Below are 57,671 nucleotides of genomic sequence, written 5' to 3' on the forward strand. Positions count from 1 at the left end.
AAGTCTTCGCGCATCGACCAGCGAAGTCCTCGCATATCGACCGGCGAAGTCCTCGCACACCGTTTGGTGAAGGCATCGCACACCGATCGGTGAAACAGCGTGGCGATTCCCTCCCGAGGGGGAAGTTTCCCCACCCGGGACCCCGGAGCGGTGGCCAAGGGTTAGAGTCCGAAAACCGACGCGGGGCCGTCCCCGCAGGCGGGACCACTGCCCCCTCCCGTGTATCCCCGGCACGGGTGGACCCCCATGTGCACCGGGAGTGACCCATGGCCACGGTTGACGCCTCACCCCCACACACGTCCCACCACGCCCCCGCTCCCGCCCGTGCCCCCGCCCGCGAAGCCGACTCGGGTGGGGACGCCCCAACTGCCGCTTCGGCGGAGTCGGCTTCGGCGGACACCGGCTCAACCGGCGTCGGCCCGACGCTGATCGGCTCCGTGCAGCGGGCCATGCGACTGTTGGAGGCCGCCGCGTCCCACCAGGACGGGGCGCCCGCGAAGCAGTTGGCCCGTGAGGCGGGGCTCGCGCTCCCGACGGCGTACCACTTGCTGAGGACGCTGACCCACGAAGGCTATCTGCGCCGGGAGCACGGGGTGTTCGTGCTCGGTGAGGCGGCGGAGCGGCTGGGGGCCAGCGCGGCGCAGCAGAACCGGCGTTCCATGATCGGCGACGTCCTGGCGCACTGGCGCGATGCCATCGGTGTGCCGGTGTACTTCGCCATCTACCGCGACGGGGAGATCGAAGTGGTCTCCATCGCCGACACCTCGGGCAATCCGGCCGTCGAGGAGTGGGCGGACTTCCGCGAGACCGGTCACGCCCACGCGATCGGGCAGTGCCTCCTGGCCCAGCTCGACGGCGAGGCGCGGCGCGATCACCTCGACCGCTACCCGGTGCGGTCGCTCACGCCGAACACGGTGCGTGACGAACGGACGTTGCTGCGCAGGCTGGACGCGCTGGGGCGGATGACACCGGTGGTGGAGCACCAGGAGTACGCGCTGGGGACGGTCTGCGCCGCGATCCCGATCACGGTGGGGACCACGGCGGCCACGATGGCCATCTCCGTGCCGTCGGCTCAGGCGGACCGGCTGCTGCCCGCGGCGCGCGTCTTGCAGGGCGAGCTCGGAAAGCTACTAAGGACACTCGCCTTCTCTATCAGCATCTGAAAACTCACTCCTTGTGATCTGATGTGCACGTTGAGCAAGATGACACGAGTGTCAGGGAGTTGGTTCCTGGCCACGGAAGGCTAATGACGGGGTAGGCGGCGATGCGAGAGTCGGTCCAGGCAGAGGTCATGATGAGCTTCCTTGTGTCGGAGGAACTCTCGTTCCGGATCCCGGTGGAACTGCGGTACGAGACGTGCGATCCCTATGCCGTGCGGCTGACCTTCCACTTGCCCGGCGACGCCCCGGTGACCTGGGCCTTCGGCCGTGAGCTCCTGGTGGACGGGGTGGGCAGGGCCTGCGGCGACGGAGATGTGCACATCGCGCCCACCGGTCCCGACGATCTCGACGAGGCGGTCATCAGGCTTCAAGTGGGGGGTGACCAGGCCTTGTTCAGGGTGGGGATTCCGCCGCTGCTGGCCTTCCTCGACCGGACGGACAAGCTGGTGCCGCTGGGCCAGGAGCGGACGCTGGCCGACTTCGACACGCATCTGGACGAGGCGCTGCACCGCATCCTCGCGGAGGAGCAGAGCGCGGGCTGAGTGCCACCCGGAGCCCGGAGCCCGGAGCCCGGAGCCCGGGGCGCGTAGCGCGATGGCGGATTGGTGCTTTTCACGGTGAGTGACTGGGTGAGTGACCGGGAGGGAGGGCGAGGGCTCGGTCGGTGAGGGGGAGTTCAGGGTTTTCGGCGGCGGCCCGTGCCGCCACGGCCGAGGCGGGGCCGGGCCGGAGAGGCGCCCGTGCGGGGCGGGGCGACACTGGCGGGCCCTGTGGGGCCTGTGGGCTCCGGTCCGGCGGGTCCGACCGCTCCGCCAGGCCCGGCGGGACCACCAGGGCCCACCGCTCCGCCCGGCCCGACCGCCCCGCCGGGCCCCGTCGGACCGCCAGGCGGCCCTCCCGGGTGCGAGGAGCCCGCCGCGACACCCGGAGCCGCCGCCGGGCCCGACCGGTCGGCGGAGACGACGAGGGCGGCGAGCGCGGTGGTGACGGGGACGGAGGCGACGAGGCCGATCGAGCCGATCAGGGTGCGGACGATCTCCTCGGCGACCAGCTCGCTGTTGGCCACGGTGCCCACGCTGCTCTGGGCGATCGAGAAGAGCAGCAGAAGGGGGAGAGCGGCGCCCGCGTAGGCGAGGACCAGGGTGTTCACGACCGAGGCGATGTGGTCGCGGCCGATGCGGATGCCCGCGCGGTACAGCCCGCGCCAGCCCATCGTCGGGTTGGCCTGGTGCAGTTCCCAGACCGCGGAGGTCTGGGTGACGGTGACGTCGTCGAGCACGCCGAGGGAGCCGATGATGACGCCCGCGAGCAGCAGGCCGCTCATGTCGATGGACGGGTAAAGGCCGTGGATGAGGCCGGTGTTGTCGTCCGTGTTGCCCGTCAGGGAGGCCCAGCCGATGTAGAGCGAGCCGAGCAGGCCGATGAGGAGGAGGGAGATCAGGGTGCCGAGCACCGCGACCGACGTACGCGCTGTCAGGCCGTGGCACATATAGAGCGCGATCAGCATGATGGCGCTCGCCCCGATGATCGCCACGACCAGGGGGTTCGAGCCTTGCAGGATCGCCGGCAGGATGAAGAAGGTCAGGATCAGGAAGCTCACCGCGAGGGCGACCAGGGCCATGACGCCGCGCAGCCGTCCCACCACGACGACGGCCAGGGCGAAGATGCCGGCGAGCAGGGCCATCGGGACTTTGCGGTTCACGTCGGCGATCGAATACTGCAGGCCCTTGGGCGCCTTGGGCTCGTAGGCGACCACCACGCCCTGGCCCTGCTTCAGCTGCCGGGGGGAGTCCGGCTGGACGATCTCCGTGAAGGTGTAGCCCTTGTCCGGGCCGCTGGTCACCTTGATCGTGGCCTTCTTGCAGGTGCCCTTGGCGCGGGACTGCGCGGACTGGCCCTCGGGGGTGGAGGTGTCGCCGTTGGGCGGGGTCTGCGAGGCGTTCACGTCCGCGCAGGGGAGCGTGTCCACCTTCGCCACGGTGGCCGACTGGGTCTGCCGGTCGAAGCCGACGCCGGTGCGTTCGTGGTCGGGGGTGCCGCCGGGCCAGAGCACCACGAGGCCGACGAGGACGGCGGTGGCGAAGGGGATCAGGACGGCGGCGATGACCTTGCGCAGATGCCGGGAGACGGGCGCGGCCGGGCCGTGGCTGTGCGTGTGGCCGTGCCCGTGCCCGTGTCCAGGAGGGTCCGGCGGGGGCGGCGGTGTGGGGGGCTCTGTGGTGGTCACGGCCCGATCATCGCAAGAACGGCGGGGGCCCTCTGTTCACCGCGCCCGATATGACGCTAGCGTGGAGGCACCTTTGCACACGCGGGAGCTCGGAGCACCGGGCTGAGAGGGCGCTGACCTCCGTACGAACGGGAATCGGACCGTACGGAAGCCGCTGCGTCGACCGCCGAACCTGTTACCGGGTAATGCCGGCGTAGGGAGACGGTCTCATGACCACATCGGACACACGCACGCCTGCCTCCATGCAGCCCGAAAGCGGACAAGACGCTTCAAACGGGCAGAGCGCTTCGGAGGTCGGGAAGTCCACCGGCTGGCACAAGGCGTACATCGAGGGCTCGCGCCCCGATCTGCGCGTGCCGGTCCGCCAGGTGCACCTCACCAACGGCAAGGCCGTGACGCTGTACGACACCTCGGGTCCGTACACGGACCCGGAGATCGACACCGACGTGCGCAGGGGGCTCACCCCCCTGCGGGAGAACTGGATCATCGGCCGCGGCGACACCGAGGAGTACGCGGGCCGCCCGGTCCGCCCCGAGGACGACGGCATCAAGCACACCTCGCCGCGCGGCGGCCTGCGCAACCTCGACGCGGTCTTCCCCGGCCGCCCGCGCCAGCCGCGCCGCGCCCGCGCCGGGCAGGCGGTGACGCAGCTCGCGTACGCGCGCCGCGGGGAGATCACGCCGGAGATGGAGTACGTGGCCATCCGGGAGAACATGGCGCCCGAGGTCGTCCGCGACGAGATCGCGGCGGGCCGCGCGGTGCTCCCGGCCAATGTGAACCACCCGGAGATCGAGCCGATGATCATCGGCAAGCGGTTCCTGGTGAAGGTCAACGCCAACATCGGCAACTCCGCGGTCACCTCCTCCATCGAGGAGGAGGTGGACAAGATGACGTGGGCGACCCAGTGGGGCGCCGACACGGTCATGGACCTGTCCACCGGTCGCAACATCCACACGACCCGCGAGTGGGTCCTGCGCAACTCCCCCGTCCCCATCGGCACCGTGCCGCTCTACCAGGCCCTGGAGAAGGTCGACGGCAAGGCCGAGGAGCTGACCTGGGAGATCTACAAGGACACGGTCATCGAGCAGGCCGAGCAGGGCGTCGACTACATGACGGTGCACGCGGGCGTCCGCCTGCCGTACGTCCCGCTCACCGCGAACCGCAAGACGGGCATCGTCTCGCGCGGCGGTTCGATCATGGCGGCCTGGTGCCTCGCGCACCACAAGGAGAGCTTCCTGTACGAGCACTTCGAGGAGCTCTGCGAGATCCTCGCGGCGTACGACGTCACGTACTCGCTCGGCGACGGCCTCAGGCCCGGCTCCATCGCGGACGCCAACGACCGCGCGCAGTTCGCCGAGCTGGAGACCCTCGGCGAGCTGAACAAGATCGCCAAGGCGCACCACGTACAGACCATGATCGAGGGCCCGGGCCATGTCCCGATGCACAAGATCAAGGAGAACATCGACCTCCAGCAGGAGATCTGCGAGGAGGCGCCGTTCTACACGCTCGGCCCGCTGACCACGGACATCGCGCCCGCGTACGACCACATCACGTCCGGCATCGGCGCCGCGATGATCGGCTGGTGGGGCACGGCGATGCTCTGCTACGTCACGCCGAAGGAGCACCTCGGCCTGCCCAACCGCGACGACGTGAAGACCGGCGTCATCACGTACAAGATCGCGGCGCACGCGGCGGACCTGGCCAAGGGGCACCCGGGCGCGCAGGAGTGGGACGACGCGCTGTCTGACGCGCGCTTCGAGTTCCGCTGGGAGGACCAGTTCAACCTGGCCCTCGACCCGGTGACGGCCCGCGAGTTCCACGACGAGACGCTGCCCGCGGAGCCCGCGAAGACGGCGCACTTCTGCTCGATGTGCGGGCCGAAGTTCTGCTCGATGAAGATCTCCCAGGACATCCGCAGGGAGCACGGGGGCACGCAGGCCGAGATCGAGCAGGGGATGGCGGAGAAGTCCGCGGAGTTCGCGGCGGCGGGGAACCGGGTCTATCTGCCCATCGCCGACTGACCGGAGGCCGGGCGGGCGCGTACGGGCAGGGCGGAGCGGTCTCTTGGCGCGCCGGGGCGGGGGCCTGGCGCGCCCTGCGCGGGGACCGGTGCGTCCCGGAGTGGCCCCGTCGCCCAAGGGCGACCGGGCCGCTCCCGTCGCCTGTCGGCGACCGGATGACGTCCGTCGGTTACTCGGGCTTGTGCTCGGGGCCGCCGTAGTCCGGACTGGAGAAGTCCGGGCTGGAGTAGCTCGGCCGGGTGCCCGTGGTCGAGCCGCTCTCGGGGCTGCTGAAGCCCGGCCTGTGATAGCCGAGTTGCGGCATGCGCCCGGTCGGTCCGGCCGAGGACGCCCTGGGTGCGGGCGGCCCGCCCGGATCCGCGAGTGCCTCCCGCAGGAACGGCAGGATGCCGCGCTCCAGGAGGGCCCGGCTCCAGGCTTCCCTGGCCCGTTCCACCTCCGCGTTCCGCTCGTCGTGCGAGCCTGCCTGGAGGGAGGTGGAGCCGTTGCGCAGGGCGGTCAGGAGCAGGCCGACCGCGGCGACCAGGATGGCGCCCGCAGTGAGCGCGCCGAACAGCCACCCGGCGGTGAGCAGGGTGTCCGCGAAGGCGGGCTCGGGGTTGAGCATCTTCAGGATGTAGCCGACGAGGAGGAAGATCGCGGCGGCCGCTCCGGCGAGCACCGGCGCGAGTACCGCGATCACGGCGACCGCTCCGGCACCGGCGGTCTCGGTGACCTCGCCCATCGTGGCGAGGCTGACGCCGCCGGAACTGGATTCGGCCGGGGTGGAGCTGGAACCGTTCCCTTCACGGATCGATGGAGAGGTGGAGCGTCCGGAGTCGCGCAGATCCTCACGGACCTTCACATATTGGCGGTATTCGGTCGCTGCCGCGGCCGTGATCAGTGCGGTGGCGTTGAGAGCCATGGTGCGCAGCTGCTCGGGGTTGAGTCGCTGGCCCACCGCGGCCAGCTCCGGGCGGTTCGGTGCGGTGCGCAGCGCCTCATCGAGGATCCGCGCGTACTCGGGGCGGTCCTCATTGAGCAGGTGTGGAGCGCTGTTCATGTGCATCCCCCGATGCTCCGTAGGGCTTGGGGCTCGCAGGATCACGAGCCGTCGGGCAGAAACGGAGGGGAGCCTGCTACGGATAGAGCGATGGTAGAGCCGTGACGGCACGCGGTGACAGGGGGTTTCCAGAATTGGCCCGCTGGCCAGCGAGATCCTGTATCCGCGTGCTTACTCGTGCCCTTGCCCGGTGAACGCTCAGTTAGCCAGAGGCAACTGGCACACCAGTAGCTTTCCGGCCATGGTCACTCCGCCGTCCATCGCGATGGCCAGGCCGTCGGCGTAGACGTGCGGGCCTTCGATGACCGGGCGGCCGTCGTCGTCCCCGTCGTACTCGGAGCCGACCTCGCCCAGGAGGTACGGGATGGGGCTGTGACCGTGGACGATGCGGCTGCCGCCGTAGACGTCGAGGAGTTCGCGGACGGCGGCGGGGCCGGAGTCGTCGCGGAAGGCGAAGCGCTTGGTGAACTTGCGGAACAGGTCCCAGTACTCGTCCGCGTCGTTGCGCGTGAGCGCCTCGCGGATGGTGTCGTTGACCTCTTCGATCGAGTCGCCGTAGTCGAGGTACGCGGTGGTGTCGGAGTGCACGAGCAGGTGTCCGTCCGCCTCCTCGATGGCGTCGAGGCGGGCCATCCACTGGAGGTGGTGGTCCTCCAGGCGCTCCATGTCGGTCTTCTGCCCGCCGTTCAGGAGCCAGGCGGCCTGGAACGTGGCGGTGCCCGCGCCCGAGTTGACCGGGGTGTCGCCGAAGCGCTTGGCGCCGATGAGCAGCAGCTCGTGGTTGCCCATGAGCGCCTTGCAGTAGCCGCCCGCGGCGGCGGCCTCGGCGGACAGGCGCATCACGAGGTCGATGACGCCGATGCCGTCGGGCCCGCGGTCGGTGAAGTCGCCGAGGAACCACAGCCGGGTGTTGCCCGCGCACCAGGTGAGGTCGGCGTCGATGAGCCCCTCGGCCTGGAGCGCCGCGACCAGTTCGTTCAGATAGCCGTGCACGTCGCCGACGACGTACAGCGGACCGAGCTCGTCCCCGCTGGGCGCGGGCGGCGGCTCGGGCATCTCGCGCACCTCGACCTGCACGGTGTCCCCGCGGTTGATGACGGGCAGGTCGCGCTCGGTGGGGGTGTACCCGGCCGGCAGGTCACCCGCCGCACCGGGGTGGGCCGGGGCCGTCATGGCCTCCGGCGCGGGGGTCCGCGCGGCCATGGAGTGCGCCTGACGCTCGGCGGTGTGCCCGGCGACGGGGTGTCCCTGGGGCTCGGGGGCGGGCGCGGCCATCGGGTGCGCCTGGGCCTCGGGGGCATGCGCGTGACGCTCGGGGCCGGGCTGGGCGGGAACCCGCAGCGGGATGCCGACCGGCGCCCCGGAGGGAGCCAGGGGGGCGTGCTGGGCGTGCGGGGCGTGTCCGGTGGGGAACTGCCCCTGGGGGGCGGGGCCGGTGCCCTGCGCGACGGCGGGCGCCTGGGCGGCCTGCTGCTGCTCGGAGGTGGCCTGTTCCTGCTCGGCGGTGGCCTGCTCGGCGGCGGCCCGGCCGCCGTGCTCGGCAGCCTGGTTGCCGGTCTCGCGGACGCCTTCGTACACGTACGCGGGTACGCGGAAGTCGCGCAGCGTCGCCGTCCGCACCTCGGGTCCCTGACCGGCCCCCTGAGTCATCGACCCCTCCACCACCATTGCGCCGCATCTGCACCGGGATCGGACTGCCTGGTCGCAGCGGCCCGCGGTGTCGTCCGCCCATCATAGGAATGCGGCTGTCGCTGTGTGGTGCACCAGGGGTGGTGAATCGATGGGGAGAGCCAGTTCACCACGGTTTTCTCCCGAATTGGCCCGAGGTTTCCCCGCAGGCCACGGGCCTGAGGCGAGGGCCCCGGGCCCGTGGTCGGGAGCGTTGGGGGTCAGCCGTGGCCGGGGGCGCGGGGCGGGCTGACGGTTGTGCGCGGGGGGCGTCGCTCGGACGAGGTGCGCACGATCAGCTCGGTCGGTATCACCTGCTCGACCGGACGGCCGGTGTCCAGGCCCTCGATGGCGTCGATGAGCAGCTGGACCACGGCGGTGCCGATGCGGCGGGGCTTCAGCGAGAGCGTGGTGATGGGCGGCTCCGTGGTGGCGTACACGGTCGACTCGCTGCAGCACACGAGCAGCAGGTCGTCCGGTACGCGCAGGCCGTAGCGGCGGGCCGCGGCGAGCAGGTCGGTGCCGTTCGGGTCGAACAGGCCGTAGACGGCGTCGGGCCGGTCGGGCCGGGCGAGCAGCCGGTCGGCGGCGACGGCGCCCGCGCACGGGTCGTGCGCGGGGTAGGACTCGTAGACCGGATCCTGGCCGACGCGCTCGCACCAGCGCAGATAGGCGGTGGTGGACAGATGGGTGTAGGTGTCCGTGGTGGTGCCGGTGAGGAGGCCGATGCGACGGGCGCCGGCCGCGGCGAGGTGCTCGAGGATCTCCAGGACCGCGGCCTCGTGGTCGTTGTCCACCCAGGCCGTGACCGGCAGGGAGCCGGCCGGGCGGCCGTCGGAGACCACCGGAAGGCCCTGCCGGACCAGCTCGCTGACCACGGGGTCGTGGTCGGAGGGGTCGACGACGACGGTGCCGTCGAGCGCCACGTTCGACCAGACGTCGACGGGGCTGCGGCGCGAGGTCGCGGGCAGGATGACCAGGGCGTAGCCCCTGGCCAGCGCGGCGGACGTGGCGGCTCTCGCCATTTCCGCGAAGTACGCGAACTCCGTGAAGGTGAAAGGTTCATCCCCGTACGTCGTGACCGTCAGGCCGATGAGGCCCGACTTGCCGGTACGGAGTGTTCGGGCGGCCGCCGACGGCCGATAGCCGAGGCGGTCGGCGACCTCGCGGACATGGCGTCGAGTGGCATCGGGCAGTCGCCCTTTGCCGTTGAGCGCGTCGGAGACAGTCGTGATGGAGACACCGGCTGCTGCGGCGACGTCTCTGATGCCGGCTCGGCTCTGCCGGTTGCCCCGGCGGGCGGTCTCCGCTCGGCTCACCTGGTGCTTCCCTGCTGCTGTCATGGCGAGCCGATAGTAGGGCTCATGGGGGTGGGTAGTGCGGGCGCATATTCACCCGTTGACAGGCACGATTCTGCATGGTGATTTTCCCTCAATGGCCTTGGATTGCAAGGCAGTTGGGCGTGTCGCTCACCATCGCCCCCTTGTCGTCGCGTGGGGGCCTGCCAAATGAGCGAGGTCTCGAAGAGGTCTCAACTCACCTTCACGGGTGATGCGCGCCACGGAGTGAGCCACCGGCGCGCGCTTCCGCTGGGGGCGCTCCCTGGATTCGTGCGCGCTGGGTGTGAGCCGGGCCGCGCCCCGGACGTCCGCGGGGACTCCCGGGGGCGCCCACGGGGACAGCCGTGGGATGCCCATGGGATGCCCCTGGGACGGCCGCCCGGGACGGCGTACTCGCTGATTGGGGCCGTCAGGGCATTCGCAGCGGCCGCGAATCCTCATAAGGTGAGAATCATTGAAGGCCGGATGATCACAAGGAGGACCGCGGTGAGCGAGACGAGCCCGAGGCTGCGCGCCGAGTTGGAGGGCATTCCCACCTACAAGCCGGGCAAGCCCGCCGCGGCCGAGGGCCAGCAGGCGTACAAGCTGTCCTCGAACGAGAACCCCTACCCGCCGCTGCCGGGCGTCCTTGAGACCGCGATGGAGACCGTGCGGTCCTTCAACCGGTACCCGGACATGGCCTGTACGGGGCTGATGAGCGAGCTGGCCGACCGGTTCGGGGTGCCCGTGTCGCACGTGGCGACGGGCACCGGCTCCGTCGGCGTCGCCCAGCAGCTGATCCAGGCCACGTCGGGCCCCGGCGACGAGGTGATCTACGCCTGGCGGTCCTTCGAGGCGTACCCGATCATCACGCAGATCAGCGGGGCCACGTCGGTGCGGGTGCCGCTGACCTCCGGGGAGGTGCACGACCTCGACGCGATGGCGGCGGCCATCACCGACCGCACCCGCCTGATCTTCGTCTGCAACCCCAACAACCCGACCGGCACCGCGGTCCGCAGGGCCGAGCTCGAGCGCTTCCTCGACGCGGTGCCGAGCGACATCCTTGTCGTACTCGACGAGGCCTACCGCGAGTTCGTCAGGGATCCGGAGGTCCCCGACGGCGTCGAGCTCTACCGCGACCGGCCGAACGTCTGCGTCCTGCGGACCTTCTCCAAGGCGTACGGCCTGGCGGGCCTGCGCGTCGGCTTCGCGATCGCGCACGAGCCGGTGGCGGCCGCGCTGCGCAAGACGGCGGTGCCCTTCGGGGTCAGCCAGCTCGCCCAGGACGCGGCGGTGGCCTCGCTGCGGGCGGAGGACGAGCTGCTCGGCCGGGTCGGCGTGCTGGTGGGTGAGCGCACGCGCGTCCTGGAGGGGCTGCGGGAGCAGGGCTGGACGGTGCCGGACACGCAGGCGAACTTCGTGTGGCTGCGGACCGGTGACCGGACCGTGGACTTCGCCGGGGTGTGCGAGCAGGCCGGCGTCACCGTGCGGCCGTTCCCGGGCGAGGGCGTCCGCGTCACGATCGGTGAGGTGGAGGCCAACGACATCTTCCTGAAGGTGGCGGAGGCGTTCCGCAAGGAGCTCTAGGCCTCCGGCCGGATCTGCTCGGTCCGGCCCTCACGCCCCGCGTGGACCGTCGTGTCCGCGCGGGGCGTTCTTGTTGCCGCCGAGAGCCTCGCCGGCGTTCACGGATCGGTATTCGCGCAGGTCACGGCAGAGATGCCCGTACGGCCTCGCGCGGGCCCGCGAGGCTCGCACAGGGCCGTACGGGCAGCCATGGGGCCCTACCGCTCGCCGTGGCAGGGCCGAACGGCCCCATCCGCGATCTCGTCGCTTACCCCGTTCCCTGCGGTAACCGGACCCCCCTTTCAAGCCTCGCAAGGCAGTACGACATAATGCTTGTGAATGTGAACGCGTTCACAAGCGTGTCCCACTTGCTCCGCAGATGTCTATGACATAAGGGGCAAACTGCCGCTATGACGACGGCACGTAAGGAGAAGTCGACGTGGACCTGGCTCTAGCGCCGGAAACACTGGCGCGATGGCAGTTCGGCATCACCACCGTCTACCACTTCCTCTTCGTCCCCCTGACGATCTCCCTGGCCGCCCTCACGGCGATCCTTGAGACGGCCTGGGTGCGGACGGGCAAGGAGCACTACCTCAGAGCCACCAAGTTCTGGGGCAAGCTGTTCCTGATCAACATCGCGATGGGTGTCGTCACCGGCATCGTGCAGGAGTTCCAGTTCGGCATGAACTGGTCCGACTATTCACGGTTCGTCGGGGACGTCTTCGGCGCTCCGCTCGCCTTCGAGGCCCTGATCGCCTTCTTCTTCGAGTCGACCTTCATCGGTCTGTGGATCTTCGGCTGGGACAAGCTTCCGAAGAAGCTGCACTGCGCGACGATCTGGATGGTGTCGATCGGCACGATCCTCTCGGCGTACTTCATCATCGCCGCGAACGCCTTTATGCAGCACCCGGTGGGCTACAGGATCGTCGAGCGGGACGGCAAGAAGCGCGCCGAGCTCACCGACTTCGCCAAGGTGCTGTTCCAGGAGACGACGCTCGTCAACTTCTTCCACGTCATCGCGGCGACCATCCTGGTCGGCGGCGCGTTCATGACCGGCATCGCCATCTTCCACCTGCGCAAGAAGCGGCACGTCCGCACGATGCGGATGTCGCTGCGGCTCGGCCTGGTGACCGCGTTCGTCGGCACCCTGCTCACCGTGATCAGTGCCGACACCCTCGGCAAGGTCATGTACGAGCAGCAGCCGATGAAGATGTCGGCCGCCGAGGCCCTGTGGGAGTCCGAGAAGCCCGCGCCGTTCTCGCTGTTCGCCTACGGAGATGTCGCCAAGGGCCACAACAAGGTCGCCATAGAGATCCCCGGGGTCCTCTCCTTCCTCGCCAAGAACAACTTCAGCGCGGAGATCCCCGGCATCAACGACCTCAACAAGGAGGCGCAGGACAAGTTCGGCCCCGGTGACTACCGGCCCAACATCCCCACCACCTACTGGTCCTACCGCTGGATGATCGGCTTCGGTGGCGTCTCCATGGCGCTGTGCACCGCCGGACTCTGGCTCACCAGGCGGAAGCTCTGGCTCGCCCCGGAGCACCGCACGGGCGACGAAGAAGTGCCGAAGCTGATGCTCACCAAGAACAAGGAGCTGGCGCCGAAGCTCGGCAACTGGTGGTGGCGCCTGTCGCAGTGGACGCTGATCTTCCCGCTCATCGGCACCGCCTGGGGCTGGATCTTCACCGAGACGGGCCGGCAGCCCTGGGTGGTCTACGGCGTCCTGAAGACCGAGGACGCGGTCTCCCCCGGGGTCTCGCAGGGTGAGGTGCTCACCTCGCTGATCGTCTTCACGCTGATCTACGCGATCCTCGCCGTGGTCGAGGTCAAGCTGCTGCTCAAGTACGTGCGGAAGGGCCCGCCCGAGCTCACCGAGGCCGACCTCAACCCGCCCACCAAGATCGGCGGCCCGCCCGGTGGCGGCACCGGCACGGACGCCGACGCCGATGCCGACCGGCCCATGGCCTTCTCGTACTAAGGAGCTGGGCGCACATGGAACTGCACGACGTCTGGTTCGTCCTGATCGCCGTCCTGTGGATCGGCTACTTCTTCCTCGAAGGCTTCGACTTCGGGGTCGGGGTCCTCACCAAGCTGCTCGCCCGTGACCGGGTCGAGAAGCGGGTGCTCATCAACACCATCGGCCCGGTCTGGGACGGCAACGAGGTGTGGCTGCTCTCGGCGGGCGGCGCGACCTTCGCCGCCTTCCCCGAGTGGTACGCGACGCTCTTCTCCGGCTTCTATCTGCCGCTGCTGCTCATCCTGGTCTGCCTGATCGTGCGCGGCGTCGCCTTCGAGTACCGGGCGAAGCGGCCCGAGGAGCGCTGGCAGACCAACTGGGAGCACGCGATCTTCTGGACGTCGCTGCTTCCGGCGTTCCTGTGGGGCGTGGCCTTCGGCAACATCGTGCGCGGCGTGAAGATCGACGCGCAGAAGGAGTACGTGGGCAACGTCTGGGACCTGCTCAATCCGTACGCGATCCTCGGCGGTCTGGTCACGCTGACGCTCTTCACCTTCCACGGCACGGTGTTCACGGCGCTCAAGACGGTGGGTGACATCCGGATGCGGGCCCGCAAGCTCGCGGTCGTGCTCGGGCTCGTCACGGCGGCGCTCGCGCTCGGCTTCCTCATCTGGACGCAGCTGGACAACGGCGACGGCAAGAGCCTGGTCGCACTGCTCATCGCCGTCGTGGCGCTCGTGGCAGCGATCGGGGCGATCCAACTCGGCCGTGAAGGCTGGTCATTCGCTCTGTCCGGCGTCACGATCGTCGCCGCCGTCGCGATGCTGTTCCTGACGCTCTTCCCGAACGTCATGCCGTCGTCGCTGAACGAGGACTGGAGCCTCACGGTCACCAACGCCTCGTCGACGCCCTACACCCTGAAGATCATGACCTGGTGCGCGGGCATCGCGACGCCCGTCGTGCTGCTCTACCAGTCGTGGACGTACTGGGTGTTCCGCAAGCGCATCGGTACGCAGCACATCGCTCCCGACCTCCCGGTCGGCGGCGCCCACTAGTCCATGACCGCGTCCGCCGCGGCAACTGGCCCTGCTTCCCCGGTCCTTGGGAGGGTGTGTTTCACGTGAAACCGATCGACCCGCGCCTGCTCCGGTACGCCCGTGCCACCCGCTTCTTCCTGGCCGCGGTGGTGGCTCTCGGCCTCGCCGGGGCGGGGCTCGTCGTGGCCCAGGCGATGCTCATCGCCGAGATCGTGGTGGGCTCCTTCCAGCGCGGGCTCTCGGTGGGCGAGTTGCACACCCCGATCCTGCTGCTCACGGCGGTCGCCGTGGGCCGGGGGACCGTGGCCTGGCTGACCGAACTCGCCGCGCACCGGGCCAGCGCGGCGGTCAAGTCGGAGCTGCGGCGTCGGCTCGTCGAGCGGGCCGGAGCGCTGGGGCCGGGGTGGCTGACCGGCCAGCGGACGGGTTCGCTGATCAACCTGGCCACCCGGGGCGTGGACGCGCTCGACGACTACTTCTCGCGCTATCTGCCGCAGCTCGGGCTCGCGGTGGTGGTCCCGGTGGCGGTGCTCGCCCGCGTCGTCACCGAGGACTGGGTGTCGGCGGCGATCATCACCGGCACGCTGCCGCTGATCCCGGTCTTCATGATCCTGATCGGCTGGGCGACCCAGGCCCGGATGGACCGCCAGTGGCGGCTCCTCTCGCGGCTGTCGGGGCACTTCCTGGACGTGGTCGCGGGGCTGCCGACGCTCAAGGTGTTCGGCCGTGCCAAGGCGCAGGCCGAGGCGATCCGCAAGATCACCGGGGAGTACCGGCGGGCGACCATGCGGACGCTGCGCATCGCCTTCCTGTCGTCGTTCGCCCTGGAACTGCTCGCCACGATCTCCGTGGCCCTGGTGGCGGTCACCATCGGCATGCGGCTCGTCCACGGCGACATGGCGCTGTACGACGGCCTGGTCATCCTGATCCTCGCGCCCGAGGCGTACTTGCCGCTGCGGCAGGTCGGCGCGCGGTACCACGCGGCGGCCGAGGGGCTCGCTGCGGCGGAGGAGATCTTCGAGGTCCTGGAGACGCCTGTCCCGGCCGGGGGAAGCGGGCCGGTGCCCGTGGGCCCGCTGCACGTGGAGAACCTGGGCGTCCGCTACCCGGGCCGGGCGGTGGACGCCGTCAGCGGGGTCTCGTTCACCGTCGGGCGCGGGGAGACCGTGGCCCTGGTCGGGCCCAGCGGCTCCGGCAAGTCGACCCTCCTGAACGCGCTGCTCGGTTTCGTCGAGCCCACCGTGGGGCGGGTGCGGGTCGGCGACGCGGACCTGGCGGACGTGTCCCTGGAGGAGTGGCGGGAGCAGGTGGCGTGGGTGCCGCAGCGGCCGCACCTCTTCGCGGGGTCCATCGCCGACAACGTACGGCTCGCGCGGCCGGACGCGGCGGACGGGGCCGTGCGGGACGCCCTGCGCGCGGCCGGGGCGCTGGAGTTCGTGGACGCCCTGCCGCTGGGGGCGGAGACCGCCCTCGGCGAGGACGGGGCCGGGCTCTCCGCCGGGCAGCGGCAACGGGTCGCGCTGGCGCGGGCGTTCCTCGCGGACCGGCCCGTGGTGCTGCTCGACGAGCCGACCGCCGCGCTCGACGGGGCGACCGAGGCAGGGGTCGTCGAGGCGGTGCGGCGCCTTGCGGTGGGGCGGACCGTGGTGCTTGTCGTGCACCGGCCCGCGCTGCTGGCCGTCGCGGACCGGGTGGTCCGGGTGGGGGGCTCCGAAACGGCGGGCCCGCGCGAGGCGTTGGGCGCACCCGCGCTGACCGGCGGCGCGATGACCCTCGACGGGGGCTGCGCTGTCGCTTCCGACGGGGACCGTGCTGTCCTGTCCGACAGGGACCACGCTGTCACTTCCGACGGGGACCGTGCTGTCCTGTCCGACAGGGACCCCGCTGTCACTTCCGACGGGGACGCTGCCGGCGCTCTCGACGGGGATCGTGCCGGCGCTCTCTACGAGGGTGCCGTGGAGCCCGGTGAGCGGTCGGCCGGGTGGGTGGGCTCCCGCCCGCGGAGCGGCGTCCTCGCGCGCGTGCGGGCCGTGGCGCGTCCCCGTAGGGGCCGCCTCGCGCTCGCGCTGCTGCTCGGCAGCCTCGCGCTCGGCAGTGCCGTCGGCCTGATGGCCACCTCCGGCTGGCTGATCTCACGGGCCTCGGAGCAGCCTCCCGTGATGCACCTGATGATCGCCGTCACGGCGACCCGTGCCTTCGGCATCGGACGCGCCTGCTTCCGCTACGCCGAGCGCCTGGTGTCGCACGACGCGGTGCTGCGGATGCTGGCCGACATGCGGGTCACCGTGTTCCGGCGCCTGGAGCGGCTCGCGCCCGCGGGCCTGCGCGGGACGCGCCGCGGCGACCTCCTTTCCCGGCTCGTCGCCGACGTGGACGCCCTCCAGGGCTACTGGCTGCGCTGGCTCCTTCCGGTGGGCGCCGCCGCGGTCGTGAGCGCGGGAGCGGTCGGTTTCACCGCCTGGCTGCTGCCGGAGGCGGGCGCGGTGCTCGCCGTCGGCCTGCTGGTCGCCGGGGTCGGGGTGCCGCTGGTGAGCGGCGCCGTGGCCCGCCGTGCGGAGCGGAAGCTGGCCCCCGCGCGCGGGGTGCTCGCCACTCGCGTGGCCGATCTGCTCATGGGGACGGCCGAGTTGACCGTCGCGGGTGCGCTGCGGCGCCGTACCGCGCACGTCGGGGACGCCGACGCCGAGCTGACCCGGATCGCGTCCCGCACGGCGAGCGCCACCGCGCTCGGCGACGGCCTTGCCGCGCTCGCGACGGGGCTCACCGTGGCCGCCGCCGCGGTCGTCGGCGTTCAGGGCGTGCACGACGGACGGCTCAGCGGCGTCGCGCTCGCCGTGGTCGTCCTGACGCCGCTCGCCGCGTTCGAGGCCGTGATGGGGCTGCCGCTCGCCGTGCAGTACCGCCAGCGCGTCAAGAAGAGCGCCGAGCGGGTCCACGAGGTCCTGGACGCGCCCGACCCGCTGCCGGACCTCGCATCGGGGTCGTCGGCCGCTCCCGACCGGGGACCGGCGTCCTCGGCTGCTCCCGGCCGCGGGCGGCCCCAGGTGCCCGGGTCGCCCTTCCCGCTGCGTCTCGATGGGCTGCGGGTCCGCTACGAGAGGCAGGAGCGGGACGCGCTCGCGGGCGTGTCCCTGGCTCTCGAACGCGGTCGCCGCGTGGCCGTCGTCGGCCCCTCCGGCTCCGGCAAGACCACGCTCGCCCACGTCCTGCTGCGCTTCCTGGGCGCGTACGAGGGGACGTACGCCATCGGCGGCACCGACACCTCCCGGCTCGACGGTGACGACGTGCGGCGCCTGGTCGGCCTGTGCGCGCAGGACGCGCACGTGTTCGACAGCTCCGTGCGCGAGAACCTGCTGCTCGCCCGCAGGGAAGCGAGCGACGACGAGCTCTACGGGGCGCTGGCGCGGGCCCGGCTCGACGGCTGGGTGCGGTCCCTGCCCGACGGTCTGGACACGCTCGTCGGCGAACACGGGGCCCGTCTCTCCGGAGGCCAGCGACAGCGGCTCGCGCTGGCCCGCGCGCTGCTCGCGGACTTCCCCGTCCTCGTCCTCGACGAGCCCGCCGAACACCTCGACCTGCCGACCGCCGACGCCCTCACCGCCGATCTGCTCGCGGCCACCGAGGGGCGGACGACCCTGCTCATCACGCACCGTCTCGCCGGACTGGACAAAGTTGACGAGGTGATCGTCCTGGAGGCCGGTCACGTCGTGCAGCGCGGCGCGTACGAGGAGCTGGTGGCCGTCGACGGTCCGCTGCGGCGGATGCGGGAGCGCGAGGCGGCGGCGGACCTGCTGACGCACGCGGTGGGCTGACGTCGTGGGGCCGGGGCCCATGCCGGTGCCTGGTCCGGGGCTGGATCCGGGGCTGCATCCGGGGGCAGGCCCGAGGACAGGCCCGGGGTCTGGGCCGAGGCCAGGCCCGGGGTCCGGGCCGAGCCCGGGTGCGGGGCGGCGGCCCGCACCGCCGCCTCGGCGTGCCACGGCAAAACGGACTAACTACGCTCAAGGCATGCCCGTCCCCCCGGCCTCCGCCGCGCCGCCGCCTCCCGAAGGCATGTCGGCCCCGGCAGACGTGGCCGGGCGCGGGACGGACCCGTCCGGAAGCCCCGCCGACCCGGCCGAGGCCGCCGCGCGGGCCGGCCGCAGCCTTGAAGGCCTCTCCACGGAGCTCACCGCGCGCGTACCGCAGCTCCTGGAGGCGATGCGGTCCGTCGGCACGGGACTGGAACTGCACACCACCCTGGACCGCATCTGCGAGACCGCGGCCAAGCTGACGAACGCCCGCTATGCCGCGATCGGCGTCGTGGCCGAGGACGGCGAGGGGCTCTCGGACTTCGTCTCCCACGGCATCGACGAGACCACTGCCGAGCGCATCGGGCACCTGCCCGACGGCCACCGCGGGCTGCTCGGCGCGCTCATCCACCAGCCCGAGACGCTGTGCCTCGCCGACCTCTCCACCGACCCGCGCTCCTGCGGCTTCCCCGCCCACCACCCGCCGATGCGCACCTTCCTGGGGGTGCCGATCCGCGTCCAGGGCGAGATCTTCGGGAACCTGTACCTCACGGAGAAGCGCGTCGGGCCCGCGCCCGGGGAGGCCGCGGAGTTCAACGACTACGACGTGCACATGGTGCGGGTCCTCGCCACGGAGGCGGGCATCGCGATCGGCAACGCCCGCCTGTACGAGGCGGCCAAGCAGCGCGAGCGGTGGATCGACGGCTCCGTGGCGGTCACCACGGCGCTGCTCTCGGGCTCCGACGCCGAGGACGCCCTCGCGGTCGTCGCGGAGCAGGCCCGGCACCTCGCGGACTCGGCGGCCGGGATCGTGCTGCTCCCGGACGACGAGGGCGGCATGGAGATCGTCGCCGTCTCCGCCGCCGAGCCCAGCGGCGCGCTCGGCGTGACCGTCCCTCCGGAGAGCCGCATCATCTCCGACCTCCTCGACGGGCAGGCGGTGTTCATCGACGACGCGGCCACCGATCCGCGCATCATGACGGACCTCGCGCGCGGGTACGGCCCCGTGATGATGCTGCCCCTCCAGAGCGACGGCCGGGTCCTGGGGACCCTCGTCACGCCCCGCGCGCGGGGCGGACGGCCGTTCACCGAGACGGAACGGACGCTCGCCACCCAGTTCGCCTCACAGGCCGCGCTCGCCCTGATGATGGCCGAGGCACAGCGCGACCGGGAGCGGCTCGCGGTGTACGAGGACCGCGACCGCATCGCCCGCGACCTGCACGACCTGGTCATCCAACGGCTCTTCGCCACCGGGATGATGCTGGAGAGCGCCCAGCGCCGGTCCGTGGTGCCCGAGGTGGTGCGGGGCGTCGGCAAGGCCGTCGACGAGCTGGACGTGACCATCCAGGAGATCCGCACCGCGATCTTCGCGCTCCAGCAGGGGCCCGCCGAGGCTCCTTCGGGGCTGCGGACGCGGGTCCTGCGCGAGATCAACATGGCGGCCGTGCCCCTCGGCTTCAAGCCCTCGCACCGCTTCCTGGGGCCCGTCGACACGGTCGTCGGCGAGCTCACCGGCAAGAACCTCATCGCGGCCCTGCGCGAGGCCCTGTCGAACGCGTTCCGGCACGCGGGCGCCGACCGCATCGACGTCGTCGTCGACGCCACCCTCGTGCTGCCCGACGGCCGCAAGGGCGTACGCCTGACGGTGGCCGACGACGGCGTGGGCATCCCCGAGGGCGGCCGCCGCAGCGGCCTGAAGAACCTCAAGCGGCGGGCCGAGTCCCTGGGCGGCACGAGTTGGTACGGGCCGGGCATCGGCGAGGACGGCGGCGGCACGACGGTGGTGTGGCAGGCACCGCACTGAGGCCCTGCCCGGGCTCGGCCCGGCCGCTGATCGGCGGTACGCGGGTGCACCGTAAGGGTCACCCGGTCCCCCGCGCGTACGAGTCCGCCGGGCGACACGCGCGCGCGGGGGCAACGATCCGAGTCATGTGTGCCCGCCCGAGCCGCCTTCGCACCCGCACCCGCCGCCCGCGGCGCCTGGTCGCCGTGCCGGTCCTGCTGTGCGCGCTCATCACCCTGGGCCCGCCGCCCACCGCGAACGCCGACGGGACCGACGGGACAGACGGCCCCGACGGGTCGGGCACCAGCGCCGAGGTGGTCCGCCTCTACGAAGAGGCGTCGAAGGCCACCGAGCGCTACGAGACGGAGCGCCGCGCCGCCGACGTACAGCGCGGCCGCGTCAAGGAGCTCGACCGGCTGCTCGCCGACGAGCGCTACCAGGTCGCCGTGCTGCACGAGGACCTCGGCCGGATGGCCAGCGCGCAGTACCGCACCGGCGGCGGTCTGCCGCTCACCGCGCGGCTGCTGCTCGCGGACAGCCCCGACGAACTGCTGCGCGGCAGGCGCGCCCTGGGCCAGGCGGACCTCGCCGTCACCAACGCCGTCGCCAAGACCCAGCGGGCCGCCTCCCGGCTCACGACCGCCAGGCGGTCGGCGGAGCGGGCGCGCGGCGTCCTCGACCGGCGCACGGCACGCCTCGCCCGCCTGAAGCGGGACATCGAGACGAAGCTGGAGACGGCGCGCTGGACCCTCCAGGGCGAGGCCGACGAGGCCGTCGCGGCCGGTCAGTGCCGGGGCGCCGTCCGTCTTGAGCAGCCGGAACCGGACGCCACGCGCGCGTGGGTGCCGCCCGTGGAGACGTACGAGCTGTCCGCGGGCTTCGACAGCGCGGGCGAGCGGTGGGCGCGCCGGCACACGGGGCAGGACTTCGCCGTCGACATCGGCGCCCCGGTGCGGTCGGTGGGCGAGGGGCGCGTGGTGCGGGTCGCCTGCGGCGGGGCCTTCGGCATCGAGGTCGTGGTGCGCCACCCGGACGGCTACTACACGCAGTACGCGCACCTGGCGGCCGTGACCGTCGATCAGGGGGACGCGGTGCGCGCCGGGCAGTGGGTCGGGCAGGCGGGCACGACCGGCAACTCGACGGGGCCGCACCTGCACTTCGAGTCCCGCCTCACGCCGGACCTGGGCTCGGGCGTGGACCCGGCGAAGTGGCTGGCCGAGCGCGGGGTGAACCTGGAATCGGCCTCTACGGAGTGATCGGGCGTGCGGGCTGACGGGCCCTGCGGGCTGATGGGCAGCCCTAGGGGCTGATCGGCCTCTCCCCTTGTTAACCGGCTTTGTTAACCGGCTTCGTTAACCGGCCTCTACGGAGAGGCGGTCCGCCAGGATGCGTTCGATGACGACCGCCACGCCGTCCTCGTTGTTGGCGACCGTACGGCCCGACGCGGCGGCAATCACGTCGGGGTGGGCGTTGCCCATCGCGTACGACGCTCCGGCCCAGGAGAGCATCTCCACGTCGTTCGGCATGTCTCCGAAGGCCACGACCTCGGCAGGGGAGATGCCGCGCTCGGCGCAGCACAGCGCGAGGGTGCCCGCCTTGGTGACGCCGGGGGCGCTGATCTCCAGGAGGGCGGTCGGGCTGGAGCGGGTGATCTCGGCGCGCCCGCCCGCGGCCTCGCGCGCGAGGGCCAGGAAGTCGTCCGGCGCCATCTCGGGGTGGTGGGCGAGCAGCTTGAGGATGGGCTCGTCCGCGCAGGCGGCGTCCGCCATGAGGAGCTTCTCGACGGGTGCCACGCTGCACGCGGGGTCCATGCGCAGCGGCGGGTACTCCGGCTCGTGGTGCACCCCGCCCGTCCGGTCGACGGCGAAGGACGTGCCGGGGGCGGCGGCGCGGAGCAGTTCGACGACCTCGAGGGCGTTCGGCGCGGCCAGGCCCCGCACCTTGGTGAAGCGGTGCGCGCCGGGGCCGCCGTGCAGGTCGACGACCGCCGCGCCGTTCGCGCAGATCGCCAGGCCGTGGCCGTGCACGTGGTCGGCGACCACGTTCATCCAGCGAGCCGGGCGCCCGGTCACGAAGAAGACCTCGATCCCGGCCGTCTCGGCGGCGGCGAGCGCGGCGACCGTGCGCTCGGACACGGACTTGTCGTCACGCAGCAGCGTGCCGTCCAGGTCCGTGGCGATCAGCCGGGGCGGTACGGAAGGGGCCGGGGTCCGGGTCCGGGCGGTAGCTGAGGTCACGTAGGTGATTGTCCCGCATATGCGCGCACGGGTGTGTGGCGGGGCGCACATTTGAGTACAACGCGCCCCCGTGCGCCCCGCCCGTACCCCGGGCTACGGCGGACGAGCCCCTTCCGCGGCGGCTACAGCTGCGCCAGCGCCTCCGTCGCGATGCGCTCGAAGACCTTCTCGTCCGCGGCGAAGTCCGTGCCGGGCAGCGGCCAGTGCAGCACGATCTCGTCGAAGCCGAGCGCGGCGTGCTTGCCCGCGAACTCCACGAAGGCGTCGAAGGACTCCAGCGGCCGGTCCGGCGTGAAGCCGGTGAGCAGGATCTTGTCCAGCTCGCCGGCGTCGCGGCCGGTCTGCTCGCAGGCGGCGCCGAGGCGGTCGACCTGGCCGCGGATGGCCTCCAGGGACTCCTCGGGGGTACCGGTCGCGTAGATCTTCGGGTCGCCGGTGGTCACCCAGGCCTGGCCGTGCTCGGCGGCGAGCTTCAGGCCGCGCGGCCCGGTCGCGGCGACCGCGAACGGCAGCCGGGGGCGCTGCACGCAGCCCGGGATGTTCCGCGCCTCGTGCGCCGCGTAGTGCTTGCCCTCGTACGTCACCGAGTCCTCGGTGAGCAGACGGTCGAGCAGCGGCAGGAACTCCCCGAAGTGGTCCGCGCGTTCACGGGGTGTCCAGGGTTCCTCGTCGGCGCGGCGCAGCGCGGTGGCGTCGAAGCCGTTGCCGCCCGCGCCGATGCCGAGGGTGATCCGTCCGTTCGACACGTCGTCCAGCGTGATCAGCTCCTTGGCGAGCGTGACCGGGTGCCGGAAGTTCGGCGAGGTCACGAGCGTGCCCAGGCGCATGCGCTCGGTGGCGGCCGCGGCGGCGGTCAGCGTGGGCACCGCGCCGAACCACGGCCCGTCGCGGAAGGTCCGCCAGGAGAGGTGGTCGTAGGTGTACGCGGTGTGGAAGCCCAGCTCCTCAGCGCGCTGCCAGCGCTCCTTGCCGCCTTCGTGCCAGCGGCTCACGGGCAGGATCACGGTGCTCAGACGCAGACTCATGCGTTCGAGCGTACGGCGGCCCGGGACGGGCCCCGGCCCGTGGGCCGGACGCCTTCGCGGGCCCGGCCGTGCCCGCTGCCAGGCACTTCGACCCGCCCCTCGGCCTCAGCGGACCTTTCCGCTGAGCCAGGGAGTGAGCGAGATCATGGGGATGAGCTCCTTGTACGTCGCGTCCCCGGGCAGCGGTACGACCAGCCAGTAGCCGGGCGGGAAGCGCCGCCCCTTGACGTACGCCAGGCCGCCGAAGACGGACCGCAGGAAGGGCGGCACGTGGTCGCGCGGCACGTCGTGGCACTCGACGCCGTCGACGTCGATCAAGGCGTCGTCGTCGGGGTAGAGCCGCACGGACACCCGCGGGGAGCCGCCGAACTCCACGAACGCCTCGTGCGGCAGCGAGCCGTCCGCGTCGGTGGTCACGGCGACTCCGGCCGCGGTGCGGCGGGACGTCCGGTCGGCACCTATGTCGTGGCCGACCTCGATCTCCAGGTGGTACTCGCGGGCTATCTCCCGCAGTGCCCTCACGGCGGCCTCGGTGCTGTGCAGATGCTCCATACCCATCGATCTTGCCTGGTCAGGGCCCGTCGTGCCGAGCCCCGGGGGCCGGTCGGTCCGAGCGCGACGGCCGGGCAGGTCAGTGCGGTGCGGGGAAGCGCAGATAACGGGCGGGCACGGCGGCGGTGAGCCAGACGCCGTTGGCACTGACGTGGAAGACGTGGCCGTCGCGGTGCATCGCGCCGGAGTCGACGGAGAGGACGACGGGCCGGCCGCGCCGCGCTCCCACCCGCGTGGCCGTCTCGCGGTCGGGCGAGAGGTGGACCGCGTGCCGGTCCATCGGCCGCAGGCCCTCGGCACGGATCGCGGGGAGGCTGCGGGCCACCGTGCCGTGGAAGAGGTACGCGGGCGGGACGGCAGGGGGCAGCTGGAGGTCCACGGCGACGGAGTGGCCCTGGTTGGCGCGGATCCGGTCGCCGTCGACCGTGAACCGCCGCTTGTCGTTGGTGGCCACCACGTGGTCGAGCTCGGCCCGGGTGAAGCGGAACCCGTGCGCCGCGGCGGCCTCGATCAGCGTGCCGATGGCGACCCAGCCGCTGTCGTCGAGCGTGATCCCGATGCGCTCGGGCTGATGCCGCAGGTGCTTCGACAGGTATTTCGACACCTTTACGGTGCGCTGGTCGCCCGGAGGCCGGTCGCCTGGAGGTCGGTTGCCCGGAGGCTGGTCGCCCGGAGGTCGGCCTCCGGAAGGCCGGTCGTCGGAAGGGCGGGTGCCCGAGGGCCGGGTGCCGGAAGACCAGTCGTCCGGAGTGCGATCGTCCAGAGGTCGCCCTTCCGGAGCTTGTCCTTCTTTCATCTCTTCAGAGTCGCGGTCCACCGTTCTCCACGCACTCGGTTTTCTGCCATGGACTTTTCATCGAGGAATTCCGCTTTCCATGTTTGATCCACAGACAAGTCTGGTTATCCACAGGCCACTTGGGAATTCTGTGGACAACTCTCAGGTGAAAGGAGGCTTTTGGGGAACTATGCCGGAATCACCCTGACTTGAGGTGAGTGCGTCCAATGTCCTGCCGTGCAGTTCGCGTTCGGCCGCCGCCGTGATGAACGCGGCCGCGTTCTCCTGCCCAACCAGGGCCTGGACCGCGTCCATTGTGCTGGCGGGAAGCGCCACGTACTGGAGCTCGTCACGCCGCTGCGGAGGCTCCTCCGCGGCCAGATGACGGCGGAGGTGGCGGGTGGCGAACAGGCGCATGGCGCGGGCCAGTTCCGCGTCGACCGACTTCTGCGCGAGCGGCCTCAGTCTGCGGATGAGCGAGGCCGCCTCCGCCGCGTCCGCCTCGCTCGGCGGATGGTTTCCCAGATACCGCGCGAAGACGTGCTCATTCGTGAACTCCAGGAAACGCGCCGCTATGTGCTCGACCTGCCCCCGCAACTCCCGCAAATGCCCGGAGATCGCCGACAGCGGGACACCCGCCGCGTGCAACTCGGCCGCCACCGCGAGCTCCTGGGGGCTCGGCACCAGGAACTCGTCGTCCGTGCCCGGCAGCGGTTCGAGCACGCCGAGCGCCACGGCGTCCGCGACCGCCGCGGCGTCCGGAGTACCGCCGAACGCCGCCTCAAGCTCCGCACGGGTGATCCGGTCGGCCTTCTCGTCCGTCCACGGCCCGTCGACCTCGGCGACCAGGCCCAGCACACCGCCGAGGCCCCGGCCCGCGTCCCAGGCTTCGAGCAGCTCCTTGATGGAGGCCAGGGTGTACCCCCGGTCGAGCAGGTCGGCGATCTGCCGCAGCCGCGCCAGATGGGCGTCGCCGTACACATTGGACCGCCCGCGCCGCTCAGGGCGGGGGAGCAGACCGCGGTCCTGATAGGCCCGGATGGTGCGCACCGTGGCACCGCTGTGGTGGGCGAGATCCTCTATGCGGTACTCCACCCGGGGCGCGCCCGCCGGCTCCGCCCGGGGCGCGCTCGGCGGCTCCGCCCGGGGCGCACCCGGCGCCGAGGCGCGGGCTTCCTCCCTGCGCTCGTCCAACGCTCCCCCGTCCCTTCCCGGTGGCCCGGTGGCCCCATGGCCCCGGCCGTGCTCGGCGCTACGCGATGGCCGCCCGTCCGGCCGCCGCCACCGCGGACCGCGCGGCGGGCGACCAGGCCAGGTACTCGACGGCCTTGCGCAGCGAACCCTCCTGCGACGGATGGTACGACCGCCGCAGATAGCGGGGCACGGCCGCGCCTATCTGCCGCCAGGTCGGCAGCAGCCCCTTCCGGACCGCCCTGTGGTGCGCGAGCAGCGAGTACCGCAGTCGTCCCGCGAGCCGCGGATCGTGGCGGACGAGATACGCGGCACCCCACAGCCACAGGTACAGCATCACCGGGGCCGTGACCGTCATGCCCGCCACCCGGCGCACGTACCGGGGAGCTCCGGTGCCGCCGCAGTGCTGGTACATGTCGAAGGCGACCGAGCGGTGCTCGACCTCCTCCGCGCCGTGCCAGCGCAGCAGGTCCAGCATGACCTCGTCCGCCCGGGCCCGGTCGAGGCCCTCCGCGTGCAGCACCCAGTCGCCGAGCACCGCGGTGAACTGCTCGATGGCCGCGACGATCGCGAGGCGGAAGCGCAGCCACTCCTGCGTGGGCACGGGCGCGCCCAGCGGCGGCCGCTCACCGAGGAGCTTCTCGAACAGGAAGTCCACGTACTTCGTGAACCCGGTGGTGTCCAGGCGCTGCGCGGCCAGGTGATCGAGCACGTACGCGTGCTGCACGCTGTGCGTGGCCTCCTGCCCCATGAACCCCTTGACGTCCGCGCGCAGCACCGGATCGGTGATCAGCGGCAGGCCCTCCTTGAAGACCTTCACGAACCACCGCTCGCCCGCCGGGAGCAGCAGATGCAGGACGTTGATGACGTGGGTGGCCGTGGGCTCGCCCGGGATCCAGTGCAGCGGGGTGGCGTCCCAGTCGAAGGAGACCCGGCGCGGAACGATCGTGTGGTGCTCCTCGGGGAGCGGCTCGGCGCCGCGCTCCGCGCTCACAGCGGGGGCTCCAGGCGCGCCAGGGCGCGCAGGGCCCTGGGCGCGAAGCGGGACATGAGGTGGGCGCCACGGGCCTCCGGGGTCACCGGCACCACGGCCTGATTGCGGACCACGGCGCGCAGCACGGCGTCGGCGACCTTCTCCGGCGGGTAGTTGCGCAGGCCGTAGAGCCGGGCGGACTTCTTCTGGCGGCGGGCCTCCTCGTCGGCGGAGACCCCGGCGAAGCGGGCCGTCGCCGTGATGTTCGTGTTCACGAAGCCCGGGCAGATGGCGGAGACGCCGATGCCCTGGCCCGCGAGCTCGGCGCGCAGGCACTCGCTGAGCATCAGGACGGCTGCCTTCGACGTGCTGTACGCGGGCAGGGCGCGCGAGGGCTGATAGGCCGCGGCCGACGCGGTGTTCACGATGTGGCCGCCCTGACCGCGCTCGGCCATCTGATTGCCGAAGAGGCGGCAGCCGTGGATGACGCCCCACAGATTGACGTCCAGGACCTTCTTCCAGTCCTCGGCGCTGGTGTCGAGGAAGGCGCCGGAGAGGCCGATGCCCGCGTTGTTCACCAGGACGTCCACCACGCCGTACTCCGTCGCGACCTTCTCGGCGAGCTTCTCCATGGCCTGCTCGTCGCTGACGTCGACCGTCTCGGCCCAGGCCGCGGGGGCGCCGACGAGCCGGGACATCTCGGCGGTGCGGGCCGCGCTCTCCGCGTCCCGGTCGACGGCCACCACGCGCGCGCCCGCCTCGGCGAACGCGAACGCCGTGGCGCGGCCGATGCCGCTGCCCGCGCCCGTGACGAGCACCAGCTGGCCGGAGAACCGGTCGGCGTGCTTGCCGGGAGCCGCGGCCGCGCTCGCCACCGGTGGCACGCCGTCCTCGTGGGTGGTGACGAACTCCGTGATCCAGGCGGCCAGTTGGTCCGGGCGGGTGCGCGGCACCCAGTGTTTGGCGGGCAGCGTGCGCCGGGTCAGCTCCGGGGCCCACTGCTCCAGGTCGTCGTAAAGGCGCTGGGACAGGAAGGCGTCGCCCGCGGGCGTGATGAGCTGCACCGGCGCGTGCGCGTACGCGTCCGCGCGGGGGCGGCGGAGGCGGGCGCGGACGTTGTCGCGGTAGAGCCAGGCGCCGTGCGCGGCGTCCGTCGGCAGGGACGGCGTGGGGTAGCCATCCGCAGGCACCTTCTCCACGCGCTGCAGGATCTTCGGCCAGCGCCGGCCGAGCGGTCCGCGCCAGGCCAGCTCGGGGAGCACCGGGGTGTGCAGCATGTACACGTACCAGGACTTGGCGCCCTGGTTGACGAGCTGGGCGGCCCGGCGCGGGGTCGGGCGGGTCAGGCGCTTCTTGATCCAGTGCCCGAAGTGGTCGAGGGACGGGCCCGACATCGAGGTGAAGGACGCGATCCGGCCCTGGGTGCGCCGGACCGTCACGAACTCCCAGGCCTGCACCGAGCCCCAGTCGTGGCCCACCAGGTGCACCGGCGCGTCCGGGCTGACCGCGTCGGCGACCGCGAGGAAGTCGTCGGTCAGCTTCTCCAGGGTGAAGCCGCCGCGCAGCGGCCTCGGGGCCGTCGACCTGCCGTGGCCGCGCACGTCGTACAGCACCACGTGGAAGCGCTCGGCAAGGCGCGTGGCGACCTCGGACCACACTTCCTTGGAGTCCGGATAGCCGTGCACGAGCAGCACCGTGGGCCGTCCGGCCTCGCCCAGCTCGGCGACGCACAGCTCCACGCCACCGGTGCGCACCCAGCGCTCCCGCGCGCCCTTCAGATCCACGGTCGTCATGCGGCAGCCCTCTCAGCGTCTTCCACGGACCAGCGCCGCACGTGCGGCAGGTCGTCGTCCAGCCAGAACGCGCTCTCCTCGGGATCCTGGGAGTCGGTGACGACCAGGATCTCCTCGAACTTCGCCCCCGTGCCCCGGAATCCGAGGTGCGGCTCGACCGCCCACAGGCCCGGCTGCGGCGGGTGGTCGGAGAACTTGTACGGCGACCACAGGGGCGACCAGCCGTCCCGGTGGCCGCGCAGCGCGTCGCTCGCGAGGCCCTTCAGGGACTGGGTGCCGAAGCCGAAGACGTGCGGCGAGAAGCGGCGCTCCGCGACCCGGTCGACCTTGTGCGCGATGACGCCGAAGGGATACGCGCGATGGCGGTTGGCATACCCCTGGCGGACCATGAGGTGGTCCACGTGCTCGTAGATCTCGCGCAGCGGGCGGCGCTCGCGCACCTCGCGCAGGATCAGCTCGCGGTGCGCCTCCAGGTCGGCGAGGAGCTTGTCGTGCACCGGGTTGAGGCCGAGGCAGCCCGAGTAGCCGATGTCGGCCGTGTAGCCCTCGTACACCGGGGCCATGTCGAGGATGAACGGCATCCCCGGCTCCAGCCTGCGGTGGGTGGGGAAGAACTGGAGGGGGATCCGGAAGTTCACGAACGCCGTGCGGTCGCCGAACCAGGCGAAGGGCAGGTGGAACCAGTCCCGCACGCCCCGCTCGCGCAGCCACACCCGCTGCATCCGCGCCGCCTCGCGCTCCGTCACCCCCGGCTTGAGCTGGGCGGCGACCGCTTCCGCGCATTCGTACGCCAGGGTCTGCACACGGCGGAACCCCCGCAGCTCCGCGGAGAGTTCACCCTTCACTGCTGAGGTCATGCCACCGTCCGTCCCGTGTCCGCCGCACGCGTCACCGCGCCGTCTCCGTACGTGCCCATAACTTGACACTGATGAATGTGACAATGCTTGGCGGCTGCGTCAATAGGTCTGCGTGAGCCTTCGGGACCGGTCCGGAAGAACCCTGAGGGGACCTCCGGGAGAACCCCCAGGGGTTCGACTTCCGGACGACCCCTACGGGCCCGTAATACTCGAGAGTGAGGGCGGAGACAGCCTGTGGAGTGACGCCCCGGTGTGGCCCGCGCCACTACCGTCGAAGACGTGACTGTGATCGCGACCGAAAGCCTGAGCAAGCGGTTCCCGAGGGTGACCGCGCTCGACCGGCTGACCTTGGACATCGGACCCGGTGTGACCGGACTCGTCGGAGCCAACGGCGCCGGCAAGTCAACGATGATCAAGATTCTGCTCGGCCTGTCCCCCGCCACCGAGGGCACCGCGTCCGTGCTCGGCCTCGACGTCGCCACCAGCGGCGGCGAGATCCGCGAGCGCGTCGGCTACATGCCCGAGCACGACTGCCTGCCGCCGGACGTCTCGGCCACCGAGTTCGTCGTCCACATGGCGCGCATGTCCGGCCTGCCGCCCGCCGCGGCCCGCGAGCGCACCGCCGACACGCTGCGCCACGTCGGCCTCTACGAGGAGCGCTACCGCCCCATCGGCGGCTACTCGACCGGCATGAAGCAGCGCGTGAAGCTCGCCCAAGCGCTCGTGCACGACCCTCAGCTGGTCTTCCTGGACGAGCCGACCAACGGCCTCGACCCCGTCGGCCGCGACGAGATGCTGGACCTGATCCGGCGCGTGCACACCGACTTCGGCATCTCCGTCCTGGTCACGTCACACCTGCTCGGCGAGCTGGAGCGCACCTGCGACCACGTCGTCGTCATCGACGGCGGCAAGCTCCTGCGCTCCAGCTCCACCACGGACTTCACCCAGAGCACCACGACCCTGGCCATCGAGGTCACCGACAGCGACGAGCACCCCGACGGCACCGCCGCGCTGCGCGCGGCCCTGCACACCCACGGCGTGACCACGCACGACGACGGGGGCGGGCTGCCCGGCGCGGGCCACATCTTCCTGCTCGACGCCACGGACGAGGCGACGTACGACCTCGTCCGGGACACCGTCGCCGACCTCGGCCTCGGCCTCGTCCGCATGGAACAGCGCAGGCACCACATCGCGGAGGTCTTCCGCTCCCAGGACGAGCCGCAGCCGGAGCAGGTCTCCGAGCGCGCGGCCGCCTGGGCGGCGACCACGGCCGCCGCCGAACAGACGGGAGGCGGCAAGCGATGACCGCCGAGTCGACACGGGCGCGCGACGCCGACTCCACCCAGATCCACAACATCGGGTACCGCAACTACGAAGGACCCCGCCTCGGCCGCGCCTACGCCACCCGCTCGCTGTACTCGCAGAGCCTGCGCGGCGCCTACGGCCTCGGCCGCTCGGCCAAGTCCAAGGTGCTCCCGATGATCCTCTTCGGGGTCATGTGCGCCCCCGCACTGATCATGGTCGCGGTCGCCGTCGCCACCAAGGCCGAGAAGCTGCCCGTGGACTACACGCGCTACGCGGTGCTCCTCCAGGCCGTCATCGGCCTCTACTTGGCGGCGCAGGCCCCGCAGACCGTCTCCAGGGACCTGCGGTTCAAGACCGTGCCGCTGTACTTCTCCCGCCCCATCGAACGCGTCGACTACGTACGCGCGAAGTTCGCGTCCATGGCGTCGGCCCTGTTCATCCTCACCGCGACACCGCTGCTCGTGCTCTACGTAGGGGCGTTGTTGGCGAAGCTGGACTTCGCGGACCAGACCAAGGGGTTCGCCCAGGGGCTCGTCTCCGTCGCCCTGCTGTCGCTGCTCTTCTCCGGGATCGCGCTCGTCATCTCGGCCGTGACACCCCGTCGCGGCTTCGGCATCGCCGCGGTCATCGCCGTGCTGACCATCTCCTACGGAGCGGTGTCCACCGTCCAGGCCATCGCGCACGAACAGGGCGGCAACGGCACCGCCATCGAGTGGCTCGGCCTGTTCTCGCCGATCACCCTCATCGACGGAGTGCAGACCGCCTTCCTCGGCGCGACCTCCTCGTTCCCCGGGAGCCAAGGCCCCTCGGCGGGCGTCGGCGTCGTCTACCTCCTCGTCGTCCTCGCCCTCGTCGCGGGCAGCTACGCCGCTCTCCTGCGCCGCTACCGAAAGGCCGGACTGTGACCGCCCATCCGTCGCCCGCCGCGACCCCGACACGGAATGGGCCGCGCCCATGAGCACTCTCACCATCGACCACGTCTCACGCTGGTTCGGCAACGTGGTGGCCGTCAACGACGTCACGATGACCATCAGCCCCGGAGTCACCGGCCTGCTCGGCCCCAACGGCGCCGGGAAGTCCACCCTCATCAGCATGATGGGCGGCTTCCTCGCCCCCTCCACCGGCTCCGTCACCCTCGACGGCCGGCCCACGTGGCGCAACGAGGAGATCTACAAGCACCTCGGCATCGTGCCCGAGCGCGAGGGCATGTACGACTTCCTCACCGGCAGCGAATTCGTCATCGCCAACGCCGAGTTGCACGGCCTGGGCAAGAAGGCAGCCCAACGGGCCCTCGCCACGGTCGAGATGGAGTACGCGCAGGACCGCAAGATCTCCACGTACTCCAAGGGCATGCGACAGCGTGTGAAGATGGCCTCCGCGCTCGTCCACGACCCCTCCGTGCTGCTGCTCGACGAGCCCTTCAACGGCATGGACCCGCGCCAGCGCATGCAGCTCATGGACCTGCTGCGGAAGATGGGCGACGAGGGCCGCACCGTCCTGTTCTCGTCCCACATCCTCGAAGAGGTCGAACAACTCGCCTCGCACATCGAGGTGATCGTCGCCGGGCGGCACGCCGCGAGCGGTGACTTCCGCAAGATCCGCCGCCTGATGACGGACCGGCCGCACCGCTACCTGGTGCGCTCCAGCGACGACCGCGCGCTCGCCGCCGCGCTGATCGCCGACCCGTCCACCGCGGGCATCGAGGTCGACCTCAAGGAGGGCGCGCTGCGCATCCAGGCCGTCGACTTCGGCCGGTTCACGAGCCTGCTGCCCCGCATCGCGCGCGAACACGACATCCGGCTGCTCACGGTCTCGCCCTCGGACGAGTCCCTGGAGTCGGTCTTCTCCTACCTCGTCGCGGCCTGAAGGGAGCCACCGTGTACGACCCCACTGTCGCCCGGCTCACCTACCGGGCCCTGCTCGGCCGCCGCCGCGCACTGATCCTCTTCGCCCTGCCCCTGCTGCTCATCGTCATCGCAGCGGCGGTGCGCGGCTTCAGCGGAGCCGACGACCAAGTGGCCTCCGACCTGCTCGGCGGCTTCGCGCTCGCCACCATGGTGCCGATCATCGGCGTCATCGCGGGCACCGGCGCCATCGGCCCCGAGATCGACGACGGCTCCGTGATGTACCTGCTGTCCAAGCCGGTCAAACGCCCCACGATCATCGTCACCAAGCTCACCGTCGCCGTCGCCGTCACCATGGCGTTCTCGGCGGTCCCGACGTTCATCGCGGGCCTGATCCTCAACGGCAACAGCCAGCAGGTCGCCGTCGCCTACACGATCGCCGCCCTGGTCTCCTCCATCGCGTACGCGGCGATCTTCCTGCTGCTCGGCACGATCACCCGGCACGCCGTGGTCTTCGGGCTTGTGTACGCGCTCGTCTGGGAGGCCCTCTTCGGCTCCCTGGTCTCCGGGGCCCGCACGCTGAGCGTCCAGCAGTGGTCGCTCGCCGTGGCCCACAAGGCCACCGACGGCGGTGAGCTCGTGACCTCCGACGTGGGCCTGCCCGCCGCCGTGATCCTGCTGGTCGTGGTCACGGCCGGGGCCACCTGGTACGCGGGCCAGAAGCTGCGGACCCTGACGGTCGCCGGGGACGAGTAGCCCGCCGGTTCGCCTTGACGGCGCCTTCACCCTCCTGCCGGGACACTGGTGGGAGGGGGATGCGCAGGAGTGTCTAGGAGGTGCCGCGATGGCATCGGACGAGGGACGGGGCGACGGTCCCGGGAGCGACGCCTGGGACGAGGTGGTCCTCGACGACGACTTCATACGGTCCGCCGAGAGCGCCGAGCCCTCCGCGCGGGCCCGGATGCTGACCGCCCGCTGGCGGCAGCAGGCCCCCGAGCCGCAGCCGTGGCGGTCCGACGAGCCGCCCGCCGGGTGGTTCTTCAGCCGGGGCCGCAAGCGCAGGCGCAAGCGGCGCGAGGGCTGAGCCCGGCCGCGAACCCGACCGGGAGGAAGCCGTGAGCCCGACCGGGCCGGAGGAAGTCGCGTGCCTGCCCCGGGCCGGAGGAAGCCGTGAGCCCCCGTCGGCCCGGAAGAAATTCAGTGGCGGGCCGTCGCACGGCCCGGCAGAGTAGTGGTGTCACCACGCGCCGGAAGCACCAACTCCGGCGTCTCCTACCGGGAGTGGAGCCGACGCCCCGCAAGAGTCGTCGCGCTTCCAGCAGGGCGGTCCGCGGCAGGCTCCGGAGTCATCACCCACTCCGTCGAGCTCCGTCACGGGGGAGACCGCCCGGGGGCGGCCGCTTCGAGCGCGCAGCACTGCGCGGGCCGCCCCTCCCGGAGGGGGTGCGCCGGGCACGAGCCCGGCGCCACGACTACGCCAGCAGGCGTTCCAGCACCACCGCGATGCCGTCCGCCTCGTTGGACGCCGTCACCTCGTCCGCCACCGCCTTGAGCTCCTCATGGGCGTTGGCCATGGCCACGCCGTGGGCGGACCAGGCGAACATGGGGATGTCGTTGGGCATGTCGCCGAAGGCGATCGTGTCCACGGCCTTCGCACCGAGCCGACGGGCCGCGAGGGACAGGCCCGTCGCCTTGGTCAGACCGAGCGGCAGTATCTCCACGATGCCCTCGCCCGCCATCGTGACGCCCACCAGATCCCCCGCGACGTCCCGCGCCACGGCCGTGAGCGCGTCGTCGTCGAGGCCCGGATGCTGGACGTACAGCTTGTTCAGCGGAGCCGACCAGAGGTCGGCCGGGTCGGACAGCGGGACGGCCGGGAGCGGGCCGTCCTGGACCACGTACCCGGGACCGACGAGGACCTCGCCGTCGATGCCGTCACGGCTCGCGGCGAGCGCCAGCGGACCGATCTCCGCCTCTATCTTCGCCAGGGCCAGGCCCGCCAGCTGCCGGTCGAGCGTGACCGACGTGAGCAGCCGCCGCTCGCCCGCGTGGTAGACCTGCGCGCCCTGGCCGCAGACCGCGATGCCCTCGTAGCCGAGGTCCTCCAGGACGTGCCGCGTCCAGGGCACGGAGCGCCCGGTGACGATGATGTGGGCCGCGCCCGCCGCGGTGGCCGCGGTGAGCGCGTCACGGGTGCGCGCCGAGACCGAGTCGTCGGGGCGCAGCAGCGTCCCGTCGAGGTCGGTGGCGACGAGCTTGTACGGGAAGACGGGACCGGCGGAGCTCACTTGGCGAGGGGCTCCAGGATCTCGCGGCCGCCCAGATACGGACGGAGGACCTCCGGGACGCGCACGGAGCCGTCGGCGAGCTGGTGGTTCTCCAGGAGCGCCACGATCGTGCGCGGCACGGCGCACAGCGTGCCGTTCAGGGTGGCGAGCGGCTGGACGTTCTTCTTGCCGCCCTGCTCCTCGCGCATGCGCACGGAGAGCCGACGGGCCTGGAAGCTGTCGCAGTTCGACGCGGACGTCAGCTCGCGGTACTTGCCCTGGGTGGGGATCCACGCCTCGCAGTCGAACTTGCGCGAGGCGGACGCGCCCAGGTCGCCGGTGGCGACGTCGATGACCTGGAAGGGCAGCTCAAGGCTGTTCAGCCACTGCTTCTCCCAGTCGAGGAGCCGCTGGTGCTCGGCCGCGGCGTCCTCCGGGGCGACGTACGAGAACATCTCGACCTTGTCGAACTGGTGCACCCGGAAGATGCCGCGGGTGTCCTTGCCGTACGTGCCCGCCTCGCGGCGGAAGCAGGGCGAGAAGCCCGCGTACCGCAGGGGGAGCTTGTCGGCCTCGATGATCTCGTCCATGTGGTACGCCGCGAGCGGGACCTCGGAGGTGCCGACCAGGTAGAAGTCGTCCTTCTCCAGGTGGTACACGTTCTCCGCGGCCTGGCCGAGGAAGCCCGTGCCCTCCATGGCGTGCGGGCGGACGAGCGCGGGGGTCAGCATCGGGATGAACCCGGCCTCGGTGGCCTGCGCGATGGCCGCGTTGACCAGCGCGAGCTCCAGGAGCGCGCCGACGCCCGTCAGGTAGTAGAAGCGCGAGCCGGAGACCTTCGCGGCGCGCTCGACGTCGATGGCGCCGAGCGCCTGGCCGAGCTCCAGGTGGTCCTTCGGCTCGAAGCCCTCGGCGGCGAAGTCACGGACGGTGCCGTGCGTCTCCAGGACGACGAAGTCCTCCTCGCCGCCGACCGGGACGTCCGGGTGCACGAGGTTGCCGAGGCGGAGCAGCAGGCGCTTGGTCTCCTCGTCGGCCTCGTCCTGCTCGGCGCCCGCCGCCTTGACGGCGGCGGCCAGCTCGCCCGCCTTCTTCAGGAGCTCGGCCTTCTCGTCGCCGGAGGCCTTGGGGATGAGCTTGCCGAGCGCCTTCTGCTCGGAACGGAGCTCGTCGAAGCGGACCCCTGACGACCTGCGCCGCTCATCGGCGGAGAGCAGGGAGTCGACGAGGCCGACGTCCTCTCCACGGGCGCGCTGCGAAGCGCGAACACGGTCGGGGTCCTCACGGAGCAGGCGAAGGTCAATCACCCCCCCAGGCTACCTTCGTGCGCTTCCGGCCCACGACTTGATTTTCCCCTGGCCTCCGTTATGACCGAAATGCCGGAATGTGAATTTCTCGCCCATCGGCTCGGCTTTCGCGGGTGGGGACGGGCGCCCGCCGGGTGCTCGGCGAGGCCGTCGTGCGCGGTCCCGCGGGGTCAATAAAACGGGCGTCATTCCCCGAATCGGGGCAGACGGGCCTTGTAGCCTTGACCGGATTTCCTTGTGGGAAACGGGACTTGGGGAGCCGGTTGTCCACAGGAATGGGGATGTCCGGAAAGTTATCCACAGGCTGTGCGAAAGATCTGTGGATGGCGGATCGGGGCCCTTTCCATGGTTCCCCATGCCGAAGGATTCCCTTCCCAAACCTGCTCAGCGCCAACTTTCGAGTGGAATTGGTTAACTCCAAAGTGTCATCGCATGGAAAAAGGTGGACGGAGGAGTGACGAGAGTGGCTGTGGGCGGACTTGGGCGCTGAGTACCGATTTGTCGACGATGTCGCGCTACCTTGTCGACTTGTCCCCAGGTCGAGAAGGGAACCTGTGGATAACTTCTGTGGACAACATAAATCTGCAGGTAGGACTGCAGATCCAGGCCTGTGTACGGGCAGGCCGAAGCACCGGGAAGACCCGGTGGCGGAGCGTCAAACGCTCAGAATCGGCCGTCCTGGCAGCGCGCCAGCCAGTCCGACGCCGAGGTGAACTCCTTGTCGGAGGTCCCGGGGCGCAGCGGCCGTACGTTCTCCGGTGCCACACCGGCACGCGGATACGAGCCGAGGAAGCGCACCTTCGGGCAGATCCGCTTCAGGCCCATCAGCGCCTCGCCCACGCGGCGGTCCGTGATGTGCCCCTCGGCGTCCACGGAGAAGCAGTAGTCGCCGATGCCGCGTCCCGTCGGACGGGACTCGATGCGCATCAGGTTGACGCCGCGCACCGCGAACTCCTGGAGCAGTTCGAGCAGCGCACCGGGGTGGTCGTCGCCGAGCCAGATCACCAGTGACGTCTTGTCCGCGCCCGTGGGCGCCGCGGGCCGGGCCGGGCGGCCCACGAGGACGAACCGCGTCTCCGCGTTCGCCGCGTCGTGGATCTCGGTGACCAGCGGTTCGAGCCCGTACGTCGCCGCGGCGAACTCGCCCGCGAACGCCGCGTCGAAGCGGCCCTCCTGTACGAGGCGGGCACCGTCCGCGTTCGACGCCGCCGACTCCCACACCGCGTCCGGCAGATGGGCGGCCAGCCAGTTGCGCACCTGCGGCTGGGCCACCGGGTGCCCGGTCACCGTCTTGACGTCCTTGAGCGCGGTGCCCGGGCGCACCAGGAGCGCGAAGGCGATCGGCAGGACGACCTCGCGGTAGATCACCAACGGCTCGCCCTTGGCGAGCTCGTCCACGGTGGTCGTGACGCCGCCCTCCACCGAGTTCTCGATCGGCACGAGCGCCGCCGCGGCCTCGCCCGCGCGCACGGCGTCGAGGGTGGCGGGCACCGAGACCATCGGCACCAGCTCGCGGGTCGCCGCCTCTGGCAGGGTGCGCAGGGCGGCTTCGGTGAAGGTGCCTTCAGGGCCGAGGTAGGTGTAGCGCGTCGCCGACATGACGTCACCCTAATGCGGCGGATGGGGCGGTCGGCACGTGTTGGCGGGAGCGGAGGCGCCCACGCGCGTGGGAACGGCCGCTCCCGCGCGCCCGGGCCCGCCGGTCAGCCCTCCAGCAACGCCTGCCCCACATACCCCCCGGCTTCCGCCCCGCCGGGCACCGCGTACACCCCGCTCGCCTCGTGCCGGATGAACTTCGACAGGGCGTCGCCCCGGTCGAGCTTCCGCTGCACCGGGACGAAGCCGCGCAGCGGATCGGCCTGCCAGCAGATGAAGAGCAGCCCCGCGTCCGGCTCGCCCTTGTCGGTGAGGCCGTCGTGGTACGAGAACGGACGGCGCAGCATCGCGGCGCCGCCGTTCTGGTCGGGGCGGCTGATGCGGGCGTGCGCGTTGAGCGGGACCACGAGGTCGCCGCCCGCGGTGGTCTTCTCCAGCTTCATCTCGGTGGTCTCCGTGCCGCCCGTCAGCGGCGCGCCGTCGGCCTTGCGGCGGCCGATGACGTCCTCCTGGTCCTTGGTGGAGAGCCCCTCCCAGTCGTCCAGGAGCATGCGGATGCGGCGTACGACGGCGTACGAGCCGCCCGCCATCCAGGCGGGGTCGGCGTCGGCGGCCTTGTCGGGCACGAAGACGCGCTTGTTGAAGTCGTCGTCGGACGGCTTCGGATTGTTCGTACCGTCGATCTGGCCCATGAGGTTGCGTGCCGTCATGGGGTGGGCGGTGGCGCCGGGCGAGCGGTTGAAGCCGTTCATCTGCCAGCGGAGCCGCGCCGCCGAGCCCGTCTCCCGCTGGAGGGCGCGCAGCGCGTGGAAGGCGACCAGGGAGTCGTTGGCGCCGATCTGCACCCACAGGTCGCCGTTCCCGCGGGCCTTGTCCAGGCGGTCGGAGGAGAACTCCGGCAGCGGGTCGAGGGCGGCCGGGCGCTGCTTCTCCAGACCGGTGCGGCCGAAGAAGCCGTGGCCGAAGCCGAAGGTGACGGTCAGCGAGGACGGCCCCGCGTCGCGCGCGATGTCGGTGTCCTGGCCGTGGCCCGCCACCGGCTTGCCCGCCATCAGCCGCTGGGCCACCTCCGACCAGCGGCGCAGCAGGGCCGCCGCCTCCTTGCGCCCGGAGCCCGGGGCGAGGTCGAAGGCGACCAGATGGCCGCGGGACTGCACGGGCGTGGTGATCCCCGGCTGATGTTTCCCGTGAAACATCACCTCATCGGCCCCGAGTGACGTCAGCGGCGTGCCCGTCGTACCCGAGCCGCCGGACGAGCCCGAGGACGCGGCCGCGTATCCGGCCGCGCCGCCTGCCGCGCCGAGTGCGAGGCCGGTGGCGCCCGCCGTACCGAGCAGGCGCCGTCGCGAAATGGTGTGGTCCGCCATGGTGGTTCAGCCGATCTGCACGTTCTTGTCGAGGGTGACCTGGTCGATGTCGGAGGTGCGGACGGTCACCGCGACCTTCCAGTCGCCGGCCATGGGAATCTGCACTCCGCTCGCGCTCCAGTGTCCGGTGGCGATGCGGTCGGGGGCGACCGGCAGGGGGCCGACGTCCTTGGCCTTGAGCGTGAAGGAGATCTTCACCTCGGGGATGTCGAAGGCGCTGCCGTTGGGCCGGGTCGCGTACACGTGCAGGTCGTTGCTGCCGGTGCGGCCGGGGTCGAGTTCGAGGCGCACGGTGCCCTTGCCGTCCTGGCCGCCGGTGTCGAACGGGATCTTGATCTTGACGGGCCCCGCGGTCTGCTGCACGGACGAGGCGGTGTTCTTGGTCTCCTCCTCGGTGCGCCCCGGCTCGGTGCTGGTCAGGGCCGTGGTGACGGCGAGCAGCACGACGGCCACGCCGACCTCGGCGAGCACCGAGCGGCGCAGACCGGAGCGGTGCGGGTCGGCGTCGCGGACGCGCTTCTCCCGGGCGGCGTCCACCGCGGCCCGCTGCCGGGCGAGCTGGGCGGCGCGCTGGTCGTCGCCACCGGCCTTGCCGCCGGACCTGGGCCTGTCGCCGGACTTGGCACCCGCCTTGCCGGTGTCCGGGCCGTCGGCCCCGGTGTTGGTTTCGGTGTTGGTGTCGGTGTTGGTGTCCACCGACGCCGACACCCCGGTCTTGGAGCTGTGCGCGACGGCGACGGGCTTCTTCTTCTTGGTGCCGGCGCCCTTGCTCGTGGAGCCCTTGGCGGCCGTGGAATTCTTGGCGGCCGTGGAGCCCTTGGCGGTGGCGGAGTTCTTGGCGGTGGTGGTGGCGGTCCGGCTGCGCTGCTCGACGACCGCCGCGGCGGCCGCCTCGGGTGCCAGGCCGCCCGCCTCGGCGATGATGCGCCCGGTCCAGCGCCGGGACACCGAGGCGATGCCGACGAGGACGACGACGAGCCCGATCTTGATCAGGAGCAGCTGTCCGTAGTCGGTCTCCACGAGCGCGGTCCAGGAACCGACCTGCCGCCACGACTGGTAGAGCCCGGTCGCCGCGAGCGCGACGACGCTGCCGAAGGCCACCGCGGAGAAGCGCCGTACGGCACTCGCGTCGATCAGCGGCGCCCGGTACAGGCACAGCAGCAGGGCCACGACCCCGCCGAGCCAGACGGCGACGGCGAGCAGGTGCAGCACGTCGACGGGCATGGCGAGCCCGGCCTGGATGCCGGTCGACGCGTGCTCGGCGAGCGCCCAGGTCGCGGCTATGCCGATGGCGACGACACCGCCGCCGATGGCCAGGCCGAAGGCGAGGTCCCGCTTCTCCTTGGGGTCCTCGCGCTTGTCGTACGCGCCGAACAGGACGGCGATGAACAGCGCGGCGGCCGCGAGGAGCAGCAGTCGCGAGACGAGCGCGGCGCCCGTCTTGGTCTGCAGGACGTCGCCCAGCTTCGCGAGGTCGAAGGCGTCGGCGAGCTTGCCGGAGCCGGTGTAGGGCGCGCGGAGCAGGAGCGTCGCCAGGGTGGCGCCGGTCAAGGTGAGCCAGCCGGAGACGACCAGGCGCTGGAGCGGCCGGACGCCCGCGCCGCGCGGCCAGCAGCCGAGGACGAAGGCGGCCCCGCCGACGACGACGATGTACCCGGCGTACGCGAGGTAGCGCGCCGTGTCGTAGAGCTTGCCGACGAGGCCGCCGCCGACCTCCTGGTCGGGCAGCGCGACCTTGGTGTCGGACGGCGCGCCGATGGAGAAGGTGAAGGCCCCGGCGATGGGGTGGCTGTCGGCGGAGACGACCTGGTAGGCGACGGTGAAGGTGCCGTCCGGCAGGCCGGGCTTCAGCTTCACGCCGTACGTGGTGGAGCCGAGGTCGGTGGTCTTGCCGGTGTCGGCGCGCTTGCCCGCGGGGTCGAGGACCCGTACCGAGCCGTCGGACATGGCGACCTTCTCGGAGAAGGTCAGGGACACCTGGTCGGGTGCCTTGGCGACCACCGCCCCCCGCTTGGGGTCGCTGTCGGTCAGCGCGGCGTGCGCGCCGGCGGGCGCCGCGGTGGCGAGGACGGCGCCGAGCACGGCGGCGGCCAGGGTCGCGGCGACGAGCAACAGGCGCCCGAGTCCGGCGAGGCCAGGACCCGGGCGGGGAGCGGTGGTCCGCATCAACTCTTCAGTCCCCTCAGTGCGACGAGTGCGAGGCGTGCGACGAGTGCGAGGCGTGCTGCTCGGCATTGGAGCCGTCGGTCTTGGAACCGTCAGCCTTGGAACCGTCGGTCTTGTGACCGTCGGCCGGGGCGTGCTGGTCGTGCTCCGAGTGCTTCTTCGGGTCGCCGGAGTGCGTCTTCTTGCCGGAGTCCGCCTTCGGGTTGTACGTCGCCGCCTTCACCGGCATCTCGACCGTGATCGGGTCCGACTTCTCGAAGCGGAACGTGACCTTGACCTTGTCGCCCTGCTTGGGCTTGTGCTTCAGCTGCTCGAGCATGATGTGGTTGCCGCCGCGGGCGAAGACGAGCTCGCCGTTCGCGGGCACGGCGAAGGACTTCTGCTCCTTCATCGTGCCGCCCTTGGTGGCGTGCAGGGTCACGCTGCCCGCGAGCGGGCTGGACGCCGAGACGAGCTTGTCGGCGGCGCCCTCGTTGGTGAGCGTGAAGAAGCCGCCCGCCATGTCGTCCATGGCGGGGACGGGGACGTAGGCGCCGCTGACCTTCAGCTCGGGCTTCGCGGCCGCGCCGGCCGAGGCCTCGGAGCTCTTGTCGCCCTTGGCGGCCTTGGCACCCTTGTCGTTCTTGTCGTCGTTGCAGCCGGTCAGGGCCAGGCCCGCCGCCAGTGCTATGGCACAGCCGGTGAGGAGGCGGCGCCGGGTGGTGCGGTGGTTCACGGGTTCTGTCCCTTGATGATCTTGGGGAGGTCCTGCGCGTACTCTTCGGCGCGGGTGTCCTGGCCGTTGTAGACGACGTATCCGGCGTCGGTCTTCGGGGAGAAGGCCATGACCTGGGTGCCGTGCATCGACTCGACCTTGCCGTTCTTGAGCTTCTTGGACGGCTCGATGCTGATGCCGATCGTCCGGGCGCTGGCCTGGATGGTCGGGAAGTCACCGGTCAGACCGATGAACTCGGGGTCCTGGGCCTTCAGCCACTTGCCGAGTTCCTTGGAGGTGTCCCGCTCGGGGTCGGTGGTCACGAAGACGACCTGGAGCTTGTCGAGCTCCGCCTTGGTGACGGTCTTCTTGCGCAGCATGTCCTTCTTGGCGACGGCGATGTTGCTCATCGTCAGCGGGCAGACGTCCGGGCAGTTGGTGTAGCCGAAGTACAGGAGCACCGGCTTGCCCTTGGTCCGCTCGCGCAGGTCGTACTTCTTGCCGTGGGTGTCGGTGAGGACCAGGTCCGGCTTCTTGAACGGCTTGTCGAGGACGGTCGCCGCCTGCTTCGACTCCGCCTCCATGGAGACGTCGGCGATCGGCTTGTCCTTCTTGTCGCCGTCGTCACTGCCGCAGGCGGTCAGCGTGAGCCCCGCGGCGGCGAGCAGGGCGGCGCCGGCGAGCGCGCGCCTCTTCGTGGTCTTCGGGCCCGACGTGGTGGTCTGGTTGCTCAACTTGCGCATACGAAAATGTCCCAGATGTGAGGGGGCCGGGACGCGCCGGGGCCGGGTGTCCGGCGGCGGCGCGTCCCGAGGGCGGCCGAGGCGGCGACGCCTCAGCTGGTGGCGCGGCGGCGCTGGGCGACGACGCCGAAGGCCACGCCCGCGATGCCGACGACGATGCCGACGATGCCGAGGGTGCGGGCGGTGGTGTCGCTGCTGTCGCCGTCCGACGCGGTCTCCTGCTTGGCGTCACCGGACTTGGCGTCGGACTTGTCGTCCTTGGCGGCGGAGGCGCCGTGGTGGTCGTCGGACGCGGCGGTCAGCTGGAGCGTCGGCGCCGGGTACTCCGGCTCCTCGTCGCCCTTCTGCGGCTCGATCCAGCGGACGACTTCCTTGTTGTCGTACGTCTGCAGGGCCTTGAAGACCAGCTGGTCGGCGTCCTCGGGGAGCTGGCCGATGGACAGCGGGAACTTCTGGAAGTAGCCGGGCTCGACGCCCTTGCCGTCGGCGGTCCAGGTGACCTTGGAGACGGCCTCGTTGATCTTCTCGCCGTGGATCTCGATCGGCTTGTCGAGCTTGGCCTTGGTGACCTTCGCCTTCCAGCCGGGCACGGGCTGCGGCATCACGGACGCGAGCGGGTGGTCGGCGGGGAAGCTGACCTCGAGCTTGGTCGTCGAGGCGTCGTCGCGCTCGTTGGGGACCTTGAAGTTGACGGTCGCGTAGCCGCCCTTGGCGGCCTGGCCCTCGGGGCTGACGCTGACGTGCGCGAACGCGGGCACGGAGAGCAGCAGGACGGCGGAGGCGGCGACGCCGCCCACGACGGAGGCGCGGGTGAGGGCGGCGGACTTCGGGGACTTCTGGGTCGTCATGACGGAGTGCTCCAGTTTCGGCAGGAGTGCGCGGCGACCGGCCCGTCGTGGCGGGACCCGTGGGGCCCCGGTGAGCGGAGGCACGGCCGTGCGTACGTGAGAAGTGCGGGAAGGGGACGCGGTGCGGCGGGCCCGAGGGCCACGCGCACGTGCGGACGCGCCGCGCGGCACCCCTCCCACAGCAGTACGTCAGTACGGCCGTACGTCACTCGGTACGTCGGTACGTCATGGCGTACGCGTACGGCGGCGCGTGGAGCGGTCCGCGTCAGGCGGCGAGCGAGAACGCGGCGGTCGCGGGCGGGCCGCGCCGGATCACCGTGTGCTGGAGCACGGCCGCCCGGAGCTTCGGCGGCACGAGGGCGCGGGCCGCGCGCGCAGGGCCGGAGGCCTGGTCCGGCGCACCGGAGAGCCCGGCGCGCAGCGCGCGGACCAGAGCCAGGGCGGCGCGCAGCGAACGCATGAGCGCCCCTTGGGCGACCCCCTGCGCTCCCTGGGCGGAGAGCCTGACGAGCCGCATGAGCGCGACGTCGCCGCGGCGCAGCAGCCAGCCCGCGGCCACCGCCGCGAGCACGTGCGCGAGCAGCATCGGCAGCGACGGCAGGACGGACATCGCCGAGTCCGTCATCGAGGTCTGCGCGGCCGCCGCCTCGCCCGTGGCGTGGGCGTGCGCGCCGTGGCCGCCGGACGGGTCGACGCCCGCGGTCTCCAGGATCTGCCGGGCCTGGACGGGGGTGATGGTCGCCCCGCCCGCTCCGCACACGATGCGAGCCGCGCGCTCGACGAGCGAACCGCCGCCCGTGCCGCCCGCGGTCATGGCCGTGCCGTGCTGGCCGAGCCCGAACAGCGCGTGCAGCCCGAGCTGCCCGACCGCGAGCGCCCCCGCGATGCCCGGGAGCGACCGCTCCCGTCCGGCGAGGGGCACCGCGAGCACGAGCACGGCGAGGAACCCGGCGCCGAGCGTCCACAGCGGGACGGTGGCGCAGGAAGCGAGTACATGGCCCCCGGCGGACAGCACGAGGCAGACCGCGGCGAACATCGCGGCCCGCAGCAGCCGGAGATCGGCTCCGGCGCGCGCCTGGCGCTGGTGGGGGGCAGTCATGGCCGGGCCATCATCGCACTGGGCCGCCCCGCCCCGTGCGGCAGGTCCGCAAGCTCCCGTCCATGCCGCAAGGCGACGGAATCACCCGGAATGAGCCATAAGGACGAGGAAGTCCCTGATAGGGCCGACTCCGGGAATCACACGGCCCCGTGCCGGGTAGGCGCAGCCATATGTCCCGCTACACCGGACACAGCCCTCGCCGCGTCCGCCGTATGGGCGGCGTCACGTCAACTGGGCGCTTATCCCGGGGCGCTGGCGGCAATACGTATCGGTATGTCGAGCCGCGGCCAGAGGGCTGGAGCATGCCAGGAGGCTGAAGCATGAGCATCTGGTGGTCCCTCCATTTGCGGCGCGAAGCCGCGAGCGTCCCGCTCGCGAGGCGCCTGCTCATCGGCACGATGGAGACGGCCGGGGTGGATCCGGACGTCTCGTACGACCTGTCGCTCGCGCTCACCGAGGCCTGTGCGAACGCGGTGGAGCACGGCGGCGCGACGGGCACCGCGGCGGGTGCGTACCGCGTGACCGCCTATCTCGACGGCGAGAAGTGCCGCATCGAGGTCGCCGACTCCGGGCCCGGCCTGCCGCCGGGCCGGGTCTTCATGAGTGCCGCGAACACCCCCGCCACGAGGGTGAAGGGCAGGAGAGGCACCGGGCGCGGCCGCCGCACGCGCCGCCGCGCGGGCACGCAGGCCGCCCAGGGCCAGCGCCAGTCCCGGACCCAGGGCCCGCCCTCCGCGCCCGCGCCGCCCTCCGAGTTCGCCGAGAGCGGCCGCGGTCTGTGTCTCATCCGGGAGCTCGCCGACGACGTGCACTTCGGCAACAGGCCGGGCCGCGACGGCGGCGCGGTGATCAGCTTCGACAAGATCCTCAAGTGGCGCGAGGACGCCCCGCTGGCAGCCGTGTGAGCCACCCGGGGCCCGCCGGAGCAGGACCAGGTATCCGGACCGGGGCCGGGACTCAGCCCCGCACCGCCGCCGCATACGTGTCGAGAGCGGAGCGAGGGGCGCGGCCGAGGAGCGCACGCAGGGCGTTGTCCGCTATGGAGGTGCCGTCGAGGAAGCCGCCCGCTATCGACGCGTACGTGCTGAGCAGCATCGGCACCTGGAAGGGCAGGGCCTGCCCGGCCTCCGTGATCGCGGCGCGGGTCGCCTCCAGACCGCCCGGCTCGTACGAACCGCCGGTCGCCGCGGCCAGGTCGGCGCCGCCGAGGGGCTCCTCGCCGACGAGCTCGTACGTGCGCCCCGCGTGGGCGGCGGGGGCCGTGGCCACCCGGACGGCGACCTCGGCCAGGTCCTCGCGGGCGACCGCGGCGAGCCGCCCGTCGCCGAGCGGCGCGGCTATCGTCCCGTCCGGGCCGGGGGCGGCTATGGCGGCGAGGAACTCCGCGTACAGGCCGTTGCGCAGCACCGTCCAGTTCAGGGAGGAGCGGCGCAGTCTGCGCTCGGTCCAGCGGTGGGCGAGCGCGTACGTCAGATGGTCGCCGTCGCCGCTCAGGCTGGTGTAGACGAGGTGGCCGACGCCTGCCTTCTCGGCGGCGGTGATCACGGCCTCGTGCCGGGCGACGACCACGTCGTCCTCGGCGGCGCCCGCGGAGATCACGAGGAGCGTGTCCACACCGGTGAAGTCCAGGGAATCCGGGTCGTCGAAGTCCACGCGGCGCTGGCCGGGCGCGGGGTCGCGGGTGCCGACCACGAACGGCGCGGCCGCGTGGCCCGAGTCGGCTGCGCGGTCCGCGAGCTTGGTGGTGATGAGCCGGCCGAGTGCGCCGGTGGCGCCGGTGATGAGCAGCATGGGAACGATCCCCCGGAACGAGCAGTTGAATGAGGTGACGACCGGTGCGGGAAGAGGTGCTGCGCACTCGGTACGTGACCATCGTGTTCGATGGTGGGGGATCGCGTAAGGAGGCACTTTGATGTCAGCGGGGCACACGGCTGTAACCACCCCCGGGGCCAGTACGGCCGGGGTTTCCGGGGCAGCGCCCGCCGCGGCGCCCGAGGGGGAAGTGTCCGCAGCGGCGCTCAAGACGCTCGTCGGCGAGCCCGTGATCGCGTGCGAGACGCCGCAGGACGAGTGCGGGGTCAGAGACGTCCTGGACCGGCTCGGCGACAAGTGGTCGGTGTACGTCGTGGTCGAACTGGCAGGCGGCGTACTGCGGTTCAAGGAGCTCCAGCGCCGCATCCACGGCGGCATCTCGCAGCGCATGCTCACGCTGACGGTGCGCCGCCTGGAGCGGGACGGCCTGGTGAAGCGCACGGTGCACCCGACGATCCCGCCGCAGGTGGAGTACGAGCTGACGGAGATGGGCCACAGCCTGACCCACCTCATCAAGTCCCTCGCCGACTGGTCGATAGCCCACCGCCCGGCCATAGCGGCGGCACGCGAGGCGTACGACGGGGCGCAGGAGACCGCCGCCTCCCGTTAGCCGTCTTCCGCTGGCGGAGGCCTCGGCAGGCAAGGGCGCCGCAGCGCCTCAACTTGCCATTACGGCAACAACAGTTGCCGCCTCCAAGGTGACGACCGCAGCCTGGTCCCAGTCCAGAAGGCGCTCGAAACCGTCAGGAGGCCACACGGTGTCCACGCAGAACACGCCGGAGAGCACGGCTCGGAACACGCCGCAGAGCACGCCGCGGAACCCGGCCCGGAACACGCCGCCGAACAACCGCGTCCACCACGTCCGCGCCGGAGAGCTGAACGGCTACACCGCCCTCAGCGGCGACACGGTCGGCTCCCGGAACCTGTGGATGGGGCTCGTGCGGCACGAGCCGGCGAGCAAGACCGACAACCACCACCACGGCGCGTCCGAAGCGGGCATCTACGTAGTCAGCGGTCACCCCGTGTTCGTCTTCCACGACGGCGAGCAGGAAGTCAGGATCGAGGCGGGCCCCGGCGACTTCCTGCTCGTTCCCCCGTTCGTCCCGCACCGGGAGGAGCACCCCGACCCGGACGAGCCGGTCGTCGTGGTGATCGCGCGCACCACCCAGGAGCCGATCAAGGTCTCCGTGCCCGAGCTGTACCAGCTCACGCCGACGACCCAGGCGACCTAGGCGACCCGCACGGCCCCGGCGGCCTAGACGGCCCGGGCGACCTCGCCGCCCCCGGAGAGCCGCGCGAAACGCTCGTCCGACAGCTCCACGTCCAACGCCCGTACGTTCCCCTCCAGGTGCCCCACCGACGTCGTACCGGGAATGCTGGCGCAGGTACGCGGGATGCCCGAGCGGCACCCTTCCCCAAGCTCTCAACTACGTCCGAAGGCTCGGCAGCTCAGGAGGGCGCGTGAGACTTCATGCACCGTTGACGTGCGCGTCCGCGTCGTGGTCGGGCGCGGGTGGCAGCGCCCGGCACAGGGCCTCGATCGCCGCCGTGTACGCGTGCTCGGCGGGTGTCGCGTAGCCGACGACGAGCCCGTCGGGGGCGGTCGCCGTCGCGTCCGGGTGACGGTACTCGGCAAGGCCCTCCAGGCCCACGCCGTGCCAGGCGGCGGCCTTCACGGCGGACGCCTCCGTGCCGGGCGGGAGTTGGAGCACGGCGTGCAGTCCCGCCGCGATGCCGGTGACGCTGACGTGCGGGGCGCGTTCGGCGAGCGCGGCGACGAGCTGGTCGCGGCGGCGCCGGTAGTGCTGGCGCATGCGGCGGACGTGGCGGTCGTAGCTCCCGGACTCGATGAGCTCGGCGAGCGTGAGCTGGTCGAGGACGCTGGCCCACGCCTCCCGTTCGCCCTTGGCGGTGGTGACGGCGTCCACGAGGTGCTCGGGCAGGACCATCCAGCCGAGCCGCACGGCAGGGGACAGGCTCTTGCTCACCGAGCCGATGTAGACGACCCGTTCGGGATCGAGCCCCTGGAGAGCGCCGACGGGCTCGCGGTCGTAGCGGAACTCCCCGTCGTAGTCGTCCTCCAGGATCAGCCCCGCGCGCGTGCGGGCCCAGTCGACGGCGGCGGTGCGGCGCGCGGGGTGCAGCGGTCCGCCGGTCGGGAACTGGTGCGCGGGCGTGAGCAGCACCGCGCCCACCGGCTTTGAGACGTCCGGCAACTCCTCGACGCGGGCGCCGTGTTCGTCGAGGGGCAGCGGCACCGAGCGCACCGCTGCCGTGGTGAGCAGGGAGCGGTGGAAGCCGAGCCCGTACGCCTCCACGGCGAGGGGACCGCGCAGCACCCCGCCGGAGCCCGTGCCGAACAGGAGCCGCAGCGCGTGCGCGAAACCGGAGCACACCACGATCCGCTCCGGGTCGGTCCGCACCCCGCGCGAGCGCGCCAGATAGTCGGCGAGCGCGCGCCGCAGCTCGATCCGGCCGCGCGGATCGCCGGGCCCGAACGCCTCGTTGGGCGCGGCGGTCAGCGCCCGCCGGGCGGCGGCGAGCCAGGCCGTGCGCGGGAAGGAACCGGCGTCCGGCTGCCCCTGCACCAGGTTGTGCGCGGGGGGCGCGGAAGCGGTAGGGGCGCGCTTGGGGACTCGTACGCGCGGGGGTGGCGCGACGCGCTCGGCGACCCGCGTCCCCGAGCCCTGGCGGGCGGTCAGCCAGCCCTCGGCGACCAGCTCCGCGTACGCGTCGGCGACGGTGTTGCGGGCGATCCCGAGGTCGGCGGCGAGCGAGCGGTACGGCGGCAGGCGGGTGCCGGGGGCGAGCCGTCCGGAGCGCACGGCGTCGCGCAGGGCGCGGATGAGGGCGGCGCGGCGGCTGCCGCTCCCGGAGAGGTCGAGGTGCAGGTCGGCACCGATGAGCTCCGCCGAATTGACCCATGATTCCGCCATGTGAATGCACCCTACCCAAGGTCTTTGCCGCTCGTAGATTCATGGTCATGACGAACAACACCGCAGTCGCCGAGACCACCGTCGCAGTCGCCGGATCCGCCGCCCCCGCCGCCCAGACCCCCCGCCTCAACTTCGCCAAGGCCGCCCCGAAGGTCTTCAAGGCCGTCATCGGCCTGGACGCCGCCGCCCGCGACGGCCTCGACCCGGCCCTGGTCGAGCTGATCCAGATCCGCGCCTCGCACCTCAACGGCTGCGCGTACTGCCTGCACATGCACACCAACGACGCGCGCAAGGCGGGCGAGAGCGAGGACCGGCTGCACATGGTGGCCGTCTGGCGCGAGGCCAGGAACTTCTTCACCGCCAAGGAGCAGGCGGCGCTCGCGCTGACCGACGCGGTGACCCGCCTCGCGGACGCGGGCGTCCCCGACGCCGTCTACGCGGAGGCCGCCGCCCACTTCGAAGAGACCGAGCTGGCCCAGGTCCTGTCCCTGATCTTCACGATCAACACGTGGAACCGGATCGCCCTGGCCACGGCCAAGGTGGCCGGCACCGACGAGCGCCAGGGCTGAGCCCGGGCGCCCGCCTTCACCGGCCTGCGGGTGCGTCACAAGAGGCAGGGAACGGAAAACGCCGGGCGGGGCCGGGGAATCCAGCCCCGCCCGGCGTTCTCGCGGACGGGTGCGCGGCGCGATCGGCCGCGCCAGGACGGACCTCAGCCCTTGAGCTGGGCCATCCAGGCCTCGACCTCGTCCGCGCGGCGCGGAAGCGCAGCGGACAGGTTCCGGTTGCCGTCCTCCGTGACGAGGATGTCGTCCTCGATGCGCACGCCGATGCCGCGGTACTCCGCGGGCACGGTCAGGTCGTCCGCCTGGAAGTACAGACCGGGCTCGACCGTCAGGCACATGCCGGGCTCGAGCGTGCCGTCCACGTACGTCTCGGTGCGCGCGGCGGCGCAGTCGTGGACGTCCATGCCGAGCATGTGACCGGTGCCGTGCAGCGTCCAGCGGCGCTGCAGACCGAGCTCGAGGACGCGCTCGACCGGGCCCTCGACGAGGCCCCACTCGACCAGCTTCTCGGCGAGCACGCGCTGCGCGGCGTCGTGGAAGTCGCGGTACTTCGCGCCCGGCTGCACCGCCGCGATGCCGGCCTCCTGGGCCTCGTACACCGCGTCGTAGATCTTCTTCTGCAGCTCGCTGAACCGGCCGTTGATCGGCAGCGTGCGGGTGACGTCCGCCGTGTAGTACGTGTGCGTCTCCACACCGGCGTCGAGCAGGAGCAGGTCGCCGGAGCGGACCGGGCCGTCGTTGCGCACCCAGTGCAGGGTGGTGGCGTGCGGGCCAGCGGCGCAGATGGAGCCGTAGCCGATGTCGTTGCCCTCGACGCGGGCGCGCAGGAAGAACGTGCCTTCGATGTAGCGCTCGCTCGTGGCCTCGGCCTTGTCGAGGACCTTCACGACGTCCTCGAAGCCGCGCACCGTGGAGTCCACGGCCTTCTGCAGCTCGCCGACCTCGAACTCGTCCTTGACCAGACGGGCCTCGGACAGGAAGACCCGCAGCTCCTCGTCGCGCTCGGCGGTGACCTTGTCGGTCAGGGCCGCCTCGATCCCGGCGTCGTAGCCGCGCACGACGCGGACGGGGCCGGTGGCCTCGCTCAGCGCGCCCGCCAGCTCGCGCACGTCCGACGCGGGGATGCCGTACAGCTGCTCGGCCTCGGTCAGCGAGTTCCGGCGGCCGACCCACAGCTCGCCCTGGCCGTCGAGCCAGAACTCGCCGTTCTCACGGTTGGAGCGCGGCAGCAGGTAGATCGTCGCCCGGTGGCCGTCCCGCGTGGGCTCCAGGACGAGGACGCCGTCCTCCGTCTGGTTGCCGGTGAGGTACGCGTACTCGACGGAGGAGCGGAAGGCGTACTCCGTGTCGTTCGAGCGGGTCTTCAGGTTGCCCGCGGGGATCACCAGGCGCTCGCCGGGGAAGCGCGCGGACAGCGCGGCACGGCGGGCGGCGGTGTGCCCGGCCTGGGCGACCGGCTCCAGATCACGCAGCTCGGTGTCGGCCCAGCCGGACTTCATGTTCTCGGCGAGCTCGTCGGAGACACCGGGGTAGAGGCCGTTCTTGCGCTGCTTGATCGGCTCTTCTTCGGTCTCCACCAGCTCTTCCGGGGTCTCCGGGTTGAGGGCGTCCGACACGGTCTGCCTCCTATGTACGACAACGGACCCTCCTCATCGTACGGCGGTCCGGAAGGGGTTCCAGAGGCAGAAGGACCCTTACACAGCGCAGTCGGAAGGTCACGCGGAGCCGGGTCGCGCGCCGGGTCGTCACGGGGGCGGGCGGGCCTGGTCGGAGCCGGCCTGACCGAACCGGCCTGCTGGAAGCGGGCCTGCTCGAACCCGGCCTACTCGAACCGCGCCGCGAGCAGCACCACGTCCTCGTCGCACGCGGCGCCGCCGTCCAGGTCGCCGCCCTCGCCGGACGCCTCCTCGGGCAGCACGGCCCGCAGGACGTGGTCGGCGATCGCGCCCGGGTCGTCGCGGGCGGCCTTCGGCACGCTCGCCGCCGCCGCGTGCAGCCGCGCGAACGCCCGGTCCATCGCGTCGCCGGTGCGGTGCAGCAGGCCGTCGGTGTAGAGCAGCAGGGTCTCCCCGGGCTCCGGGCGGATCTCCACGCTCGGCGCCTCCCAGCAGGCGAGCATGCCGAGCGGCGCGGACAGGGAGGTCTCCACGAACTCCGTGCGCCGCTCTCCGATCAGGAGCGGCGGGCTGTGCCCGGCCCCGGCCAGGACGATCTTGCGCAGCGCGGGTTCGCAGTACGCGAACAGGGCCGTCGCCGAGCGCGCGGGCTCCGTCAGGCGCAGCAGCAGCTCCAGGTCGGACAGGACGGCGACGGGGTCCTCGCCCTCCATCACCGCGTACGCCCGCAGGCTCGCGCGCAGGCGGCCCATCGCGGCGACCGCGCTCGGCCCGGACCCGGTGACCGAGCCGACCGCGAGGCCGAGCGCCGCGTCGGGCAGCGGCAGCGCGTCGTACCAGTCGCCGCCGCCGCGCGCCCCGGCGCGGTGCCGCGCGGCCAGCTGCACGCCCGCGACCCGCGAAAGGCGCGAGGGCAGCAGCTCCTCGCGCAGGGTCGCCACGGTGGTGCGGGCGCGGGTGAGCTCGACGAGGCGGGCCAGGTGCTCGGCGGCGTAGCGGGCGTACAGACCGATGAGATGGCGTCGGCGCGGTGCCGGTTCGGCGGTCTCGTCGTACAGCCAGACGGCGGCGCCGACACCGCCCGTCGCCTCGGTGGCGAGCGGCAGCGCGTAGCTCGCGGCGTAGCCGAGGCGGCGTGCCACTTCGCGGTGGCGGGGGTCGAGGGCCTCGTCGGCGAAGAGGTCCGGCTGCGCGATCTCCGAGAGGGGGGTCCCCGCGGCGCTCGCTTCCAGGAGCCGGCCGTACGAGGTGGCGGCGCGCGGCACCGTCTCCAGATAGCCGAGGTCGGCGCGGGCGAAGCCGAGGCCGACGGTGGTGTCGGGGCCGAGGCCGTCGGCGGGCTCCACGACGACGAGGCCGCGGCGGGCGCCGACGAGGGCGGCACCGGCGCGCAGGAGTTCGTCCAGGGCCTCGTCCAGGGTGGCGGTGCGGGACAGGCGCTCGGTGAGTTCGTGCAGCGTGGTGAGGTCGGAGACCCAGCCGGCCAGGCGGTCCTGGATCAGTGCGCCCGGGGCGCCGGGGGCCTCCGGGGAGGGCGCGACGGACGGGACAGTGTGCGCCGGTGGGGGAACAGTGGAATCGATTCCGGCCACTTTCGGCAGGTGCGGGGCGTTCATGGCTGACCGCTTTCCGGCCAGTGCGTATTGCTCAATAGCATCGCAAACCCCCTGTCATTCTGCGTCGCTAGCAATGTCTCCACATCTACACGCAGTGGAGAGGGGATGTCCAGCATTGTCCTGCTGGGATTCCTGGTGTCCAGTGCGCCGCGTGAGAATTCTGTGAACTGACAGTGATCTTGAGAACTTGGCTCAAAAGTGTTGCAGGGAACGCCATATTGCGGTCGACTGACATTGTTCGAAGGAGCGTCACAGCGGCCGTGATGGGTACGGATTCAAGTGGTGGCTCGGGACCGACCAGGGGCATTTGCGCGACGCCCGGAACCTGCCGCCGGACCCGGACGTCTTAGCCCACGGCGACCGCGCCCCATCGTCCCGTGGCACCGGGGGCAAGAAAAACGCGGGACGGCAAACGCCAGGCGCCGCCACCCCACGCCACGTTAACGCTCGGCCCATAGGGGTTCCCCATGCCGCAGGCTGGGGTGTGACGCGCCAGCTTGTACGCACCTTGCATGCACCTTGTACGCGCACCTCGTACACAGCGATAGAGATCCACACATGGTGTGATGTGGCCCGAAGTGTCCCTCTGCGTGTAACGGAAAGGAACGAGCGCTCATGCGCGAGATCCTCGGAAGGCGACGCAGGCTCCTGTCCTGGCGAATCGGTAGGAAGTCTGACCAGAGTCCCTCTCTGATCGGTGCGGCCCTGACCTTCGCGACAGCATGGGGCTGGCCCGTGCTGCCCGGTGTCGGTATCGAAGGGCAGAGCAGGCAGCTCCTCGACGGCATCGCCGGACTCGAAGGGCGCTCCGGACACGCCGGGCCCGGCGAGCGGCAGGGCGACACGCGCGACAAGAGCGGCAGAAGGAGCGGCAAGCGGCGCGCGAAGCGGGGGCCGCGCGCGGCGGACGAGCGGCCGGACCTTTCGGTCGCGTCGCGTGAGGCGACCCGCGGCGGCCAGGCGCGGTGCGCCTGCCCCGACCCCGAGTGCGTCGTTCCGGGCGCCCACCCGCTCGACCCGGGGCTCCTCGCCGCCACCACCGACGAGCGCATGGTCCGCTGGTGGTGGACCAACCGGCCCGGCGCACCCGTGCTCCTCGCCACCGGCGGACGCGCCCCGTGCGCCGTGAGCCTGCCCGCGGCCGCCGGCGCGCGCGCCCTCGCCGCACTCGAACTCGCGGGCATCCGCCTCGGCCCCGTCGTGGCCACCCCGGCCCGCTACTTTGTCCTCGTCGCGCCGTACTCCATGGAGCAGCTCGGCGAGCTCCTGTACGCCAAGGACCGGGTGCCCGGCTCGCTGCGCTTCCACGGAGGCGGCGGGTACATCCCGCTGCCCCCGTCCGAGACCGGCCAGGGCCAGGCCCGCTGGGAGCGCGCCCCGCTCCCCGGCTCGGCCGCCCCTTGGGTGCCGGACGTGGAGGCCGTCGTGGACGCGGTGGTCGACGCGCTCACTCATACGGGTGTGAGCGCGCCCGAGTTCTAAGGGAATCGGGCGCGCGGCGCGGGGCCGGGCGCCCGGGGTCGTTATCTTCGGCGCATGCACCCGCGCCCGGCCATGAACCCCCGCCTGCTCGCGCTCCTGGGCATCGTGGCCGTCGCCGCGCTGCTGCCCCTCGCCGGGGCGGCCGCCGGGCCGGTGTTCGAGGACGCCAAGGCGCCCGCGGACCCGGGGCGCGCGGGGGCGCTGCCCCCGCAGGCGGGTGAAGGCGCGCCGGAGGCCGGTGCCCACCGCGCCCCCCGGGCCGAGCCGGAGACCCGCCCGCAGCAGGCCGCGGGCGGCCCCGCGCACTCCACCGCCGATGCCGCGCCCCTGCCCGACACGCTCTCCCGCTGCGGCCCCGAACTCTCCTCGCCCGACGGCGTCGAGGCCCAGACCTGCGTACTGACCCAGGGCGCGGACACCTGGGCGCGCACCTACTACCGCAACGTGACCGGTGAGGCCCTGGAAGCCGTACTGAGCGTGATGGGCCCCAAGGGGCGCACGGTGCAGATGCACTGCGCGGTGGGCGCGGGGGACGAACCGGGGGCGTGCGACACACCCAAGGAGCGCACATCGGGGACCGCGGCGCACTACACGGCGGTCGCGGAGTTCGCGAGTGAGAGCGGGGACGCCCTGTTGCTGCGGTCGGGCAGCAACTCCGGCGGGCCACAGGGCAGTTGAGCGCGTGACTTATGCCCGGGCATGGAAACGCCCGGTTGCTGGCGACGGGGGATGCACCAGCAACCGGGCTATCTGAACGGTAACAAGAGATCGGCGCTTGGCAAATTCGATCTCAGTTATCCGGACAGGGATTCACCTGCGCCCATGGGGAGTTGTGACAGGAGTCACGCGTTCGGTCCGGCTGACCGGTGAGTCAGTGAGACAGAGGTGAGGCGCCTGCGCGGCCTCCGAGCGGTCACCCGGCGCACTCGCCCGGTTAAGAACGCGTGACGACACGACGGCGGAAGGCCGTTCCCCGGTGCCCGGCGCCATCCACCTGTTCGAAATGCGACGCCGGACCTCAGCCGAATGTCATCCGTGTGCAGGGCAAGGGGGTTGGCGAAGTGCCGGTGAGAGGGCCAGAGTGAGGTTCGGGAAGCGTGCGCGGGAGCGGTGCCCCGCGCGGGAGGAAGGGCTCCCCGCGCGCGAGGGCGAGGAACCCCCGCGCGCGGCTGCCGCACTCCTGGTGGATCAGCTGAGCGTGACCTGGCGGTTGGTGAGGCCGCCGCGGGCGCGCCGCTCCTCCGCGGTCAGCGGCTCCGCGACCGCGAGCGCCGCCGCGAGCCGCTCGGCGAACTCGGCCGCGGGCTTCTCGACGTCCTGCGCCCCCATGCCGCTCGGCAGGTCCCACACCGGCACGGTCAGGCCGTGCGCGCGGAAGGAGCCGACCAGGCGCGTGCCCTCGCCGAGGCTCGACGTACCGGCGGCGTGCAGGCGCGCGAGCGCGTCGAGGAGCTTCTCCTCGGCGTGCGGCATGACCCACCGCAGGTGGTTCTTCTCCGGCGTCTCGCACCAGTACGCGGAGTCGACGCCGGCCAGCTTGACGGTCGGGATGGCGGCGGCGTTCGCCCGCTCCAGGGAGGCCGAGACCTCCGCCGACGCGTTCTCCGCGTCCGGCACCCAGAACTCGAAGCCGGAGTGCACGACCGGCTCGAAGGGCGCCTTGTCGTCGAGGACGTCCTGCAGGCGCGGCCCGTCCGCGGGCGCCCTGCGGCCCGCCACCGGCTGGCCCGGCTCCGTGGTGAGCGCGCGGGCCAGCGTGTCGGCGAGGTCGCGGCTGAGGTCGCCGGACGAGGTGTCGTTCTGCAGGCCGAGCAGGACCGAGCCGTCCTCGCGGCGCAGCGCGGGCCAGGCCATCGGCAGGACCGTCGCGAGGGTCACGGAGGGCACGCCGTCGGGCAGCCCGTCCTTCGGGGTCAGCTCGACCGTGGCGGCGGGCACCAGCTCGCGCAGCGCCACCCAGTCGCATTCGCCGGACAGCCCCTCGAAGGGGCGCTGCACCAGCTCGGTGACCGCGTGCGCGGCGGCCCGGCCGTGGCAGGCCTTGTAGCGGCGGCCCGAACCGCAGGGGCAGGGCTCCCTGGCGCCGACCACCGGGACCTCGTGGTCCTTGAGCTGCGGCTGCTTGCCCTTCGTCTGCGGGCGCTTCTTGGCCATCGTGGGTGTCTCCCGGTTACGGCTCGCTTGCGTACGGGCGCGAGCCTAGCCGTTCAACGGTGGACCGACTCAGTGCGTCGGCGCGCGGGGCCCGCGGGGTCCGGCCGCCCGGGTCCGCGTACGTCGTACGGGTCCGTCAGTCCACGTCGTCGAAGGGGTCCGTGAAGCCAAGGTCGGCTATCGCGGAGGCCGACGGCGCGGCGACGCGCGTAGCGAAGTCCTCGGAGCGGTGCCCGGCGTGCACGAGGGCCCAGACCGTGACCTCGCCGCGGGCGTCGTCCCGCACCCCCCAGGCCTCGGCGAGTGCGGTGATGATGTTCAGCCCGCGGCCGCCGTGGGCGGTGACCGACGGGGTGGCCGGAACCGGGCGGGTCGGGCCGCCGCCGTCCGTCACCTCGACCGTCAGGCGTCCCGCCTTGTCGACCTGCCAGGCGGCGCGCACGTCTCCGTCGCCGCTGCCGTCACTGTCCTTCGGGCTGTCGTGCAGCCCGCTGCCCAGCGGTCTGCCGTGCCGGCAGGCGTTGCTGAGCAGTTCGGAAAGGATCAGTACGGCGTCGTCGATGACCGACTCCGACACCCCGCTGACGCGAAGCTGATCGCGCATCCGGTGTCTGGCTTTCCCCACGCCCGCAGGACCATGGGGTACGGCCATGCTCGACGACGTGGGCACTTCCCGTGCCACCACAAACGCCACCCCCGAGACCTCCTTTGCCCCACGCCACGGAGTGGATGCCCCAATGGACTGGACCGGAAACCGGCCAACACCTGGATGGTGACGCACTCGTCACGATCGAATACGGACCGAACGCGCCGGTGCACTCCCCGTAACGAAAGTTAGTCGCGGCCCAGTTGGGACAGAACCTGCTTCGGGCGGTTGGTGATGATGGCGTCGACGCCCAGACGGGCGCAGAGTTCGACGTCCTGGGGCTCGTTCACGGTCCACACGTGGACCTGGTGCCCCGCGCGCTTGAGCTTGGCGACGTATCCGGGGTGGCTGCGGATGATCCGCATGCTCGGTCCCGCGATGCGCACACCCTGGGGCAGCCGTCCGTCGCGG

The 57,671-nt window shown here is 71.9% G+C and carries 47 protein-coding genes, 2 pseudogenes and 1 riboswitch (1 of these 50 only partly in view); of the genes and pseudogenes, 21 read left to right on the forward strand and 28 right to left on the reverse strand.

Translation table 11 applies throughout. The annotated features are described in order from the left end of the window. The first annotated feature begins 437 nt into the window (after positions 1-437). Both IG74_RS0116820 and IG74_RS0116825 read left to right on the forward strand, forming a co-directional pair. Entirely contained in the window at positions 438-1,163 is a 726-nt protein-coding gene (locus IG74_RS0116820) for an IclR family transcriptional regulator domain-containing protein (RefSeq protein ID WP_037825590.1), read from the forward strand. A 101-nt stretch (positions 1,164-1,264) separates the two neighbouring features. Then, positions 1,265-1,702 carry an SsgA family sporulation/cell division regulator gene (locus IG74_RS0116825; protein ID WP_030676985.1) on the forward strand — a complete coding sequence of 146 codons (438 nt, stop codon included), beginning with the start codon at positions 1,265-1,267 and terminating at the stop codon, positions 1,700-1,702. Positions 1,703-1,836: 134 nt separating this feature from the next. Here IG74_RS0116825 and IG74_RS0116830 read toward each other — a convergent pair whose 3' ends face one another. Further along, a complete protein-coding gene (locus IG74_RS0116830; RefSeq protein WP_078868817.1) occupies positions 1,837-3,387 on the reverse strand; it encodes a YibE/F family protein in 1,551 nt (516 codons plus the stop codon). 71 nt (positions 3,388-3,458) lie between these two features. Continuing rightward, positions 3,459-3,604, forward strand: a riboswitch (TPP riboswitch). Between IG74_RS0116830 and thiC the strand changes: the two genes are divergently transcribed. Next, positions 3,597-5,408, forward strand: coding sequence for a phosphomethylpyrimidine synthase ThiC (thiC, locus tag IG74_RS0116835; RefSeq protein ID WP_030676988.1), 1,812 nt, complete (start codon positions 3,597-3,599; stop codon positions 5,406-5,408). It overlaps the preceding riboswitch by 8 nt. Before the next feature lie 169 nt (positions 5,409-5,577). Here the strand turns inward: thiC and IG74_RS0116840 are convergent, their stop codons facing one another. The 3 genes from IG74_RS0116840 to IG74_RS0116850 all read right to left on the reverse strand — a co-directional run bounded on the left by IG74_RS0116840 (position 5,578) and on the right by IG74_RS0116850 (position 9,461). Next, the gene (locus IG74_RS0116840) at positions 5,578-6,456 is read right to left on the reverse strand and encodes a hypothetical protein (RefSeq protein WP_030676993.1); all 879 of its coding nucleotides are present in this window, start codon (positions 6,454-6,456) and stop codon (positions 5,578-5,580) included. Positions 6,457-6,648: 192 nt separating this feature from the next. After that, complete coding sequence (locus IG74_RS0116845; protein WP_234334351.1) at positions 6,649-8,100, reverse strand: metallophosphoesterase; 1,452 nt, start codon at positions 8,098-8,100, stop codon at positions 6,649-6,651. Between the two features lie 239 nt (positions 8,101-8,339). Next, the gene (locus IG74_RS0116850) at positions 8,340-9,461 is read right to left on the reverse strand and encodes a LacI family DNA-binding transcriptional regulator (RefSeq protein WP_030677002.1); all 1,122 of its coding nucleotides are present in this window, start codon (positions 9,459-9,461) and stop codon (positions 8,340-8,342) included. A 483-nt stretch (positions 9,462-9,944) separates the two neighbouring features. On the opposite strand from IG74_RS0116850, the gene hisC reads away from it, so the two are divergent. The 6 genes from hisC to IG74_RS0116880 all read left to right on the forward strand — a co-directional run bounded on the left by hisC (position 9,945) and on the right by IG74_RS0116880 (position 21,049). Next, positions 9,945-11,024 carry a histidinol-phosphate transaminase gene (gene hisC / locus IG74_RS0116855; RefSeq protein ID WP_030677006.1) on the forward strand — a complete coding sequence of 360 codons (1,080 nt, stop codon included), beginning with the start codon at positions 9,945-9,947 and terminating at the stop codon, positions 11,022-11,024. A 418-nt stretch (positions 11,025-11,442) separates the two neighbouring features. After that, entirely contained in the window at positions 11,443-12,984 is a 1,542-nt protein-coding gene (locus tag IG74_RS0116860; protein ID WP_030677009.1) for a cytochrome ubiquinol oxidase subunit I, read from the forward strand. A 14-nt stretch (positions 12,985-12,998) separates the two neighbouring features. Continuing rightward, positions 12,999-14,018: a cytochrome d ubiquinol oxidase subunit II gene (gene cydB, locus IG74_RS0116865; RefSeq protein ID WP_030677012.1), complete on the forward strand. Its 1,020-nt coding sequence runs from the start codon at positions 12,999-13,001 to the stop codon at positions 14,016-14,018. Positions 14,019-14,083: 65 nt separating this feature from the next. Next, a complete protein-coding gene (gene cydD, locus IG74_RS0116870; RefSeq protein WP_037825572.1) occupies positions 14,084-17,812 on the forward strand; it encodes a thiol reductant ABC exporter subunit CydD in 3,729 nt (1,242 codons plus the stop codon). Positions 17,813-18,053: 241 nt separating this feature from the next. Continuing rightward, positions 18,054-19,814, forward strand: coding sequence for a GAF domain-containing protein (locus IG74_RS0116875; protein WP_051854961.1), 1,761 nt, complete (start codon positions 18,054-18,056; stop codon positions 19,812-19,814). Positions 19,815-19,939: 125 nt separating this feature from the next. After that, on the forward strand, positions 19,940-21,049 hold the full coding sequence (locus IG74_RS0116880) for a M23 family metallopeptidase (RefSeq protein WP_030677022.1): 1,110 nt from the start codon (positions 19,940-19,942) through the stop codon (positions 21,047-21,049). 96 nt (positions 21,050-21,145) lie between these two features. Here the strand turns inward: IG74_RS0116880 and IG74_RS0116885 are convergent, their stop codons facing one another. The 8 genes and pseudogenes from IG74_RS0116885 to IG74_RS0116920 form a co-directional block, all read right to left on the reverse strand. Continuing rightward, positions 21,146-22,030 carry an HAD hydrolase family protein gene (locus IG74_RS0116885; protein WP_030677026.1) on the reverse strand — a complete coding sequence of 295 codons (885 nt, stop codon included), beginning with the start codon at positions 22,028-22,030 and terminating at the stop codon, positions 21,146-21,148. 122 nt (positions 22,031-22,152) lie between these two features. Continuing rightward, positions 22,153-23,055, reverse strand: coding sequence for an LLM class flavin-dependent oxidoreductase (locus tag IG74_RS0116890; RefSeq protein ID WP_030677029.1), 903 nt, complete (start codon positions 23,053-23,055; stop codon positions 22,153-22,155). A 105-nt stretch (positions 23,056-23,160) separates the two neighbouring features. After that, positions 23,161-23,607 (reverse strand): hypothetical protein, encoded by a 447-nt coding sequence (locus IG74_RS0116895; protein WP_030677032.1) that lies wholly within the window; start codon positions 23,605-23,607, stop codon positions 23,161-23,163. A gap of 79 nt (positions 23,608-23,686) precedes the next feature. Beyond that, positions 23,687-24,226, reverse strand: a pseudogene (locus tag IG74_RS0116900) (RNA 2'-phosphotransferase); the annotation flags it as partial. Between the two features lie 318 nt (positions 24,227-24,544). Further along, positions 24,545-25,477 carry a MerR family transcriptional regulator gene (locus IG74_RS0116905; RefSeq protein WP_030677037.1) on the reverse strand — a complete coding sequence of 311 codons (933 nt, stop codon included), beginning with the start codon at positions 25,475-25,477 and terminating at the stop codon, positions 24,545-24,547. Positions 25,478-25,634: 157 nt separating this feature from the next. Beyond that, positions 25,635-26,567 carry a metal-dependent hydrolase gene (locus IG74_RS0116910; protein WP_030677042.1) on the reverse strand — a complete coding sequence of 311 codons (933 nt, stop codon included), beginning with the start codon at positions 26,565-26,567 and terminating at the stop codon, positions 25,635-25,637. Then, positions 26,564-28,339 carry an SDR family oxidoreductase gene (locus tag IG74_RS0116915; protein ID WP_030677044.1) on the reverse strand — a complete coding sequence of 592 codons (1,776 nt, stop codon included), beginning with the start codon at positions 28,337-28,339 and terminating at the stop codon, positions 26,564-26,566. The genes IG74_RS0116910 and IG74_RS0116915 overlap by 4 nt, the downstream gene beginning before the upstream one ends. Further along, a complete protein-coding gene (locus IG74_RS0116920) occupies positions 28,336-29,196 on the reverse strand; it encodes a M24 family metallopeptidase (protein WP_030677046.1) in 861 nt (286 codons plus the stop codon). Before IG74_RS0116920 ends, IG74_RS0116915 begins: the two co-directional genes overlap by 4 nt. Positions 29,197-29,481: 285 nt before the next feature. On the opposite strand from IG74_RS0116920, the gene IG74_RS0116925 reads away from it, so the two are divergent. From IG74_RS0116925 to IG74_RS0116945, 5 genes are all read left to right on the forward strand, one after another. Then, positions 29,482-30,501, forward strand: coding sequence for an ABC transporter ATP-binding protein (locus IG74_RS0116925; RefSeq protein ID WP_037825594.1), 1,020 nt, complete (start codon positions 29,482-29,484; stop codon positions 30,499-30,501). Then, a complete protein-coding gene (locus IG74_RS0116930; protein WP_030677052.1) occupies positions 30,498-31,406 on the forward strand; it encodes an ABC transporter permease subunit in 909 nt (302 codons plus the stop codon). Before IG74_RS0116925 ends, IG74_RS0116930 begins: the two co-directional genes overlap by 4 nt. Before the next feature lie 49 nt (positions 31,407-31,455). Next, positions 31,456-32,367, forward strand: a complete 912-nt coding sequence (locus tag IG74_RS0116935) for an ABC transporter ATP-binding protein (protein ID WP_030677055.1) — start codon at positions 31,456-31,458, stop codon at positions 32,365-32,367. Positions 32,368-32,378: 11 nt separating this feature from the next. After that, positions 32,379-33,101 (forward strand): ABC transporter permease, encoded by a 723-nt coding sequence (locus IG74_RS0116940; RefSeq protein ID WP_030677058.1) that lies wholly within the window; start codon positions 32,379-32,381, stop codon positions 33,099-33,101. Between the two features lie 88 nt (positions 33,102-33,189). Continuing rightward, positions 33,190-33,429 carry a hypothetical protein gene (locus IG74_RS0116945; protein WP_030677060.1) on the forward strand — a complete coding sequence of 80 codons (240 nt, stop codon included), beginning with the start codon at positions 33,190-33,192 and terminating at the stop codon, positions 33,427-33,429. A gap of 388 nt (positions 33,430-33,817) precedes the next feature. Here the strand turns inward: IG74_RS0116945 and IG74_RS0116950 are convergent, their stop codons facing one another. The 9 genes from IG74_RS0116950 to IG74_RS0116990 all read right to left on the reverse strand — a co-directional run bounded on the left by IG74_RS0116950 (position 33,818) and on the right by IG74_RS0116990 (position 44,432). Then, a complete protein-coding gene (locus IG74_RS0116950) occupies positions 33,818-34,633 on the reverse strand; it encodes an HAD family hydrolase (protein WP_030677064.1) in 816 nt (271 codons plus the stop codon). Next, positions 34,630-35,919 carry a serine--tRNA ligase gene (serS, locus tag IG74_RS0116955; protein WP_030677067.1) on the reverse strand — a complete coding sequence of 430 codons (1,290 nt, stop codon included), beginning with the start codon at positions 35,917-35,919 and terminating at the stop codon, positions 34,630-34,632. The genes IG74_RS0116950 and serS overlap by 4 nt, the downstream gene beginning before the upstream one ends. Before the next feature lie 663 nt (positions 35,920-36,582). Continuing rightward, a complete protein-coding gene (gene pheA, locus IG74_RS0116960; protein WP_030677070.1) occupies positions 36,583-37,518 on the reverse strand; it encodes a prephenate dehydratase in 936 nt (311 codons plus the stop codon). 104 nt (positions 37,519-37,622) lie between these two features. Beyond that, complete coding sequence (gene efeB, locus IG74_RS0116965) at positions 37,623-38,882, reverse strand: iron uptake transporter deferrochelatase/peroxidase subunit (protein ID WP_030677072.1); 1,260 nt, start codon at positions 38,880-38,882, stop codon at positions 37,623-37,625. A gap of 6 nt (positions 38,883-38,888) precedes the next feature. Further along, positions 38,889-41,048, reverse strand: a complete 2,160-nt coding sequence (locus tag IG74_RS0116970) for a copper resistance CopC/CopD family protein (protein WP_030677074.1) — start codon at positions 41,046-41,048, stop codon at positions 38,889-38,891. 16 nt (positions 41,049-41,064) lie between these two features. After that, positions 41,065-41,763 (reverse strand): copper chaperone PCu(A)C, encoded by a 699-nt coding sequence (locus IG74_RS0116975; RefSeq protein ID WP_030677076.1) that lies wholly within the window; start codon positions 41,761-41,763, stop codon positions 41,065-41,067. Continuing rightward, positions 41,760-42,485 (reverse strand): SCO family protein, encoded by a 726-nt coding sequence (locus IG74_RS0116980; protein WP_051854952.1) that lies wholly within the window; start codon positions 42,483-42,485, stop codon positions 41,760-41,762. Before IG74_RS0116980 ends, IG74_RS0116975 begins: the two co-directional genes overlap by 4 nt. Positions 42,486-42,577: 92 nt before the next feature. Further along, entirely contained in the window at positions 42,578-43,333 is a 756-nt protein-coding gene (locus IG74_RS0116985) for a YcnI family protein (protein ID WP_078868819.1), read from the reverse strand. A gap of 265 nt (positions 43,334-43,598) precedes the next feature. Beyond that, positions 43,599-44,432, reverse strand: coding sequence for a hypothetical protein (locus IG74_RS0116990; protein WP_030677082.1), 834 nt, complete (start codon positions 44,430-44,432; stop codon positions 43,599-43,601). Positions 44,433-44,752: 320 nt separating this feature from the next. Here IG74_RS0116990 and IG74_RS0116995 point away from each other — a divergent pair, with 320 nt between their 5' ends. Then, a complete protein-coding gene (locus IG74_RS0116995) occupies positions 44,753-45,337 on the forward strand; it encodes an ATP-binding protein (protein WP_030677083.1) in 585 nt (194 codons plus the stop codon). A gap of 52 nt (positions 45,338-45,389) precedes the next feature. Here the strand turns inward: IG74_RS0116995 and IG74_RS0117000 are convergent, their stop codons facing one another. Continuing rightward, the gene (locus IG74_RS0117000) at positions 45,390-46,223 is read right to left on the reverse strand and encodes an NAD(P)H-binding protein (protein ID WP_030677085.1); all 834 of its coding nucleotides are present in this window, start codon (positions 46,221-46,223) and stop codon (positions 45,390-45,392) included. A gap of 211 nt (positions 46,224-46,434) precedes the next feature. On the opposite strand from IG74_RS0117000, the gene IG74_RS0117005 reads away from it, so the two are divergent. Both IG74_RS0117005 and IG74_RS0117010 read left to right on the forward strand, forming a co-directional pair. Next, positions 46,435-46,854 carry a winged helix-turn-helix transcriptional regulator gene (locus IG74_RS0117005; protein WP_030677088.1) on the forward strand — a complete coding sequence of 140 codons (420 nt, stop codon included), beginning with the start codon at positions 46,435-46,437 and terminating at the stop codon, positions 46,852-46,854. Between the two features lie 265 nt (positions 46,855-47,119). Continuing rightward, the gene (locus IG74_RS0117010; RefSeq protein WP_051854963.1) at positions 47,120-47,476 is read left to right on the forward strand and encodes a cupin domain-containing protein; all 357 of its coding nucleotides are present in this window, start codon (positions 47,120-47,122) and stop codon (positions 47,474-47,476) included. Positions 47,477-47,713: 237 nt separating this feature from the next. On the opposite strand, the gene IG74_RS0117020 is transcribed toward IG74_RS0117010, so the two are convergent. After that, positions 47,714-49,180 carry a PLP-dependent aminotransferase family protein gene (locus IG74_RS0117020; protein WP_030677094.1) on the reverse strand — a complete coding sequence of 489 codons (1,467 nt, stop codon included), beginning with the start codon at positions 49,178-49,180 and terminating at the stop codon, positions 47,714-47,716. A 41-nt stretch (positions 49,181-49,221) separates the two neighbouring features. Between IG74_RS0117020 and IG74_RS0117025 the strand changes: the two genes are divergently transcribed. Next, positions 49,222-49,749 (forward strand): carboxymuconolactone decarboxylase family protein, encoded by a 528-nt coding sequence (locus IG74_RS0117025; protein ID WP_030677096.1) that lies wholly within the window; start codon positions 49,222-49,224, stop codon positions 49,747-49,749. Positions 49,750-49,892: 143 nt separating this feature from the next. Here the strand turns inward: IG74_RS0117025 and IG74_RS0117030 are convergent, their stop codons facing one another. Together IG74_RS0117030 and IG74_RS0117035 are read right to left on the reverse strand one after the other, a co-directional pair. Next, on the reverse strand, positions 49,893-51,362 hold the full coding sequence (locus tag IG74_RS0117030; RefSeq protein ID WP_030677099.1) for an aminopeptidase P family protein: 1,470 nt from the start codon (positions 51,360-51,362) through the stop codon (positions 49,893-49,895). 206 nt (positions 51,363-51,568) lie between these two features. Beyond that, on the reverse strand, positions 51,569-52,978 hold the full coding sequence (locus tag IG74_RS0117035; protein ID WP_030677102.1) for a PP2C family protein-serine/threonine phosphatase: 1,410 nt from the start codon (positions 52,976-52,978) through the stop codon (positions 51,569-51,571). A 615-nt stretch (positions 52,979-53,593) separates the two neighbouring features. Here IG74_RS0117035 and IG74_RS54685 point away from each other — a divergent pair. From IG74_RS54685 to IG74_RS0117045, 3 genes and pseudogenes are all read left to right on the forward strand, one after another. Further along, positions 53,594-53,743 (forward strand): annotated as a pseudogene (locus tag IG74_RS54685) (DNA primase); the annotation flags it as partial. After that, complete coding sequence (locus tag IG74_RS0117040; RefSeq protein ID WP_420709904.1) at positions 53,717-54,460, forward strand: bifunctional DNA primase/polymerase; 744 nt, start codon at positions 53,717-53,719, stop codon at positions 54,458-54,460. The pseudogene IG74_RS54685 and the gene IG74_RS0117040, both read left to right, overlap by 27 nt. 54 nt (positions 54,461-54,514) lie before the next feature. Beyond that, positions 54,515-55,138, forward strand: a complete 624-nt coding sequence (locus IG74_RS0117045) for a hypothetical protein (RefSeq protein WP_234334354.1) — start codon at positions 54,515-54,517, stop codon at positions 55,136-55,138. 510 nt (positions 55,139-55,648) lie between these two features. Here the strand turns inward: IG74_RS0117045 and IG74_RS0117050 are convergent. From IG74_RS0117050 to IG74_RS0117060, 3 genes are all read right to left on the reverse strand, one after another. Then, a complete protein-coding gene (locus tag IG74_RS0117050; RefSeq protein WP_030677111.1) occupies positions 55,649-56,614 on the reverse strand; it encodes a DUF5926 family protein in 966 nt (321 codons plus the stop codon). Between the two features lie 136 nt (positions 56,615-56,750). Continuing rightward, the gene (locus tag IG74_RS0117055; protein WP_078868822.1) at positions 56,751-57,395 is read right to left on the reverse strand and encodes an ATP-binding protein; all 645 of its coding nucleotides are present in this window, start codon (positions 57,393-57,395) and stop codon (positions 56,751-56,753) included. 53 nt (positions 57,396-57,448) lie between these two features. Next, a protein-coding gene (locus IG74_RS0117060) for a glycerophosphodiester phosphodiesterase (RefSeq protein WP_030677116.1) crosses the window boundary here: on the reverse strand, positions 57,449-57,671 show its end. Its footprint extends 611 nt past the window's final position; only the last 223 of its 834 coding nucleotides appear in the window; its start codon lies off the right edge, out of view; its stop codon occupies positions 57,449-57,451.

Source organism: Streptomyces sp. NRRL B-1347 (assembly GCF_000720325.1).
Taxonomy (GTDB): domain Bacteria; phylum Actinomycetota; class Actinomycetes; order Streptomycetales; family Streptomycetaceae; genus Streptomyces.

What these genes read in the sequence shown, in the direction of transcription:
- IG74_RS0116825 (WP_030676985.1), top strand. Translation starts at nt 1,265, where the DNA reads ATGCGAGAGTCGGTCCAGGCAGAGGTCATGATGAGCTTCCTTGTGTCG.
- thiC (WP_030676988.1), top strand. Translation starts at nt 3,597, where the DNA reads ATGACCACATCGGACACACGCACGCCTGCCTCCATGCAGCCCGAAAGC.
- IG74_RS0116840 (WP_030676993.1), bottom strand. Translation starts at nt 6,456, where the DNA reads ATGCACATGAACAGCGCTCCACACCTGCTCAATGAGGACCGCCCCGAG.
- IG74_RS0116845 (WP_234334351.1), bottom strand. Translation starts at nt 8,100, where the DNA reads ATGACTCAGGGGGCCGGTCAGGGACCCGAGGTGCGGACGGCGACGCTG.
- IG74_RS0116850 (WP_030677002.1), bottom strand. Translation starts at nt 9,461, where the DNA reads ATGACAGCAGCAGGGAAGCACCAGGTGAGCCGAGCGGAGACCGCCCGC.
- cydB (WP_030677012.1), top strand. Translation starts at nt 12,999, where the DNA reads ATGGAACTGCACGACGTCTGGTTCGTCCTGATCGCCGTCCTGTGGATC.
- IG74_RS0116875 (WP_051854961.1), top strand. Translation starts at nt 18,054, where the DNA reads ATGTCGGCCCCGGCAGACGTGGCCGGGCGCGGGACGGACCCGTCCGGA.
- IG74_RS0116880 (WP_030677022.1), top strand. Translation starts at nt 19,940, where the DNA reads ATGTGTGCCCGCCCGAGCCGCCTTCGCACCCGCACCCGCCGCCCGCGG.
- IG74_RS0116890 (WP_030677029.1), bottom strand. Translation starts at nt 23,055, where the DNA reads ATGAGTCTGCGTCTGAGCACCGTGATCCTGCCCGTGAGCCGCTGGCAC.
- IG74_RS0116895 (WP_030677032.1), bottom strand. Translation starts at nt 23,607, where the DNA reads ATGGAGCATCTGCACAGCACCGAGGCCGCCGTGAGGGCACTGCGGGAG.
- IG74_RS0116915 (WP_030677044.1), bottom strand. Translation starts at nt 28,339, where the DNA reads ATGACGACCGTGGATCTGAAGGGCGCGCGGGAGCGCTGGGTGCGCACC.
- IG74_RS0116920 (WP_030677046.1), bottom strand. Translation starts at nt 29,196, where the DNA reads ATGACCTCAGCAGTGAAGGGTGAACTCTCCGCGGAGCTGCGGGGGTTC.
- IG74_RS0116930 (WP_030677052.1), top strand. Translation starts at nt 30,498, where the DNA reads ATGACCGCCGAGTCGACACGGGCGCGCGACGCCGACTCCACCCAGATC.
- IG74_RS0116935 (WP_030677055.1), top strand. Translation starts at nt 31,456, where the DNA reads ATGAGCACTCTCACCATCGACCACGTCTCACGCTGGTTCGGCAACGTG.
- IG74_RS0116945 (WP_030677060.1), top strand. Translation starts at nt 33,190, where the DNA reads ATGGCATCGGACGAGGGACGGGGCGACGGTCCCGGGAGCGACGCCTGG.
- pheA (WP_030677070.1), bottom strand. Translation starts at nt 37,518, where the DNA reads ATGTCGGCGACGCGCTACACCTACCTCGGCCCTGAAGGCACCTTCACC.
- efeB (WP_030677072.1), bottom strand. Translation starts at nt 38,882, where the DNA reads ATGGCGGACCACACCATTTCGCGACGGCGCCTGCTCGGTACGGCGGGC.
- IG74_RS0116970 (WP_030677074.1), bottom strand. Translation starts at nt 41,048, where the DNA reads ATGCGGACCACCGCTCCCCGCCCGGGTCCTGGCCTCGCCGGACTCGGG.
- IG74_RS0116980 (WP_051854952.1), bottom strand. Translation starts at nt 42,485, where the DNA reads ATGCGCAAGTTGAGCAACCAGACCACCACGTCGGGCCCGAAGACCACG.
- IG74_RS0116985 (WP_078868819.1), bottom strand. Translation starts at nt 43,333, where the DNA reads ATGACGACCCAGAAGTCCCCGAAGTCCGCCGCCCTCACCCGCGCCTCC.
- IG74_RS0116990 (WP_030677082.1), bottom strand. Translation starts at nt 44,432, where the DNA reads ATGACTGCCCCCCACCAGCGCCAGGCGCGCGCCGGAGCCGATCTCCGG.
- IG74_RS0116995 (WP_030677083.1), top strand. Translation starts at nt 44,753, where the DNA reads ATGAGCATCTGGTGGTCCCTCCATTTGCGGCGCGAAGCCGCGAGCGTC.
- IG74_RS0117000 (WP_030677085.1), bottom strand. Translation starts at nt 46,223, where the DNA reads ATGCTGCTCATCACCGGCGCCACCGGCGCACTCGGCCGGCTCATCACC.
- IG74_RS0117020 (WP_030677094.1), bottom strand. Translation starts at nt 49,180, where the DNA reads ATGGCGGAATCATGGGTCAATTCGGCGGAGCTCATCGGTGCCGACCTG.
- IG74_RS0117025 (WP_030677096.1), top strand. Translation starts at nt 49,222, where the DNA reads ATGGTCATGACGAACAACACCGCAGTCGCCGAGACCACCGTCGCAGTC.
- IG74_RS0117035 (WP_030677102.1), bottom strand. Translation starts at nt 52,978, where the DNA reads ATGAACGCCCCGCACCTGCCGAAAGTGGCCGGAATCGATTCCACTGTT.
- IG74_RS0117045 (WP_234334354.1), top strand. Translation starts at nt 54,515, where the DNA reads ATGCACCCGCGCCCGGCCATGAACCCCCGCCTGCTCGCGCTCCTGGGC.
- IG74_RS0117050 (WP_030677111.1), bottom strand. Translation starts at nt 56,614, where the DNA reads ATGGCCAAGAAGCGCCCGCAGACGAAGGGCAAGCAGCCGCAGCTCAAG.